Source organism: Collinsella aerofaciens, assembly GCF_002736145.1.
Taxonomy (GTDB): Bacteria; Actinomycetota; Coriobacteriia; order Coriobacteriales; family Coriobacteriaceae; genus Collinsella; species Collinsella aerofaciens_A.
On record NZ_CP024160.1, the window covers coordinates 460,519 to 518,189 of the forward strand.

General features: G+C 57.9%; 47 protein-coding genes and 1 pseudogene (2 of these 48 only partly in view). 40 read left to right on the top strand and 8 right to left on the bottom strand.

Annotation, left to right across the window (positions count from 1 at the left end; genetic code table 11):
• Positions 1 to 2,122, top strand: partial view of an Ig-like domain-containing protein gene (locus CSV91_RS02000; RefSeq protein ID WP_099431593.1) — the 3' portion only. Its footprint begins 4,331 nt before the window's first position; 2,122 of the gene's 6,453 nt are visible here — the last part of the coding sequence; its start codon lies beyond the left edge, outside the window; its stop codon occupies positions 2,120 to 2,122.
• Between the two features lie 332 nt (positions 2,123 to 2,454).
• Here CSV91_RS02000 and CSV91_RS02005 read toward each other — a convergent pair whose 3' ends face one another.
• The 4 genes from CSV91_RS02005 to CSV91_RS02020 form a co-directional block, all read right to left on the bottom strand.
• Positions 2,455 to 3,543: a M24 family metallopeptidase gene (locus tag CSV91_RS02005; RefSeq protein WP_099431594.1), complete on the bottom strand. Its 1,089-nt coding sequence runs from the start codon at positions 3,541 to 3,543 to the stop codon at positions 2,455 to 2,457.
• A gap of 483 nt (positions 3,544 to 4,026) precedes the next feature.
• Entirely contained in the window at positions 4,027 to 4,425 is a 399-nt protein-coding gene (locus CSV91_RS02010; RefSeq protein WP_099431595.1) for a DUF1667 domain-containing protein, read from the bottom strand.
• Positions 4,426 to 4,429: 4 nt separating this feature from the next.
• Positions 4,430 to 5,776, bottom strand: coding sequence for an NAD(P)/FAD-dependent oxidoreductase (locus CSV91_RS02015; RefSeq protein WP_099431596.1), 1,347 nt, complete (start codon positions 5,774 to 5,776; stop codon positions 4,430 to 4,432).
• Position 5,777: 1 nt separating this feature from the next.
• Complete coding sequence (locus CSV91_RS02020) at positions 5,778 to 7,232, bottom strand: NAD(P)/FAD-dependent oxidoreductase (protein ID WP_099431597.1); 1,455 nt, start codon at positions 7,230 to 7,232, stop codon at positions 5,778 to 5,780.
• 645 nt (positions 7,233 to 7,877) lie between these two features.
• On the opposite strand from CSV91_RS02020, the gene CSV91_RS02025 reads away from it, so the two are divergent.
• The 15 genes from CSV91_RS02025 (at position 7,878) to CSV91_RS02090 (ending at position 22,816) form a co-directional block, all read left to right on the top strand.
• Entirely contained in the window at positions 7,878 to 8,309 is a 432-nt protein-coding gene (locus CSV91_RS02025) for a double zinc ribbon domain-containing protein (RefSeq protein ID WP_055251579.1), read from the top strand.
• A 229-nt stretch (positions 8,310 to 8,538) separates the two neighbouring features.
• Positions 8,539 to 10,302 carry a threonine--tRNA ligase gene (gene thrS, locus CSV91_RS02030; RefSeq protein WP_055309551.1) on the top strand — a complete coding sequence of 588 codons (1,764 nt, stop codon included), beginning with the start codon at positions 8,539 to 8,541 and terminating at the stop codon, positions 10,300 to 10,302.
• Between the two features lie 327 nt (positions 10,303 to 10,629).
• A complete protein-coding gene (locus tag CSV91_RS02035; RefSeq protein ID WP_099431598.1) occupies positions 10,630 to 11,220 on the top strand; it encodes a hypothetical protein in 591 nt (196 codons plus the stop codon).
• Positions 11,221 to 11,340: 120 nt separating this feature from the next.
• On the top strand, positions 11,341 to 12,105 hold the full coding sequence (locus CSV91_RS02040; protein WP_197736840.1) for a sugar transferase: 765 nt from the start codon (positions 11,341 to 11,343) through the stop codon (positions 12,103 to 12,105).
• Between the two features lie 2 nt (positions 12,106 to 12,107).
• Positions 12,108 to 12,956 carry a glycosyltransferase gene (locus CSV91_RS02045; RefSeq protein WP_099431599.1) on the top strand — a complete coding sequence of 283 codons (849 nt, stop codon included), beginning with the start codon at positions 12,108 to 12,110 and terminating at the stop codon, positions 12,954 to 12,956.
• Positions 12,953 to 13,279 carry a hypothetical protein gene (locus tag CSV91_RS10090; RefSeq protein ID WP_172622426.1) on the top strand — a complete coding sequence of 109 codons (327 nt, stop codon included), beginning with the start codon at positions 12,953 to 12,955 and terminating at the stop codon, positions 13,277 to 13,279. The genes CSV91_RS02045 and CSV91_RS10090 overlap by 4 nt, the downstream gene beginning before the upstream one ends.
• Positions 13,272 to 14,393, top strand: coding sequence for a glycosyltransferase (locus tag CSV91_RS02050; protein ID WP_172622427.1), 1,122 nt, complete (start codon positions 13,272 to 13,274; stop codon positions 14,391 to 14,393). The genes CSV91_RS10090 and CSV91_RS02050 overlap by 8 nt, the downstream gene beginning before the upstream one ends.
• Position 14,394: 1 nt before the next feature.
• On the top strand, positions 14,395 to 15,540 hold the full coding sequence (locus tag CSV91_RS02055; protein ID WP_099431601.1) for a glycosyltransferase: 1,146 nt from the start codon (positions 14,395 to 14,397) through the stop codon (positions 15,538 to 15,540).
• Between the two features lie 35 nt (positions 15,541 to 15,575).
• Complete coding sequence (locus CSV91_RS02060) at positions 15,576 to 16,121, top strand: DUF1919 domain-containing protein (protein WP_157757972.1); 546 nt, start codon at positions 15,576 to 15,578, stop codon at positions 16,119 to 16,121.
• A gap of 286 nt (positions 16,122 to 16,407) precedes the next feature.
• Complete coding sequence (locus CSV91_RS02065) at positions 16,408 to 16,815, top strand: acyltransferase (RefSeq protein WP_157757973.1); 408 nt, start codon at positions 16,408 to 16,410, stop codon at positions 16,813 to 16,815.
• A 105-nt stretch (positions 16,816 to 16,920) separates the two neighbouring features.
• Positions 16,921 to 17,880, top strand: coding sequence for a glycosyltransferase family 2 protein (locus CSV91_RS02070; RefSeq protein ID WP_099431604.1), 960 nt, complete (start codon positions 16,921 to 16,923; stop codon positions 17,878 to 17,880).
• Position 17,881: 1 nt separating this feature from the next.
• On the top strand, positions 17,882 to 19,120 hold the full coding sequence (locus tag CSV91_RS02075; protein ID WP_099431605.1) for an O-antigen ligase family protein: 1,239 nt from the start codon (positions 17,882 to 17,884) through the stop codon (positions 19,118 to 19,120).
• Between the two features lie 29 nt (positions 19,121 to 19,149).
• Entirely contained in the window at positions 19,150 to 20,280 is a 1,131-nt protein-coding gene (locus CSV91_RS02080) for a polysaccharide pyruvyl transferase family protein (protein ID WP_157757974.1), read from the top strand.
• Between the two features lie 49 nt (positions 20,281 to 20,329).
• Positions 20,330 to 21,748: an oligosaccharide flippase family protein gene (locus tag CSV91_RS02085; protein WP_099431607.1), complete on the top strand. Its 1,419-nt coding sequence runs from the start codon at positions 20,330 to 20,332 to the stop codon at positions 21,746 to 21,748.
• 81 nt (positions 21,749 to 21,829) lie between these two features.
• On the top strand, positions 21,830 to 22,816 hold the full coding sequence (locus CSV91_RS02090) for a Coenzyme F420 hydrogenase/dehydrogenase, beta subunit C-terminal domain (protein WP_172622428.1): 987 nt from the start codon (positions 21,830 to 21,832) through the stop codon (positions 22,814 to 22,816).
• Positions 22,817 to 23,240: 424 nt separating this feature from the next.
• On the opposite strand, the pseudogene CSV91_RS02095 reads toward CSV91_RS02090, so the two are convergent.
• Positions 23,241 to 23,426, bottom strand: a pseudogene (locus tag CSV91_RS02095) (tyrosine-type recombinase/integrase); the annotation flags it as partial.
• A 210-nt stretch (positions 23,427 to 23,636) separates the two neighbouring features.
• Between CSV91_RS02095 and CSV91_RS02100 the strand changes: the two are divergent.
• The 7 genes from CSV91_RS02100 to CSV91_RS02125 all read left to right on the top strand — a co-directional run bounded on the left by CSV91_RS02100 (position 23,637) and on the right by CSV91_RS02125 (position 32,513).
• Positions 23,637 to 24,746, top strand: a complete 1,110-nt coding sequence (locus CSV91_RS02100; RefSeq protein WP_099431609.1) for a hypothetical protein — start codon at positions 23,637 to 23,639, stop codon at positions 24,744 to 24,746.
• Between the two features lie 235 nt (positions 24,747 to 24,981).
• Positions 24,982 to 25,662: an Abi family protein gene (locus CSV91_RS02105; RefSeq protein ID WP_099431610.1), complete on the top strand. Its 681-nt coding sequence runs from the start codon at positions 24,982 to 24,984 to the stop codon at positions 25,660 to 25,662.
• Between the two features lie 303 nt (positions 25,663 to 25,965).
• On the top strand, positions 25,966 to 26,415 hold the full coding sequence (locus CSV91_RS02110; protein WP_099431611.1) for a hypothetical protein: 450 nt from the start codon (positions 25,966 to 25,968) through the stop codon (positions 26,413 to 26,415).
• Positions 26,416 to 26,573: 158 nt separating this feature from the next.
• Complete coding sequence (locus CSV91_RS02115; protein ID WP_099431612.1) at positions 26,574 to 26,927, top strand: hypothetical protein; 354 nt, start codon at positions 26,574 to 26,576, stop codon at positions 26,925 to 26,927.
• A 377-nt stretch (positions 26,928 to 27,304) separates the two neighbouring features.
• Positions 27,305 to 27,496 (top strand): hypothetical protein, encoded by a 192-nt coding sequence (locus CSV91_RS10005; protein WP_147579366.1) that lies wholly within the window; start codon positions 27,305 to 27,307, stop codon positions 27,494 to 27,496.
• A 382-nt stretch (positions 27,497 to 27,878) separates the two neighbouring features.
• On the top strand, positions 27,879 to 31,535 hold the full coding sequence (locus tag CSV91_RS02120) for a P-loop NTPase (protein WP_099431613.1): 3,657 nt from the start codon (positions 27,879 to 27,881) through the stop codon (positions 31,533 to 31,535).
• Positions 31,536 to 31,808: 273 nt separating this feature from the next.
• Positions 31,809 to 32,513 carry a hypothetical protein gene (locus tag CSV91_RS02125; protein ID WP_099431614.1) on the top strand — a complete coding sequence of 235 codons (705 nt, stop codon included), beginning with the start codon at positions 31,809 to 31,811 and terminating at the stop codon, positions 32,511 to 32,513.
• 276 nt (positions 32,514 to 32,789) lie between these two features.
• Here CSV91_RS02125 and CSV91_RS02130 read toward each other — a convergent pair whose 3' ends face one another.
• On the bottom strand, positions 32,790 to 33,575 hold the full coding sequence (locus CSV91_RS02130; RefSeq protein ID WP_099431615.1) for a hypothetical protein: 786 nt from the start codon (positions 33,573 to 33,575) through the stop codon (positions 32,790 to 32,792).
• A 474-nt stretch (positions 33,576 to 34,049) separates the two neighbouring features.
• On the opposite strand from CSV91_RS02130, the gene CSV91_RS02135 reads away from it, so the two are divergent.
• The 15 genes from CSV91_RS02135 (at position 34,050) to CSV91_RS02205 (ending at position 52,252) form a co-directional block, all read left to right on the top strand.
• The gene (locus tag CSV91_RS02135; RefSeq protein ID WP_269148489.1) at positions 34,050 to 34,811 is read left to right on the top strand and encodes a UDP-N-acetylglucosamine 2-epimerase; all 762 of its coding nucleotides are present in this window, start codon (positions 34,050 to 34,052) and stop codon (positions 34,809 to 34,811) included.
• Between the two features lie 179 nt (positions 34,812 to 34,990).
• A complete protein-coding gene (locus tag CSV91_RS02140; RefSeq protein WP_099431616.1) occupies positions 34,991 to 36,070 on the top strand; it encodes an AbiH family protein in 1,080 nt (359 codons plus the stop codon).
• Between the two features lie 120 nt (positions 36,071 to 36,190).
• The gene (locus tag CSV91_RS02145) at positions 36,191 to 36,757 is read left to right on the top strand and encodes a hypothetical protein (RefSeq protein ID WP_147579367.1); all 567 of its coding nucleotides are present in this window, start codon (positions 36,191 to 36,193) and stop codon (positions 36,755 to 36,757) included.
• Positions 36,758 to 36,763: 6 nt separating this feature from the next.
• Positions 36,764 to 37,522 carry a hypothetical protein gene (locus tag CSV91_RS02150; RefSeq protein WP_099431618.1) on the top strand — a complete coding sequence of 253 codons (759 nt, stop codon included), beginning with the start codon at positions 36,764 to 36,766 and terminating at the stop codon, positions 37,520 to 37,522.
• Positions 37,523 to 37,767: 245 nt separating this feature from the next.
• On the top strand, positions 37,768 to 38,868 hold the full coding sequence (locus CSV91_RS02155; RefSeq protein WP_099431619.1) for an AAA family ATPase: 1,101 nt from the start codon (positions 37,768 to 37,770) through the stop codon (positions 38,866 to 38,868).
• Positions 38,869 to 38,870: 2 nt separating this feature from the next.
• Positions 38,871 to 39,689: a hypothetical protein gene (locus tag CSV91_RS02160; RefSeq protein WP_099431620.1), complete on the top strand. Its 819-nt coding sequence runs from the start codon at positions 38,871 to 38,873 to the stop codon at positions 39,687 to 39,689.
• A gap of 429 nt (positions 39,690 to 40,118) precedes the next feature.
• Complete coding sequence (locus CSV91_RS02165; RefSeq protein WP_099431621.1) at positions 40,119 to 42,257, top strand: DUF4118 domain-containing protein; 2,139 nt, start codon at positions 40,119 to 40,121, stop codon at positions 42,255 to 42,257.
• Complete coding sequence (locus CSV91_RS02170) at positions 42,254 to 43,159, top strand: hypothetical protein (protein WP_099431622.1); 906 nt, start codon at positions 42,254 to 42,256, stop codon at positions 43,157 to 43,159. Before CSV91_RS02165 ends, CSV91_RS02170 begins: the two co-directional genes overlap by 4 nt.
• A complete protein-coding gene (locus CSV91_RS02175; RefSeq protein ID WP_099431623.1) occupies positions 43,156 to 45,036 on the top strand; it encodes a DUF2194 domain-containing protein in 1,881 nt (626 codons plus the stop codon). Before CSV91_RS02170 ends, CSV91_RS02175 begins: the two co-directional genes overlap by 4 nt.
• The gene (pelF, locus tag CSV91_RS02180; protein ID WP_099431624.1) at positions 45,033 to 46,460 is read left to right on the top strand and encodes a GT4 family glycosyltransferase PelF; all 1,428 of its coding nucleotides are present in this window, start codon (positions 45,033 to 45,035) and stop codon (positions 46,458 to 46,460) included. The genes CSV91_RS02175 and pelF overlap by 4 nt, the downstream gene beginning before the upstream one ends.
• A gap of 3 nt (positions 46,461 to 46,463) precedes the next feature.
• Entirely contained in the window at positions 46,464 to 48,008 is a 1,545-nt protein-coding gene (gene pelG / locus CSV91_RS02185) for an exopolysaccharide Pel transporter PelG (protein ID WP_099431625.1), read from the top strand.
• On the top strand, positions 47,998 to 49,767 hold the full coding sequence (locus CSV91_RS02190) for a CotH kinase family protein (protein ID WP_099431626.1): 1,770 nt from the start codon (positions 47,998 to 48,000) through the stop codon (positions 49,765 to 49,767). Before pelG ends, CSV91_RS02190 begins: the two co-directional genes overlap by 11 nt.
• Entirely contained in the window at positions 49,754 to 50,545 is a 792-nt protein-coding gene (locus tag CSV91_RS02195) for a polyphosphate polymerase domain-containing protein (RefSeq protein ID WP_022094956.1), read from the top strand. Before CSV91_RS02190 ends, CSV91_RS02195 begins: the two co-directional genes overlap by 14 nt.
• Before the next feature lie 3 nt (positions 50,546 to 50,548).
• Positions 50,549 to 51,214 (top strand): DUF4956 domain-containing protein, encoded by a 666-nt coding sequence (locus CSV91_RS02200; RefSeq protein ID WP_099431627.1) that lies wholly within the window; start codon positions 50,549 to 50,551, stop codon positions 51,212 to 51,214.
• A 33-nt stretch (positions 51,215 to 51,247) separates the two neighbouring features.
• Positions 51,248 to 52,252, top strand: a complete 1,005-nt coding sequence (locus tag CSV91_RS02205) for a PLP-dependent transferase (RefSeq protein WP_099431628.1) — start codon at positions 51,248 to 51,250, stop codon at positions 52,250 to 52,252.
• Here CSV91_RS02205 and CSV91_RS02210 read toward each other — a convergent pair.
• Positions 52,242 to 52,586: a winged helix-turn-helix domain-containing protein gene (locus tag CSV91_RS02210; protein WP_099431629.1), complete on the bottom strand. Its 345-nt coding sequence runs from the start codon at positions 52,584 to 52,586 to the stop codon at positions 52,242 to 52,244. The genes CSV91_RS02205 and CSV91_RS02210 overlap by 11 nt on opposite strands.
• 193 nt (positions 52,587 to 52,779) lie before the next feature.
• On the opposite strand from CSV91_RS02210, the gene CSV91_RS02215 reads away from it, so the two are divergent.
• Both CSV91_RS02215 and leuS read left to right on the top strand, forming a co-directional pair.
• Positions 52,780 to 54,291, top strand: a complete 1,512-nt coding sequence (locus CSV91_RS02215) for an IMP dehydrogenase (protein WP_099431630.1) — start codon at positions 52,780 to 52,782, stop codon at positions 54,289 to 54,291.
• A gap of 259 nt (positions 54,292 to 54,550) precedes the next feature.
• A complete protein-coding gene (leuS, locus tag CSV91_RS02220; RefSeq protein WP_099431631.1) occupies positions 54,551 to 57,127 on the top strand; it encodes a leucine--tRNA ligase in 2,577 nt (858 codons plus the stop codon).
• 104 nt (positions 57,128 to 57,231) lie between these two features.
• Here leuS and CSV91_RS02225 read toward each other — a convergent pair whose 3' ends face one another.
• Positions 57,232 to 57,671 carry the 3' portion of a hypothetical protein gene (locus CSV91_RS02225; RefSeq protein ID WP_099431632.1) on the bottom strand. It continues 133 nt past the right edge of the window, so the window shows 440 of its 573 coding nt (coding positions 134–573); its start codon lies beyond the right edge, outside the window — the gene reads right to left on this strand; its stop codon occupies positions 57,232 to 57,234.

The following is a 57,671-nucleotide window of genomic DNA, read 5'->3' on the forward strand; positions in this document are numbered from 1 at the left end:
GGACAACGGCATGACCGTAAAGGTTCAGGTCAAGGTGACGGCGCATATCGTGAGCTTTGATACCGTTGACGAGATTGAGGTCGAGCGCGATACCAAGGCGGATGAGGCTAAGGCCAAGCTGCCCACCACGGTCACGGCGATTTACTCTGACGGTACCGATTCCGAAGCCGACGTAACGTGGGATACCAAGGGCCTCTCCGACAAGGACTTTGCCAAGGAAGGTAAAGTTACGGTTAAGGGCACTGTTGCCGGCACGGATCAGAAGGCGGAGTGCACCATCAAGGTCGTCAAGCCATTGCGCGAGATTCCTGATCACCTGGCCGGCACGGTTGACGCTGTGACGCTCGACGACGGGGCGAAGCCCGATGCCGTTGTGGCCGCACTGTCCAAGACCGTGAAGGTTGCCATGAAGGACGGCTCCGAGGTCGATTCGAAGATCGACTGGATTGCTCCTAAGGAGGCTCTCACCATTAAGAATGACGGCGCGAGCGTTGTCATTACGGGTAAAACCGCGGTTGGCAGCTTTGAGGTCAAGGCTACGGTCAACCTGGTGCCGGTCGTCGAGAGCATCGCTGGCGTCAAGCTTTCGGTTGCCCGCAACACGGCTGCTGCTGACATCGTGCTGCCTGCCCAGGTGACCCTCAACATGTCCGACGGCTCGACGAAGACTGCCGCCGTTACGTGGGATAAGACTCCGCTTACGGCAGATGCCTTGGGCAAGCTGGGCGATGTTGCACTTGAGGGCAAAGTAGAGGGCACTTCGGTTAAGGCCAAGTGCACGGTCACGGTCGTGAAGAGCAATGCCGAGATTCCGGCCTCTGTTGAGCCTCTCGCGGGAGTTAACGTTCCCGAGGGCTCGTCGGCCGATGCAGTGCGCGAGGCACTCAAGGGCGTCAAGGCGACAGTGCTCATGAAGGACGGCAAGACGACGGCAGAGTCTGAGATCACATGGACTGAGGTTCCTGCCGCGGCCGACGCGTACGGCAACAGCGTCGTCGCCAAGGGCGTGACGGTGAACGGTAACCTGCCGGTCGAGGTTATTGTTACCTCCATGACGACGATCAACAAGGTTGCCGAGGTGCCGCAGATCACGGTTGAGCGCGATGCCAAGGCCGATACCGTGACGGGGCAGCTGCCCAAGAAGGTTACCGTGACCTATTCCGATGGTCACACGGACGAGGCCGCGGTCACGTGGAATACGGATGGCCTGGACAAGCAGCTTGCCGCCGTTGGCGAGTACACGATCGAGGGCTCCGTTGAGGGCACGACGCTCAAAGCGACCTGCAAACTGGTCGTCGAGACGCCGGCAAGTGAGATTCCCGTGAGGCCTGCGACGTTCGCTCCCGTTGAGGTGTTTGAGGCAAGCTCTGCTGCCGATGTGCTGAAGGCGCTGCCCAAGAAGGTCTCCGTGATGATGAAGGACGGCAGCCAGGAAGACTACAACGTCGATTGGGAGAATGTTCCCGCGCTGGATTGGGGTGCCGATGATGTGACCGTGGACGGTAAGGTCCGCGGTACGGAACTGACGGTCAGCTGCAGGGTACGCGTTAAGCCGCGCCCGGCAGCCAGCGGGCTTGTTATCGTTGACCAAAACGGCAAGGCTACGACTGCCGAGACCGTGCTTAAGGTTGAGCGCGGCAAGGAGATTGACCTTGCTGCCGCGGCGAGCAATGCGGCCGATGGCGCGCTGCTGCGTGGTACCGTGACGTGGACCTCGTCCGACCCGACGATCGCTACGGTCGAGAACGGTAAGGTCAAGGCCCTCAAGAACGGAACCGTCGTCATTACCGCGACGATGCCCGTTGATGGTGACGCCGCAGCGATTGCGACGCTTGCCGAGGATGGCGCTGCGGAGACGCCGGCGCCTCAGCAGCTCACGGCTTCGGTGACTGTCGAGGTTGTTGAGCCTGTTGTTGTACAGGAGCCGACAGGCGGCAAGGATAACGGTGCCAAGCCCGATGCCAAGGATCCTTCGGGCAAGAAGAATGGCAAGAAGGCCGCTAAGGGAAGCCTGGCCGAGACGGGCGACAACACTGCCGTGACCGTCGCGGCGCTTGGCGGAACCGGCCTGCTGGCGCTGATTGCCGCAGCGATTGAAAAGCTGCGTCATCGTACGGAGTAGCGTCGAGGGCGTAGTTCATTAGGTCACAAGAAGGCCTCCCGGTTCTCGACGGGGAATCGGGAGGCCTTTCGTTTGACTGTAGGGCAGCTAATTTGGGTCGGGCTTTGTCTTGAGCGGACTGCTCGCCACGAAATGGGCCTATTTACTACGTTTGACCGGTAACCCTCGACCATACCGAGAATTGCGAAATCAAAACCGCAGGTAAAGGGCTTGCCATTTTTTAAAAAAGACCCGCATGGTCGACCCATGCGGGTTAAACGTAGTAGATAGGCCGTTTTTGTGGCGCGGTATTGGTGGGATGCGGCAAAGGAGCTGTCCCTTTGCCGCATTGCCTAGTCTAGGTGGACTGGGTCGTGGGGGTAGGCGTTGAGAATCTCGACGTCGGACTCGGTCACCAGGGCCAGGTCTTCGATGCGGACGCCGGTGCGGCCGGGGAGGTAGATACCCGGCTCGATGGAGAACGTCATGCCCGGGTCTACGACCTGCTCGTTGACGAGCGAGACGTCGCCCGGCTCGTGGTCCTGCAGGCCGATCGAGTGTCCCAGGCGGTGCGTAAAGTACTGCCCATAGCCCGCTTCCTCAATCACGTCGCGCGCGGCACGGTCCAGGTCGCACATGCGCGCGCCCGGTGCGATGAGCGCCTCTGCGGCCTCGTTGGCGCGGCGCACGATGTCGTAGATGCGTGCCGTCTCCTCGTCCGGCTCGCCCCAAAAGAACGTGCGTGTCATGTCCGAGCAGTAGTTGCGGCGACGTCCACCAATGTCGAACAGCACCACGTCGCCACGCTTGAGCACGGTGTCGTCGGGCTCGTGATGCGGGTCGCCGGCGTTGGCGCCAAAGCTTACGATGGGCGGAAAGCTAAAGCCCTCGCAGCCGTGCTTGCGATACAGACCGAGCATCTGGTCGGCAATTTCGCGCTCCGTTACGCCCTCGTGGACGAGCTTGATGGCGTCGGACATCACGGCGTCGTTAGCGGCCGAGGACGCGCGCATTAGCTCCTGCTCGGCTTCGTCCTTGTGGGCGCGTGCGACGGTGACGGCAAAGTCGCCCAGGAAGAACTCGCTTGCGGCGTGACGATCCATAAGGGGCATCAAAAAGCCGGAGCGCATAACGGTGTCGATGCCGAGTGGTTTGGTCGGATCGACCTCGCGAGCGATGGCGTCGGCCACGACGTCGGTATCGGTGTGGTAGGCCACGCGGGCATTGTCGTACTCGGGCAGCTGATGCAGGGCGTTGACCAGGATCACGGGCTCGCTACCGCGTGCGAGCAGCACGCCGCAAAAACGCTCGAACATATCGGCATAAAAGCCGGTCAGGTAATAAATCGACCACGGGTCGTTTACGAGCAGCTGCGCGCCGGGGTGCTGAGCCTCGAGCGCATCGAGCACGCGCGCCACGCGCTGGTCATCGACATGTGCCATGAAACATCCTTTCGCTAGGGTGCCACCATGGTATCCCATGCCCGGCAGATAGGGACGTTCCTTTTATGCCGGTACTTCGGGACACTCCTTCGCATGGCCAGCCTGGCGAACTTTCGGGTAAAAGTAGTCATAAGGGGCCCGTCCCAAATTGGCTGGTTTCAAAAGTGTGGCGGATTACGGGGCTGGACCTGTATTACTTGACCATGGGAAAAATCGCGAAATTAAAACCGCAGGTAGACGGCTTGTCAAAAATCGAAAATTGCCGGTATGGATGGGGGTCTCCGAATCAGCCCCGTAATCCGGTATAGTTTTGAAATGGCACTAAAGTAGGCACAGGCTAAATACCGATTCCAAGGATAGTTACGGTGCAATAGTTCCTGGATGCCGGGGTTTTGGCGGAAATCAGGAACTATTTCACCGCAATTGAGGAGGGGCGAGGTGGATGGCGGGGTAGCTAAAAGAGCCCCGCCCCAAATTGGCTGCTTAGGCTGGGTCGATGTCCATGCTGGCGATTAGGTTGATGTTGGTGTCTAGGAGGTTCTCCAGCACGATGTCGCCCATGCGGATGGGGGCGTTGACGACTAGGCCACGGATGAGGTTCATGGCTTGGGCGTGGAGTGCCAGCGGGATGGAATCGGCGGTGCGCACGGGCAGCAGAGCCTCATCGCCGCCGGATACGGCCACGGTGGTGGTGAGCACGCGCATGGGGCAGGTGAGCTCCTGATGTGCGAACTTATCACCGCGCGGGCAGTTGTTGCCGGTTACGGAGCACACTTCCACCACGGCGCCATTGGCGTCGCGCTCCACCTCTACGGTCAGAAGGCACTCGGATGGGCAGGTGGTGCAGTTGAACTGCAACGTTACAATCGCGTTTGTGCTCATGGCCTTACGCCTCCTCAACGGGTTCGACGGACAGGACAATCTCGCTGACATCCAGGTCGAGTGCGCGTTGAATTACCTTTGCCGGCAGCGGGAAGCTTTCCATAACGCTTGGCTTAAACGCGCGGACCTTGCCAGCTAACAGTTCCTCGCCGTCGGCCAAGATCCTCACGCGGGCGGCGTCGACGGGTCGGCGCACACGGAAGTTGAGTTTGGTGAGCGCCACAGCCGTAATGCGTCCCGGCAGTGCGTACCCCGCAATGCCGGTAGGGGAGACGGTGAGCTCGCAGTCCGGAACGACGCCCGCGCCGGTTCCCAGTGCGTACGCCGCTGCAGCTGCGCCAGCCCTCTCGGACTCAGTCGTCACATTGTCTGCCAGGTCGTGCACGTGCAGCACGTTGCCGCAGGCAAAGATGCCTGGTACGCCCGTCTGCAGGCTCTGGTCCACCACGGCGCCGCGCGTGCGCGGGTCAAGCTCTACACCCGCGGCAACCGAAAGCTCGTTCTCGGGAATCAGGCCCACCGAAAGCAGCAACGTGTCGCACGGAACAATGCGCTCGGTACCCGGAATGGGCGCCAGGTGCTCGTCGACCTGGCTTACCTCGACGGCCTCCACGCGGTCGTGCCCGATCACGCGTGTGACGGTGGTGGACAGGTGCAGCGGAATTCCAAAGTCGTCCAGGCAGTTCTTCACATTGCGGCGCAGGCCGTTGGCGTACGGCATGAGCTCGTACACGCCCTCGACCGAAATCCCCTCGAGCGTGCAGCGACGTGCCATGATCAGCCCGATATCGCCCGAACCCAAAATGACGGCGCGCGAGCCGGGTTTGAGGTTTTCGATATTGATGTATCGCTGCGCCAGGCCGGCCGTAAACACGCCGGCGGGACGAGTGCCGGGGATCTTGATCTCGCTGCGGGTGCGCTCACGGCAGCCCATGGCAAGGACGACCGCGCGCCCGGTGAGCCGCAGCATGCCGGCAGGGCTCATGAGCGTGACGGTATGGACCGCGGTGTCTTCCGTAGACTCGCCCGAATCGATCCCAAGCACCATGCTGTTCAGGAACAGTGCAATGTCGGTTGCGTGCACCTGGTCGATAAAGCGCTGCGCGTACTCGGGACCGGTGAGCTCCTGTTTAAAGTGCGACAGGCCAAAACCGGGATGGATGCACTGGCGCAGGATGCCGCCCAGATGCTGCTCGCGCTCCACGATGGCCACGCGTGCGCCGGCCTTGTGCGCGGCAAGCGCGGCCGCCATGCCGGCAGGTCCGCCGCCGATAGCGACCACGTCGAAGGCCTGCGTTGCCACGGCCTCAACGATGCCGGTATTAATCGCGCTCGATTCGAATTTCGCCATCCTAACGCACCCCCTTCAGCGGTCCCTCAACCAGCCAAGAACCGGCATCCTCCAACAGTACCTCGCTGGGGTCGCAGCCCAGCTCTCGGGCAAGAATCGCCACCACACGGCTTTGACAGAAACCACTCTGGCACCGACCCATGCCGGCACGACAGCGTCGCTTGACGCCCTCGACCGAAACCGCGCCCGGCTGGCGTCGGATCGCGGCCACGATCTCGGCTTCGGGCACCGTCTCGCAGCGGCAGACAATCTGACCCCACGTGGGGTCAGACTCGATTAGCTCTTCCTTGCGCGTTAGCGGCGCACGGTCAAAGTCGTCCGGCGCGCGGCGAATTGGGTTCCAGTCGGCCCGCTCGTGCAGCTTCACGCCCGCCTCACGCATCACAAGCTCCATGCGCTCGGCAATGGCCGGCGCGCTTGCCACACCCGGCGACTGAATGCCCGCCGCCTGGAAAAGCCCCGGCACCACGGCTGACTGCCCAATAAAGAAGTCGTTCGTACCCTGAATGACCGGACGCCCGCCGGCAAATGCGCGCACCACGCGGCGCGTATCCAGATCGGACACCAGCTTGCGCGCGCCGCTCAGCAGCGCGTTCACATCGCTCGCATAGGTCTGCGTGTCGCCCGGCTCGCGCACGGCGGCCGTCGCGGTGATCACGGTGTTGCCGTGCACGGTGCCCGTCACGATAACGCCCTTCGACACCGGCGTCGGCACGGGGTAGAGCGGCATGAGCGTGCGCGGCTCCTTGTCCAGCACCACGATGTTGCCCTGACGCCAGACCATCTGGAACTCCTCGGCGCCCGCCATATGTGAGATGTCGGCGGCGCCGTTGCCCGCGGCGTTGATCAGATAGCGGCAGCGCACGTCTCCGGCGGGCGTCGCCAGCGTAAAGCGCGCGTCGTCGCCCGAGCCCGCAACTTCAATCGCTTCCACCGGCGCGGACCGCATAAACGTCACCCCGTTGGCCACGGCGTTCTCCAGCGCGGCGATGGCAACCTCAAACGGGTCGACAAAGCCCGTCGAGGGGCACCACAACGCGCACGTAGCGTCGGCACTGGCGCGCGGCTCTAATTCGTGGATGCGGTCGGGTCCGATGATCGACAGCCTGGGCACGCCGTTGGCAAGGCCGTTGCGCCGCAGCTGCTCCAGATGCGCGCGGTCCTCGTCGTTAAACCCCAGCACCATCGAACCGGTGCGGCAGAACAGAAATCCCAGCTCCTGCGCCCACGTACCGTATAACTCGCAGCCACGGGCGTTGACGTGCGCCTTAACCGTGCCCGGCACCGGATCGTAGCCAGCGTGCACTAGGCCGCCGTTGGCCTTCGACGCGCCCAGCGCAATATCGTTAGCCGCCTCGACCACGCAAATGGACAGGTCATAGCGCGCGAGCTGCCGCGCGATGGCGCATCCGGTAATGCCCGCGCCGACAATCGCGATATCAAACGTTTCTGTCATTGTGCCTCCAAGACAAGTTGACAGGATGTCAATAAGACTATCCTACGGTCTACACACCCCCAGAGCGGCGGCAATGCGGCGAACAGCCCCGCAACACCCGCCAACGGCAGGCGAGGGGAGACACTGCAACGTCGACGTCTTTGTCTGCTGATCCGGGTGCCGGAGGTTTGTCTCGATCTGTAACGGTAAGAAGGTTTTTGAGGTCTAAGATGTTACAGATTTAGATGAACCTATCAGTCGGTTTCGAATGTCTAAATCTGTAACAGTTAGACCTGTTTTTGCCGAGTAACTGTTACAGATTGAGACATTTGGCCTGGACGGTTTTCTTTGTCTCGATCTGTAACAGTTAGCTGATGATTTGGGTTCTAGATGTTACAGATCGAGACAAACCTTCAGGCGGATTTTGAATGTCTCGATCTGTAACAGTAAGAGGGGTTTTGGGGCCCAAGATGTTACAGATCGAGATTGAAGTCGGGGAGGGACCCCTGTGTCTCGATCTGTAACATCTAGACCCGGATTTCGCCTCCACCTGTTACAGATTGAGATGTTTGTGTCCGCACCAGCCCCGCCCTTAGCCGTGGTCCCATATAAACAAACCCCGTGGTAAACTTAACCGGACTGTAAATAATCCGAAAGGTATCCGTAATGTCCAAGTACATCTCCGAGCTCATGTCGCCGCAGCTTATGGGCGTCGTCTATGCCTTCGTTGGCTTTATCATCGCCCTGTATGTGCTGTCGGTCGTCTATGTGTTCATCGACGCTCGCCGCCGCGGCGCCAGCGCCTACGTGGCATGGGGCATCATCGCCCTCATCCCGTTTGTAGGCCTCATTGCCTACCTGGTACTGCGCCCGCACTCCTACGCGTCCGACCGCGAGGAGCAGGAGCTGGACATGGCCCTGCGCGAGCGCCAGCTTGCCCAGTACGGCACCTGCCCGCAGTGCGGCGCGCCCATCGAGAAGGACTTCGTCGTCTGCCCGGTGTGCGATACCCAGGTTCGCAACGTATGCCCCAGCTGCCATCGCCCGCTCGATGCGCACTGGAAGGTCTGCCCCTACTGCCGAACTCGCATCCAGTAACGCATCCATCGCCGGGCCGGCCGCAAGCCACGGGCACGCCGCAAGCCGCACGCGCGCCCCGCAGCTCCGCCCCCACACGATGAAGCATGCGTAGAAAATCGCCCGCCGTGCCATTAAGGTGCGGCGGGCGCTTGTATACCAAGGCAACCTGCCTATAATGATGCAAGTCAAAAACGCCGAGCGCATCGCACACACTTGCATCAGGCATCCGAGAGGAGAAAACATACCCATGAAGGCACTCTACAATGACGGTTCGGTGGCCGAGCTCCCGCAGGACGAGGTCACGCACGTCATCCGCCACTCTGCCGCGCACATCATGGCGCAGGCCATCAAGCGCCTCTATCCCGAGGCCGACTTTGCCTACGGTCCCGCGACCGACAACGGTTTTTACTACGACGTCGACCTGCCCGAGGGCGTCAAGATCAGCGAGGACGACTTCCCCGCGATCGAGGCCGAGATGAAGAAGATCGTCAAGGAGAACCTCAAGTTCTCCGTGTACGAGAAGCCCCGCGCCGAGGCCATCGCCCTTATGGAGGAGCGCGGCGAGAAGTACAAGGTCGAGCACATCGGCGACCTGGACGACGACGCCCGCATCACCTTCTACCAGCAGGGCGACTACATCGATATGTGCGTCGGTCCCCACATCTGCTACACCAAGGCCCTCAAGGCCTTTAAGCTCACCGGCGTCTCGGGCGCCTACTGGAAGGGCGACAAGGACAACAAGATGCTCACCCGCATCAACGGCGTCGCCTTTGCCACCAAGGAAGAGCTCGACGAGCATATGCACATGCTGGAGGAGGCCAAGAAGCGCGATCACCGCAAGATCGGCCGCGAGATGGACCTCTTTATGATGCGCGACGAGGCCCCCGGCTTCCCGTTCTTCCTGCCCAACGGCATGATCCTTAAGAACACGCTGCTGGACTACTGGCGCGAGATCCACCACAAGGCCGGCTACGTGGAGATCTCCACGCCGCTCATCATGAACAAGCAGCTGTGGAAGACCTCGGGCCACTGGGACCACTACAAGGACAACATGTACTCCACCGTCATCGACGACGAAGAGTACTGCATTAAGCCCATGAACTGCCCGGGCGGCGTGCTGGTGTACGCCTCCAAGCCGCACTCCTATCGCGAGCTGCCCATTCGCGCCGGCGAGATTGGCCTGGTGCACCGCCACGAGCTGCGCGGCGCCCTGCACGGCCTGTTCCGCGTGCGCTGCTTTAACCAGGACGACGCCCACCTGTTTGTGCGCCCCGACCAGCTGACCGACGAGATCGTGGGTGTGGTCAACCTCATCGACTCTGTGTACCAGAAGTTTGGCTTTAAGTACCACGTTGAGCTTTCCACCCGCCCCGAGGACTCCATGGGTTCGGACGAGGACTGGGCTCGCGCCGAGGAGGGCCTGCGCACCGCTCTGGAGCAGCTGCATATGGACTACGAGGTCAACGAGGGCGACGGCGCCTTCTACGGCCCCAAGATCGACTTCCACCTGGAGGACTCGCTCGGCCGTACCTGGCAGTGCGGTACCGTCCAGCTCGACTTCCAGATGCCGCTCAACTTTGACCTGGAGTACGTGGACGCCGACGGCACCAAGAAGCGCCCCATCATGCTGCATCGCGTGTGCTTTGGCTCGATCGAGCGCTTCATTGGCATTCTGATTGAGCACTTTGCGGGCAAGTTCCCCACCTGGCTTGCTCCCGTGCAGGTCAAGGCACTTCCCGTCTCTGAGAAGAGCCGCGACTACGCCCACGAGGTGTGCGCCAAGCTGGAGGAGGCCGGCATTCGTGTGGTCTGCGACGACCGCGACGAAAAGATCGGCTACAAGATCCGCGAGGCCCGCAGCATCGACCGCGTGCCCTACATGCTCATCCTGGGCGAGAAGGAGGTCGAGGCCGGCAACATCTCCGTCCGTGATCGCTCCAACGAGACCGTTCAGATGAGCGTCGACGAGTTTGTTGCCAAGGTGACTGAGGAGATCAAGACCCGCGCCTAAGGCAACTGACACAACAATTTACAAAGGCGACCGTCCACATAGGGCGGTCGCCTTTTTTCATGCCCAAATAAGAAAAGCCGCAGGTTGAGCGGCTTTTTTTTGTTGCACAAAAAGGTACAGGTTTTTGTATCTTTCGACAGACGACATTATACGAGCAATTAATCAGCGTTTGCCCAGATTACGCAAAATGTACTGCTAGTAGGTACATCTCCATATCCCTCTATAAAAACCTGTACTTTTGCGACTGCGCCTAGCTGCGAGCGAGAAGCCTGTTCTAAACGCCCCTGCATTTGCGTGCATCGCAAAGCCAAAAGAGGGGGCGAGAACATGGAACAGACGGCACGACGCCAAGAGCAGCTGCCGGGCGCATTTAACGGCGCCACTACCAACAGCCAGCACGGCCGCGTCCGCTGGTATCTGGTCCACACCCCCAATGGAAAAGAGCGCGAGACCTGCGAAAAGGTCCGACGCATTATCCCGCGCAACCTGATGCAGGACGCTTTTGTGATGCAAAAGGAGTTCTGGTTTAAGCGGGACGGCGCCTGGTCGCTCCAAACCAAACCCATGTACAAGGAATATTTCTTCGTCGCCACGCACGATGCTGCCGCGCTCGATAGGGCTTTGGCCCAGTTGAGCTTTGGCTGTCGCATCGCTGGCAGTAGGGAGCGGGCGTACATGCCTATGCCGGACGATGCGCGGGATTGGTACCGCAGCGTTCTGGACGACGACGGCGTGGTGCGCAACAGCGTTGCGCGCATAGAAGACGGCGTGCTGCACATAGAGCAGGGCCCACTTGTGGGGCAAGAGGCCCGTGTAAAGAAGATCGACCGTCATAAGCGCTGGTGCCTGGTGGATGTGGGCGAAGGCGACTCCGCATTTAGGGAGCTGCTTCCGCTGGACGTTCCCAGCAAAACGTAGGGGAGCCGTTGCACCGGCAATTCTTTCGCATTTTTGAATTTATCGATTGGGGGATCCCTGGGGGACAGGGACGTAAGTTTGACTTTGGCTGCTAATGAAGTAACAGAGAGCAATGCGCCCGTGGGGGCGACGCTCATTGCTCAGGCAATGGACCGGCGCGAGGGCGCGGCGGGTGCTGGTGCCGGTTCCGCTGCAAACACGGGTGCGGTGAGCCTCCCGGGCTCGCCCGAGTTCGCTGCTGAGTCCCGCGCGCTCGACTCGCGCTCCTTCGGGTATCGCTTCGTGAAGCGTGCCTTCGACATCGCCTTCAGCGCGTGCGTCTGTGCCGTGGCGTTCATCCCTGGCGTGGTGCTCTGCGCGTTCATCGCGGCTGACACCAAGGGCGCTCCCATCTATTCGCACGAGCGCGCGGGGCGCTTCGGCCGCCCCATCCACGTGCTCAAGTTCCGCTCCATGGTCGCCGACGCCAACGACGTGGAGAAGTATCTCACCCCCGAGCAGATCGAGGAGTGGCACCGCGAGCGCAAGGTCACGAACGACCCGCGCATTACCAAGTTGGGTCGCGTCCTGCGCAAGACCTCCCTCGACGAGATACCTCAGTTTATCAACGTGCTCGCGGGCCAGCTCTCCGTGATCGGGCCCCGGGCCATCACCTACGAAGAACTGGGGAACTTCACGCACGAGCAGCAGGTGCAGGTGCTTGCCGTCCCCCAGGGCATCACCGGCGCTTGGCAGTCAGGGCCTCGCAACCTCGCGACATTCGAGAACGGCCTGCGCCAGGAGTTCGAGCTCACTTATGCGCGAGGCGCGTGCCTCAAGTCCGACTGGCGGGTCTTCTTCAAGACCTTCTCGGTGATGTTCGGCAAGAACAAGACAGGGAGGTAGGCATGGATTCCCAGACTTTCCCTCCCTACAGCGTGCTTATGAGCCTTTACGCCAAGGAGCGCGCCGAGTACTTACGCGAGGCGCTGAATTCGATGCTCGCCCAGACGGTGCCCCCGGCGGAAGTCGTCATCGTGAAGGACGGCCCGCTGACTGACGAGCTCGAGGACGTCCTCTCCGAGTACGACGCGGCCAACCCCGGCCTGTTCAGTTTCGTCTCCTACCCCGAGAACAGAGGCCTCGGCTACGCGCTTGCCCGGGGCATTGAGGCGTGCTCAAACGAGATCGTAGCCCGCATGGACACCGATGACCACGCTCTGTCGGGGCGCATGGAGTGTCAGCTTGCCCTCATGGCCGAGCAAGGCCTCGACATGGTGGGTAGCAACGTAACGGAGTTCGTCGAGGCCTGGGACAGGCCCGTGGCGACGACGGACCTGCCCATAACCCACGACGAGATCGTCGCTTACTCCAAGCGCCGCAATCCCTTCCGGCACCCGCCTATGACCTTCCGGCGCTCGAAGGTGCTCGCCGCTGGGAGTTACAACGACGACTTCCACTACTTCGAAGACTGGGACCTCTTCAACCGGATGCTCGCCTCGGGCTGCCGTGCGGCCAACGTGCGCGAGACCCTTGTGGCAATGCGCGTGAGTCCAGACTTCTACGCTCGCAGAGGAGGCCGCGCCTATCTGTCGCACGCGAGGCGCTTCAAGCGGGCGCAGCTGGCATGCGGGTACTTCAGCGCTGCCGACTACTTCATCTCGTTTGTTCCCCAGGCAGTTGTCTGCCTCATGCCCAACGCCCTTCGCGGGCTCGTGTACACAAGGATTCTCCGGAAAGGGGGAAATGCGGAGTGACCGCGACCGCAGCAATCATTACCCTCTGCAACTCGCCGAATTATGGCTCTTGTCTGCAGAGCTATGCGACGCAGCGCGTTTTCGAGTCGCTGGGAGTCGCAGCCACGGTGGTCGACTACTACCGGCACGACGCTATCTCGGAGAAGGAGACCGAGCGCGCCCTCAATGGACAGCTTTCCAAGAAGATCCCTATCTTGGGGCTGCCGGGTGCCAAGTCGCTCGCTTGCGATTCCATCTCGTGCATGCTCGCGCGCCGTCGCGCCTTGCTTCGGGCACCGAGACTTGGTAATTCTCTCCTATCAACGGGACTGCATCATGACTAATATCCTTGTATACGCTGAGGCGTGGGGTGTCGGTGGGATAGAAACATACCTTCTGGGGCTCTTTCGTGAGCTAGCCCCAAAGGGTTTCTCGTTCACGTTGATCACTACCTGGGATTGGAATTGCTCTTACGACGATGTGCTGGCCTCGCTCGGTGTTGAGCGTCGTGCGGTTTTCAATGGCTACAAGCCCGGACAGGTGAGACGCCTCAAGGACGGGCTTAGTGCGTTCAAGAGACTTCTCGATGAAAACAGCTTCGATGCTGTGCATATCAATACGATGAATGGAATGGGGTTCGCCTATGCCCAGGTTGCTGCGAGTCGTGGAGTGCCGGTGTGCATCGTGCACTCGCACAACTCTGATGTTGGCGCGGGCGGCAGGATAGTTAAAAGGTTCGTGCACTCAGTCGCTCGCTCAGTGCTATCGGGCGCTGAGACTTCGAGGCTCGCATGTTCCGAGGAAGCGGGGCGGTATCTCTTCGGGAGGAAGCCGTTTACGGTCGTGCGTAATGGCTTTGACACGGTTCGCTTCGCGTTCGATTCTGCCGTTCGTGGTGCTTGCCGCAGCGAGCTGGGGGTGCCCGCCGATGCACTGCTGTTGGGTAACCCTTCGCGTCTCGCGCCCGCCAAGAATCCCCTCTTCCAATTGGATGTGTTTTCCGAGGTGCTGAGGGCTGAGCCTTCTGCCTACTACCTCATGCAAGGGGACGGCGAGATGAGGGAACAGGTACGAGAACACGCAGATTCGCTTGGTGTGGCTGCGCACGTTATCTGGTTCGAGCCGAGAGCGGACGTGGCGCCACTCTACAACGCGATGGACGTGTTGCTGTTTCCTTCGCTGCACGAGGGGCAGCCTCTCGTCCCGGTCGAGGCACAGGCTTCGGGTCTTCCGGTCCTCATGTCTGTGAACGTATCTGACGAGACAGCCGTTACTGATTTGACTCGGTCCGAGGGGCTTGACCGTCCGGCTTCTCTTTGGGGGGAAGAGATCCTGGCTATGGCTCGGGAGCCACGCAATCGCGCTATCTATGCGGATCAGATTCGCAAGGCGGGCTACGACGTTGCAGATACTTCTGAAATCATGGCCAATATTTATCAAACACAAGGGGTGAGATAATATGGCGGGTGAAACCCCCATCAAAGTGTTAAACATCGTCCCGTCGCTCGCTATGGATGCAGGCGTTACTTCGTTTGTTCGGAACATGTTCTTGTTTCGTGACAGTTCGCGCGTCTCGTACGACTACCTGCATCATGACGTTGTTAATGGCGAGCTGCGACATCCGCTCAACTACGATGACGAATTCAAAGGGCGCGGTGCCAAGGTCTTTACGGTCACGCATGCGGGAACTGATCTCTCGGCCTTCATTAGAGAGGTCAAAGGGTTCTTTCAAGAGCATGGTTCTGAATACGACGTCGTGCACTGCCACATGCCCAACTCGGCATTCTGGACGCTTCGTTACGCGGCCGAAGCCGGGGTTGCCCATCGCGTGCTACACAGTCATCTCAACAGCAGCTCGGATAGGTTCAGCCATCGTGTGCGCAACGCGCCGCTCATCTGGTTCGGGCGGCGCTGGGCGACCGACGGGGTCGCGTGCTCCGAAGACGCCGGCCGCTACCTCTTCAGGGGGAAGGACTTCCTGGTGATGAGGAACGGCATCGATATCGACCGCTTCGCCTTCAACCCTGAGGTCCGGACGGCCTGCAGGGTGGAACTCGGAATAGGTCCCGAGGAGCCCGTGGTGGGATGCGTGGGCCGGATTTCCTTGCAGAAGAACTTCTCCTTCGCGGTCAGGGCTTTCGGTGAGTATGTGGCTGCTCACGGCCCTGCCAGGCTTGTAATCATCGGGGAGAGCAACAGCGCCGATGAACGCCGGGAACTCCAGGAGCTCGTCCACGAAATGGGTCTGGAAAACTCCGTGATGCTGCTTGGCTTGAGGAGCGACGCCTATCGTCTCTACTCGCTCTTCGATGTCTTCTTTATGCCGTCGCTTTATGAGGGCCTTCCCGTCTCGGCCGTGGAGGCACAGGCGGCGGGACTGCCGTGTGTTTACTCGACTGGTGTGCCCGCCGAGACGGACATCGCCGGGACTGGTTCGTTCACGGCGCTCGACGCGCCGCTGGCCAACTGGGCGAGGGCGCTCAATGTGGCGATCGAGGGCGGCAGGCACCTGGAGGCCCCTAACAAACTAGAGGCTGCGGGCTACTCAGCCGAGGCAAACGCCGCGCGGCTTATGGAGTACTACGAAAGGCTGTTGAGCCGATGAGCTACGTAAGCAGGATCTCAAGAAAGATTGGTGATATGGCGAATCCATTGCTCGCCAAGGGCAGAAGGAAGAAGCTCACCCGCACTGACTTCAGCATCTTCTCGAACAACTGTTGGGCCGGCTCGGTGTATCGGCGTTACGGACTTCCCTATAGCAGTCCAACCGCCGGCCTCTACTTCTTCGCGAGCGACTACGTGAAGTTCGCCTCGAGGCTCAGGCACTACACTGCGACGCCGTTAGAGTTCATCGACGCACGAGACTCCCGTTATGCCGATCAGCTTCGCGAGAAGGGCGAGCTCGACAAGCCCGTCGCTCGTCTCGATGATATCGAGGTCGTGTTCCTGCACTATCCCTCCCCGGAGGAAGCCGCAGAGAAGTGGGCCCGCCGCTGCGAGCGGATCAACTGGGGCGACGTCTTCATCAAGTTCAGCCAGATGAACTGCTGCACAGAGGAGGACCTCAGGGCCTTCGATGCCATTCCCTTCGGCAACAAGGTCTGCTTCACGGCGTCGCCGAGGCCCGAGCTCGCGTGCGCCGTGCACTTCCCCGGCTATAGCGAGCGGGGGGGGGGTCCTCAATGATACGGACTATTACTCGCGGTACATCGACTTGGAAGAATGGCTCTGCAGGCCCCCGGAGATCTACGGACTCGGTTAGCTGGCCCTATTCGCACGGGCTTTGCTGCCCTCCCTGCCTCGACCTCTATTCGATTGACTTTGAGCGGGGCGAGTTTCGATGAGGGTAAAACGCATCGCCTGCTCGATTATCAGGAGGATTCTTTTGTTCAGGTACGGGAAGAGGCTCGAACTCGGCCGGCGTCCATCCCCTAGGCTTCTCTGGGGCCTTCGATTGGGGAAAGGCTGCCATGTGAAGATTGGTGACGATGTTGTCATTAAGCCCGGTGCACGCATATGCGTTGTTGAGGGTGGTGCCCTTAGCATCGGGAACAATCTGTTCATGAATAGCGGATCCAGCATAACCGTGCTTGGAGAAACGGCCATCGGAGACCGTGTCCTGTTTGGCCCGAACGCCATGGTGTTCGACCATGACCATGATTATTCATCTGCAAAACCTGCCGTGACTTACAAATTCGGACATGTTTCTATCGGTGACGACGTCTGGCTTTGTGCAGGGTCGATTGTCACTCGCGACACCTCTGTTGGAGACCGATCGATTGTGGCTGCCAATGCGGTCGTATGCTCGAACTTGCCCCAGAACTCAGTTGCTGCGGGCGTTCCCGCAGTTGCCAAGAAGCAAATTTTGGAGTGGAGCTAGTGGATCAGATAATTTATCCGAATGAGGACCTGGTTTACAGACGCAATGTTACTGACGTGCATGGTCTTGTGAGGAGCGTGGGATTCAATCGATCGGTGGTGAGCAATGGATAGCCCACTCATTAGTGTCATCGTTCCCGTCTATAACGTTGAAGACTATCTCTTGGAATGCGTAGAGAGCCTCATCGGCCAGACGTACGCAAACCTTGAGATTTTGCTCATCGATGATGGGTCAACAGACTCTTCGCCTGAGATCTGCGAAATGCTCCAATCGCGCGACGGCAGAGTCCGCGCCTTGCATAAGGAGAACGGCGGTCTCTCGGATGCTAGGAACTATGGAGTGGAACGAGCCATCGGGGAGTATGTGTCCTTTATAGACGGTGATGACTATCTCGATGGCAACGCTTTCGAAACTGTCGCGAAAGAGCTCGCCGGCGGTGCCGACCTCGTTGCTTTCGGTATCGTGCTCGACTTTGAAGACGGCAGCCATGTGGACAAGGCTGCGCACGAGAGGCGTGTCTACTCGGGCACGGAGGGCATCGTAGCCCTGAATACGTTCAATGGGTTTGACGTGAGCGCTTGCAATAAGGTCTACCGCCGTACCCTTTTCGACAACGTGAGGTTTCCGAAAGGGAAGCTATGCGAGGATTTTTATGTTATGCCTAGGATTTTCGATCTCGCTAATCGGATTGTCCTTCTTCCGAATCCGTTCTATCACTATAGGCAGCGGAGCGGAAGCATCACCAAAGGTACGTCTTTCAACATGGACTTTATTAATGCGGCTGAGGACCAGCTTGCTTTTTTGGAGCGCAATCACCCTGAAATATCTTGTGTTGGCGAAAGCGCCCTCGGCTTCGCTTATCTAACTTATCTGAACTTCTGCATTGACAGATGTACGCTCGACGACGCCGTCCTGATACGCAATAAAATGAGGGACCGGTGCCCTGCGGTGCTAAGATGCCCCGGCCTGCCACGCTGGAAACGGCTCCAATATCTCTTTGCGTGTATTTCACCAAGAGTGTACGGCCGGCTGTACGCTCTTGGCGTCGAAAGACGGAGGGACTAGGATGAGGTTAATCGATAGGAAGCTGAGCCTGAATCCGCTGCTCTCCATTGCGGTCTTTCATGCCTGCGTAGTGCGTGTCGTGTACATTCCCGGCTACAACACTATCGCTTCGGTTTTGTGCGCGATTATTCTCTGCGTCATGCTCCTGAGAGTCAAAAAAAATTTTTCTGAGCCTTATTTGAAGGTCAACCTTCTTTTGTTCGCCATGTCCGCCGTAATGGTCGTCTCCTCGCTTTTGAACTCATACAACATGAATGGAACGTTGCTGTTTATCGCAAGGCTGAACCTACTGACTTGGTTCTTAGAGATCCAATGTTCTGAGGGTAGAATTCGCAGCACTGCCACGGTATTCTTCCTTTGCTGTGTGGTCTATCTTCTGATTACGTATTACTACATTGTTTCGGACCCTCTTATGGCTTGGCGGAATGAGCTCAACTATTTGGTCGGAACCAAGTTCTCGGTGTCCTATCTCGCCTTGTTCGGGCTCATCATGTACGTTATTGCCGCCGGGAGGTCAATAAAAACCATTCCACGAGCCGTGCTATTCGCCGCGCTTTGCGTCCTTGCGCTTCTTCTTGCCCTCAGGATTGACTGTAATACCGGAGCGATCGGCATCGTGCTCTTCATGCTCGCGATAGCGTTTAAACCTGTACTGGAGCACCCTTTGCATAAGCCCATAACATATCTTGTCACGTCCATATTCGTTACCTTTATCCTGTTTGCTTTTGGCGAGATCGTTCTGCACGTTGGTTTTGTTTCGGATGTCATCACAAACGTCTTCGGAAGGAGCTCTGACCTCTCTGGGCGAACCTACGTCTACGAGCACGTATTCCCGTTCCTGGTGAATAGTCCTCTTTTTGGCTACGGGTACAATAGCGTTTACGCTCTCTTCGAGGGCGTTATGATGTTCAGCGCTACTGGGAATGCCCTCGACGCCCAAAACGCCATTTTGGAATACTGCCTCTATTTCGGCCTCGTGGGCGTTGCCTTACTCTATTGCTATATCTGCTTCGTCCTTTCTAGGGGAGCCCGTCACATTGCAGAGGGGGATGACTGGGGGCGATACGTGTCCCTGGTTGGCCTATATGTCCTAACAGTCCTCGGGATGGCGGAGATAACAATCAATGTTCAATTCTTCGCATATATTGCGCTGTATGCTGCCCTTTCTGCCGAGGAAGCCCTAGCTCGCGATTTTGGTTACCCGGCTCCGGTCGGCCGAATTGCGACCATATTCAACTGATAATGGCCTATGACATGGAGGATCTAGCGATGGCCGATTCAAACAACCGCACAATATACGTTTCGACAATCATTGACTCGCACAATTACGGAACGGTCCTGCAGGCCGTTGCCACCCGGGACATATTGGGGCGTTATGGCCGTCCCGTCTTCGTTGACTACTGTCGCCCCCAGTGGACGCGATCCGGTTGGGCGCATCAGAAGATGTCCGGCGGCCGCGTCAACGGCTTTCTCAAGCTTGCTGCTGGCCTGGGCGCCAGGTTGCGATCAGAGCGGGTTTTTCGCCCCTTTATAGAGGGCCAGCTTTCACTTTGCGATGCAGGCCCTTTTCTGACGGGCGTTGGGCTTGATGCCCTTGACCGCGACGCCCTTTTCTGTGTGGGCAGCGACCAGACTTGGAACATCGAATGCAATGACGGTATTGATCCCGTGTACTTTCTCGAGCGGATTCCCGACGACAGGCGTAAGGTCGCATTTGCTGCGAGCTTTGGGCGGCCTAAGCTCGATGACGAGGAGGCGAATCTGACCAGACCTCTCCTGAGTGGCTTTGACGCGATCTCCGTCCGAGAACGCTCTAGTATTGACATCCTCGACAAGATGGGCATTCCCGGATCCGTCGCCCTGAAGGACCCGGTCCTGCTCTGCGATGAGAATCTATGGTATCGCCTCAGCGATTGCTCCCGGCTTCCTTTTGATTCTGGCTACGTCCTTCTGTACATGCTTAATCCGAATCCGGATATGATCTCCTATACCGTCAGGGTTAGCAAGGAGCTTGGCGTGCGCGCCTGCGTTGTTACCTTCAATCCGCTTCGGCTCCCTCCCCATGGTCTCCGCGCAGCCTGTCTTCCCACGCCGGGGGAATGGTTAAATCTGTTCCGCAATGCTGGCCTTGTCGTCACCGACTCGTTCCACGGAACGTGCTTCTCCCTCCTCTTCAACCGCCCCATGGTCGTCTTTGACCCGGCTAAATACTCAGTAAGGCTCCATGACGTCCTGAGCGACTTCGACCTTTTGGACAGACGCGTTCTGAACTCTCAGGACGCCTTTAATCGGTGCGTTCACCGCAATCCGATTGAATGGCGTGTCGTGAATGAGGGGCTCAAGCTTGAGCGAACGAAGGCGAGGGAATTCCTCGATAGCGCCTTTTCGCCTGCGTCATGAGCATGGGATCCGAATTTGCCTGTTTTAATTATTTGTGGAGGCCCAGTTAATGGTTCAAGAATCAAGCCGTGCCAAATACCTAATTAAGAACACCGCAATCTTCGCCATCGGCAACATTGCGACCAAGCTGATCACGTTCTTCTTGGTGCCGCTATATACGAACGCCCTTGCCACCGATCAGTATGGAACTGCAGACCTTGTTACCACCCTTTGCGCGGTGCTCGCCCCTGTGCTTATTCTCAACATCGGCGAGGGCGTGATGAGGTTCTCACTTGACGACGGGGCGGATTATAACAAGATTATGAGCGTCGGCCTCGCTCTGTTGGCGCTGTCTTTCGCTATTGGCCTTGTAATCATTCCCATCGCGGGCCTTTTCGGCGCTGTAGCCGGCTACACGATTTATATCTATTTCTATACAGTCACGCTTGCCGGGAGCCAGCTCTTCCTGTGCTATTTACGCGGTAAGGAACTGCTCGTCAGATATGCCGTCGGCAATATCCTCCAAACAATCGCCGTCGCCGTGCTCAATATCTTGTTCCTTCTCGTTCTCGACCTCGGCTTGCCTGGATACTTCATGGCCTACATATTGTCTTCAGCTGTGGCTATGGTCTACGCGTTTCTTGCTGGCAACGTTGTCGACGTCTTCAGAAACTTTAAGATCGATTTTGATTTGGCGAAAGAGATGTCGCGGTATTCGGCAGTGCTCATTCCCAATACGTTCATGTGGTGGATTATCAACTCTTCTGATAGGGTGCTCGTGACTGCTCTGCTTGGAACGGCTGCAAATGGAATATACGCCGTATCCTATAAAATTCCCTCGGTTGTCTCCGTCGTTGCGGGGATATTCAATCAAGCATGGAGCTATACGGCCATACATGAGGACGGAAGCGAAGACCGTGACGAATACTGTGACAGGGTCTACGGAGGTTTGGTAGGCGTCTCTGTCGTTACGGGAGTGGCGCTTCTCCTGTTTATGAAGCCGATAATGGGCATTTATGTCGAGGCTAGTTATTATGAAGCCTGGCGTTACACCCCCTTTCTTATCATAGGCAACGTATTTATGACCACCGGAACCTTTTTGGGCTCTTGGTATACGGTGAACAAGGACAGCAAGGGCTATCTGTTCTCTGCGACATTCGGTGCGATTGTAAATGTCTTACTGAACCTTGCCCTCATACCTTTTCTCGGCATCACCGGTTCTGCCTTGGCGACTTGCTTCAGCTACATCACGGTCTACGCTTACAGGGTTTTCGATACGAAACGGTACGTCAACATTAACACTATGAAGGCCAGTTATGCCGCCGCCTACGTCGTGCTCTTCCTTGCTGGTGGCACCCTCTTTATGGACGGCGCGGCTGGCGAGCTTCTAATGCTAGCTGAGCTGCTTGCCGTGATTGCCATTTTCAGGAGAGAGATGGGAACGCTCTTTTGCGGCCTGCTCCGAATTGTTAAAGAAAGGTTGGGTTAAGCGATGCAGCACCACCCTGATTCACCTAAGCCCTGCTTGCCTGTCCGCGTCTTGGCGCTCCGCGACAAGGACTATGAATCGTTGTCGCGCTCTGCCTCGGGAGGCGCGTTTGCTGTATTGGCGCGCGCCATGCTTGCAAGGGGAGGCGCCGTCTTCGGCGCCGAGCTGTGTGAAGACAATATTGTGAGAATCACCTGCGTGGAGGACGTCTCTGAGTTGTGGCGCCTTCAGGGCTCTAAATACGTGCAGTGCTCGCCAAACGGAAGTTTCGACCATTGCCGGGAGCTTCTTGAGTCGGGCCGTGACGTTCTATTTAGCGGCACCCCCTGTCTGGTCTACGCCCTCAAGAGCTATCTGGCGCGCAAGGGACTCAGAGCCTGCAGCGGTAAGCTGGTCACTGTTGATTTGGTCTGCCATGGCGTCACAAGCCCCGAGCTATTCAGGCTTTACGTTGCTTGGCTTGAGAGCAAGCTCAAGGCCGTTCCGGGAAGCCTTCGATACACTTTTCGCTCCAAGAATAGACCTTGGGGTCTCTACTACTACTACTACTACACCTCCGCCATTGACCTCAAGCGCAAGGAGGCTATTGGGCCATACAGCGATGACCCGTATTACCGCGCTTTCTTGAGTGGAAAGTACTATCGCAAGTCCTGTTATTCATGCCGTTTTGCGCAGCCCGAGCGCGTAGGCGATATAACCATTGGAGACTATTGGGGCATCGAGAAAGCACACCCCGATTTCTATGATGCGAGGGGAGTCTCACTGGCGATGCTAAACACACCTGTGGGACTGCGCTATTTTGAGGAAGAATGCGCCGATGGTTGCACATGGGTGGAATCGGACCTTGAAAGGGCGTCCGCCGAAAACGTCAACCTGTTGCATCCCTCGCGTCGGGCTCCGGAGGATGAGGCTGCTGCTGCTGAGCTTTACAGGGCCGTCGCATCTGGAGACTCCGACCTCATCTTTGGCAAATTCCTCCGTCAACGCGGCATCAAAGGCCTTTTAAAGGACTGTCTGCCGCATGATTGGATTGAATGCGTCAGAACCCTAAAGAATCGCTTTAAGTGATTGATTGCCACCAAGGTGAAGATGCCAGAGATTCTTTCATGGTTGATTTCCGATTTCAGCCGAACACATTGAGCGGATAGGCCGTTCCCGCGGTCGGCCGAACGCCCCCGAGGCCCCTCCCGGGCCCCGGGGGCGGCATTTTCCAGTTGAAGGAACGGTGGAGATGTGTTTCGATGAGTCCGGTGGCCATGCCCCACCCTCCGCCCGGCACCTCTTCCCAGACTCAGCTGGACGGTCGGTCCGCCTATTCCGTTTTTTCCTTCAGGCGGGGACGGCGGGAAATCGCCCCTCCCTGCGCGCGTTCGCCCTATCGGCCCCGGCGTCAGGTTGTCAGGTCAGACTACGGGCCCGGGCGGCGATACTGTTCGCTGCCCGGGCCCCGTTGCGTTTTGGGGCTCTGACGCCGTGCCTTCGCCTACTCAGGCTACGGCTGCGCGGCGACTACAGCCTTCGCCAGCGCCTCGGCGGCCTTGCGCTTGGAGTCCATGTTCACGTGGGTGTAGATGTCCATGATGGTGGCGCATGTGGCGTGCCCGGCGAGAACCTGCATGACCTTGGAATGCACGTCTGCCCTCGCGAGTGCGGTAAGATAGGAATGGCGAAGCTCGTGGAAGCAGAAGCCCTCGGCGCATTCAAGCGGTCGAGCATTCGCAAGTCAATTCCTCCTTTCACCGACTGGCAAAACGATTTACACCTAATTGTGGACATTGCCCACACGGTTTTCATTTCTCCTGCATTGATCTCGCTAAAATAATAACTGCTGCTACCAGGGCATTTTCTGGTGCACATTCTATTGGCTCCTGCGAAGATCGGAGCGGGTATGTTTGCCGCCGAGTCCCACACCAGCCGTCATCACATCGCGATCGCTGCCATGGCCTGCCTGTGCGTTTTGCTGGGCGGGCCTTCTTATGCCGCGGGCGCGGAGAGCCTGTTCATCGCGGGCGCGACGTACTTCGAGCCGGGCGTGTCGGGCCCCGGTTGGGCCTGGACCGATGCCGGCCATCTGGAGCTTGACGGCTACGCGGGCGACGCCATCGGCGCCGACGGCGACCTGGTCGTGACGCTTGTGGGGCGCAACTCGGTGGCGGAGTCTCATACGCCCGACACGGACATCACGCAGTGCGGCATGGAGGTGTGGGGCAACCTGACGCTTCGCGGCACCGGGTCCCTGGCGGCTTCGGGCTCGCAGTGCGCGATCCACGTCTCGCGGGCGCTCGCGGTTGACGGCTGCGCCGTCGATGCCCGGGCGGACGGGGCCGATGTCACGGACGAGGCCGTGGCCGGCGTGATCGCCGGCGGCATGGCCGTGCGCGGCGGCGGGCGCGTTGTCGCCGTCGGTGCCGCGCCCGCCGCCGGCGTGCGCGCCTACGGCGTGTTCTTGCTCGACGCGGGCGCCGGCGACGGCCCGGTCGGGTGCAGGCTTTCTGCCGACGCCTCGTGGCTCGATGCGACTGGTACCGACGGCGGTGTTGCATGCGCGGGCGGGTCGCTCGTGTCCGCGCGGTTCGTGGCGCCCGTGGGCGGGGCCTTCGGTGCCGGCGGCGTGGTGGATGCTTCCGCGGCCGTGGCTCCGCATGTGGTGATCGAGCCCGAGGGCACCGCGGCGCCGGCGGGGGAGACCGACGGGCGCGAGGTGCCCGGTGGCGCGGGCGATCCGGTCGGCGGCGCCGGCCCCACCGTTGAGCAGCCCGGTGCCGGGCCCGCGACGGGCCCCGTCCCGAAGCCCGCGACCACAACGCCCAAGACGACCACGACAAGCAAGACGACCGTGACCAAGGCCACGGCGCCCACGCCATCCAAGGCCAAGACTGCTAGCGCCGCCACCGCCACGCTCCCCAAGACCGCCGACAGCAACTGGCCCGCCGCCTCATTAGCGCTATTCCTGCTGGGAACAGCGATTCTAGGTAGGCCAAAGCGCAAGGGCGATTGACCGAGCTGCCATGCACTTTCTAGGTAGGGGCAATTGCGACGTGTATGCCGCAAAGTAGGGGCGCACGCGGCGCACAAGAAAGGCGAGAAAGCCCCGGCAAGCTTGACGGACGGCCGAGCATGTGGTACTTTCACGGCTACACTGATACGGCTTGGGTACTCTACGGAGCCCAAGACTGAGGAAGGTCGTTCGCCACGAGGCGGGCGGCCTTCTCTCATTTCAGAGAGGAGCCGGCATGGCCCGCAAGCCGTTCAAGACCCTCGAAGAGCAGGTGGCCATCCTCGAGTCCAGGGGGCTCTCCATGCCGGAGTACGCCGCCTACGCCCTCCTCGGCGAGGACTACTATTGCGTTGTCAACGGGTACAAGGAGCCGTTCCTCGACAAGGAGGCCAGCGCCGAGGCGGGTCACGACGTCTACGCCGAGGGAACGGGATTCGGAGACCTCTACGGCCTTTTCCTCTTCGACCGCGACCTGCGCAACCTTACCTTCAAGTACCTCCTCAAGGCGGAGGCCCGCGTGCGCTCGGTCGCCGCCTACACCTTTTCGGAGGCCTATCGGGAGCTCGATGCCTACCTGAAAATCGCCAACTACACCGATGCCAAGGACTACATGGTGGGGCCGAGCCATTACGACGAGGACCTGGCCGGGCTCATCGCCCTTCGCACCCTCGTGGACTTCCGCAACATCTGCGCCCGCGACGAGCGGCTTTGGTGCGCCAGGGTCGGGCCCGTGAGGGACGAGGACTTCTCGACAATGGTGGCCAAGCTGGCTCTCATCCTCGACTCCGAGACGATCAGCTCCTTCAAGTCCGAGCTCGCGTCCCTTGTCGGGGGCTACGCCGCCGAAAGCCAAAGGCTGGGCGAGGTGCTCTACAACTCTGACCTCGGTGTTCCTAGACCGGAAGACGACAAGTGAATCGCAATTTGCTTCCTGGTCAAAAGGTCGCGCGTCTTTTTCGCGTCGGGTATGCGGGCCAGAGGGCCGCTGCCGCCTTTGAGCACGAACCGCTCCCCGACGCCGGCGAACACGCGGCAGAGGAACCGGTCGCGCAGCATCTAACGATAGGCGTTACCGGCCACCCGACCCGACTCCCGTATCGCCTTCTTGGCGGCGCGATCGAAGCGCGTCGGCCCGGCCGGGCGCGGGCTGTCCGTCGACGCCTCGCGGCTCGATGCGGCCGGTGCCGATGGCGGCGTCGCATGCACGGGCGGGTCGCTTATGTCCGCGCGATTTGTGACGCCAGTGGGCGGGGCCTTCGGCGCCGGCGGGGTGGTGGATGCCCCAGGGGCCATGGCGCCGCATGTGGTGATCGAGTCCGAGGGCGCCGCGGCGCCGGCGGGGGAGGCCGACGGGCGCGAGGTGCCCGGTGGCGCGGGCGAGCCGGCCGGTGGCGCCGGCCCAACCGTTGAGCGGCCCGGCGCCGGGTCCGCGACGGATCCCGTCCCTAGGCCCGCGACTGCGACGCCCAAGACGACCACGACAAGCAAGACGACAGTTACCAAGACCACGGCGTCCACGCCATCCAGGGCCAAGACTGCTAGCGCCGCCGCCACGCTCCCCAAGACCGCCGACAGCAACTGGATCGCCGCCTCCTTAGCGTTATTCCTGCTGGGAACAGCGCTTCTAGGTGCCACGCGCTGCTGCTGGGACACCCGTCCAAGTTACTGACGAAGTGGGGCTTGCTTTGGCAGTGTTAGCAATAAGGGCGGCTCCGCTAGTCTCGGGAGACCGCGGCATTCGGCTGGCTTGCTGAGTGCCGCGGGCAGTAGCGGACAGTAGCATCAAACCCTCAATTCAATCTCCCTCGTACGTAGGGAGGCCCCGCCATGCTGTCCACCGCCGAGCCCCTCACCAAGGCACTCGATACCCTCTTCAGGCGCAAGACGGTCAATGTGGCCGCGTTCGCCAACGGCGACGGACCCGTGAGCGAAATCTCGTTGGGCTACTTTTCCAGCGACCACGTCAAGAAGCACCCAGAGAAGTCGAATAACGGGTTTGCGGTCGAGCACGTCGTGCTTATGGCGAGGGCCCTTGCCGACGAGATCGCGGACTATCGCGCCGCCGCCGGCTGGCGCGGCCTGGACGAGGCGCCCTTCGAGGGCTACGCGTACGGCGTCGACGACTTCTACTCGGTCAGCTTCTTGCATCCGTGCCAGGACAAGGGGAGGGGCAGCCTGTAGAACGAGGTCGGCTCCATAGAGATCTCCTCGAGCCTTCCGTTGCCTCGCCGAACCCATGGAATCCCATTCGCGTCGACGAAAGCCGTTTCGGGCGCCGTGCGCACTCCCATTCCGTGCCCTCCCGTTGGGAGCCATATGTACCATGCTCCAGGAGGAAGCGTGCCGACGCAGACGCGGTCGGGAAAAGCGGGACCGTTGTCCTCTCCTTTGAAAGAAGGGCCGGCTCCGCTAATCCCGACGCAGGTGACGATTGCGTCGTAGACGGGGGACTCGCTTTCGTTTCGAAGCACGACGAACTGCCAGAAGAATCGGTTGTCATCGGGCTGATCGATTCGGTTTCGACCTTCTTCGTACCATGCCGATATGCGGGATGGCTGATGCCGCTTGATATCGTCCTCCCTGTTTCTTTTGGTCTGGTTGTTTTGACAGAATGCGGCAATCAAGGTCCCCAAGGTAGCGGCTCCGATGAATGCTTGGACAATCAGATTGGCGGTGTCTATATCGATGCCAAAAATCATTGGATGGTCACCGGCTTAGTATCGTGGGGCGAAAATTCTAACTCTGAATAATACGGCATGATTGATGGTTGGCGTTGACCGAATTCCCATTGACGGTAACAACCCACCGCACTCCTCGACCACCTCGATTGCCTTGCGATTCTGCTTCTCGAGCGCGGAGACGATAGCGAGGAAGCACCGCTCTTTCTGTCGGGGGCTATAATTAACCGTTCAAGCCAGATTCTGCCGTCTGTGGTAAAACAGCATGCTATTAAAGATTCTGGCCTTGATTAGAGTTTTTTATCCCAGTCATTGTCGCCGGATCTCCCTATGCGGCGGGGCTCGACTTCGAGGACGTCGTCGACTCGGCCCTCGAGCGTGCAAGACTTGCTGAGCTAGGTGGACTAGAGTAAGAAAAGAGAAATCAAAAGGCGAATTTACCGCGAGGAGCAAAATGTCCCATATAAATCAGATCCAAGAAGAGCTAAGGCAGATCGAAGGCGGGCGTTTTCAAACACTAGCAAATCAGTATCTATATAGGAGATATTCGCTTAACAACATCATTGAATTGGGATCCCAATGCGGCACGGATAAAACTACGACCGGAGTGCCAGATATGTACTCCGTAGGAGAGAATGGACGCTACATCTTCGCGGCATACACAACCTCTAAATCCGACATCCGCAATAAGCTGCTAAATGATGCTATAGACTGCCTCGACAGGAGCAAAACCGGCATCGATCCGCAACTCATAGATCGAATCATCCTGTGCCACACATACTTTCGCCTTTCACCTCTGGTACTCGAGGAAGTCCGCGCCATCGATCCACGGATAGAAATAATCGGGCCAGAGACAATTGCGAGCGACCTTGATAGAAAATTCCCTGCGCTAGCGCATACGGTTTTGGGCATTCCGCTCGGAAAGGGGTCATTCATCGCCCCAGACCGCTTCATCGAGCGAAGCCTGAACGGCCGTTTCACAACCGACCTGTCGAAGCCCCTCATGCACAGGGATTCCGAGTTTTCAGGCATCATCGAATCGATAGAGCAAAGTAGGGCAGTAGTGATTCAGGGGCAGTCTGGATCGGGGAAAACCAAGATCGCCCTCGACGCATGCCTCTCATTCAGCAATCGGCATCACTGGGATCTTCTGATCTTGGACTCTAGGTATTCGTCGCATCTCGACGATGATATTGAGCTGATTTTGTCGGAGTCGGAAAACATTATCCTTCTGGTCGATGATGCAAACGGCAACCTGTCACTTGAGCACTTGCTGGGAATCTGCTTGGAAAACAAAAAGCTAAAGATTGTCCTCACCTGCAGGAAGATGCACCGAAGCGAGTTGACCGCGAAAATCGGCAGCTATCTAAATTTCAAAGAAATAGAGCTGGAGCCTCTAACCGCGGAAAACATTGAAGCGATACTCGAGACCGAATACAACATAAAAAACCTAGCACTGAGGGAGAGAGTATCGGCAATCGCAAACGGAAACCTGCGCTTGGCTATCATGGCAGCAAGCCCCATAGCAGACGGCAATTTCGAAGCCATCCAAGAGCCATACGATCTTCTGAACATCTATATGAATTCCGCCTTAGCTGGGTACTCCAGCAGGGAGCAGCGTCTCGCAGAGGTCCTTGCAATCTACGATTGCTGCGATCTTATTGAAGGAGACCCTTGTTACGAGGAACTCTTGGGCCTGGAGTACGACGATGCCGAGATTCGGGATTTTGCATCCAGATTGAACGACCAGGAAATCGTCACGATCCTTACCTCCGCTGGTGGCGTGCTAGCCATAAGAATGGAAGAGCAGAATCTTCGTGACTTCTTGATATGCCGCCACTTCGCAAAAGAAGGGAACGGCAGTTTTGCGGATTTCATTCTGCATACCGCAGAAATGCCGAACGCGCCGTATCTCAAAGCCGCCAAGTCAATGGCTGAAGTGTGCGGAAGTGCGAGCGTGTACGACTACCTTCGAAGGGAATGCGGGAAAGCTTGGGATGAAATTAAGAATCGGGATGCGCGAATTGCCGATCAGTTCATAATCACATTCAATCAACTCCTTCCCATACAGGCGCTCGCCTTTGCCTCAAACCGCATCGAAAGCGCTGCTTGCGCTGACGTATCGGAAGATATTCTCGGCATGAATTCGACATCCGGCGGATCTATGCCCCTGCATATTTCCGTATCCCTGATGAGCTCGAGCGAGTATTCGCAAACAGCCTTAGAGTTGTTCGTGACGTGTGTAGAAAGAGGCACCGAGCGAGCGGCCGAGTACAACTGGGCATGCGGACCAGACGGTGCTTTCGCTTATGATCTCGATCGTACGGGATTCGATTTGGAAAACAGCAAACTCGATGCCCTCGCTCAAAAATATCAACAATCGCATTCCCGTAATGTTGCAGCATGTCTGATCGTCTTGACGAGTTCATACCTCTCTTCAAGGGTCCAGCGCGTTTGGCAAAATGGCATAACGTACACATACAACACCCTGACCTTCAGTTTCACATCAGAGTTGGCCGAGCTCCACGCCCATTGCTTCCGGGCGCTCTCCGTTCTAGTCGAAACCGAATTCAGCAGGCAAGTTAAATCCACCTTTCGGCAGCACTTCTCGTTCTATGGCAAAGAACCTGAAGCGGAGCACGCAGAAAACATGCATTCGGTGCTCTCGAGGATCGAAGAGCTATTCCCCAAATATATAAGCGAAGACTCGACAACCGATCTTTCATGCGGCTTAAGCATCAACCAGATTTACGAAACATGCGCGCAGAACTCCCCTCTGAGCCTCGATGGGTTCCGCCAGAGCACATTCGACGCGCTTGGCTTGGAGAACTCTTGGTCTCTCGAAGAGAAAGAACCTAGAATATCCGCGGAAGAGTTACCGCTAGAACGACTGACCGAAGCCCTGGGAAAGCTGGCCGAAGATTATGAGATTTCCGGTAAAGAGTGGGAGTCGGGCAGGGCTATCGGAAAAGTCCTTCTGGAAATTGCCAAAAGGACCCCAGATACCGCTTCAAGCATAATCGCACGCAATATCGCATCGTTGCCCTCGACGATCCCCGTTCCGTATGAAGCACTTGATTACCTTGCTGAAGCCATCGGCAGGAGGGTCCTTAGAAACGAGCTGGGCGCGGTGCTCGACGTGAGTGACCATCCGGCCCTGTTTGACTATCTTGATTTGCTAGCAATAAAGAGCGGGCCCGACAAGGAGGAGCTCGACGAGATCCTCGCAAGACTCGATGACGGCAGAACGCATCTCTGCTTGGAAGATTTGGAGATAGTCGAGCCAAAGCATCCTGGCTATATGCTCAAATATGCTTTTAGGTTTTCCGAACATACACACAATGATGAGGTTTGGCGGTTTTTCGGCAACTGCGGAGACGAAAAGCGCGTCTCCGCTCTAGATTCGTACTTCGGATCCAATCCCTCACCGGCTGTCAACCTGTATTTTCTCGCACTTGAAGGACGCCCTTCTTTCGACTATAACCTCGCTTTCCTACGCTGCCTTTTACGCCTTGACAGTTCAATGATTGACCGTTTTTTGGAATACGCTGCCAACCTCGACTACCGACAAAGGCACGATCTCCTGCGAAGAATCAGCTCGTTTTGGACCGTCCAGGACGATCACGCTTGGAATCTGCTGAAAGCAATGATCGATGAAGCGCTGAGCAAACCACTCGGCAGGTATGAAATAGCCTTTTTGTTTCCCGTTCATGATGCAAATGCGCTCTCGAGCGATATTTTTTGGGAGCGCCTGGAATATACCATCCGCGAAAGGATCGCCGACGCAAATAGTCTCGATAGAATAAGCTGGGCCTTGTCCGATTGCAATGACGAGGCGAGGGTTAGGGCTATCACCCTCATTCTGACGCTCGATAAAGACGGGATATCGATCAACCATTTGGATCTCCGTCGATCTTCAATGAGCGGGTCCCCTGAAAAAGGCTTTATTCCAGCAAAGCTCAAGGAGATTGAGGCGATTGACTCGATTGCTGCTCAGCTGCCCGCAGGTGTTGCATATTTAAAACACAGAGAATGGCTGTCAAAAGTGAAGTCATCAATTGAAGGAGACATCGAAGACGAAAAGTGGGGGCTATTCCACGACAGGCAGTAATCGACTTTGACACCTAGAATTAGGAAAAGTCTCAGGCGCTTCGGCCTAAACCATACCCCGTTTACCATTGGGATAGATATCGAAACTCAACCTGTCCGAGTTTCGCTTGTGTTTCGATTTTTGTCCCAGCGCTGTCCCACCAACGTTCCGCAGCATGTCGCAGTGAGCCGCCATGTTCGGATGACTGCGAACTAGGCAATATAGGTGAACTGGGTAGAAAGCGGCGGTACAAACGCATGCTAAAACTGGCAAATTATTATGAAAGGTAATCTTATGGCAAACACGGAGGAATCAACTAAGGCCGTTCTAACGCGCTTGCAAGACGACGCAAGGCCAACTATTTGCAGCGACTCTCTCGAACTTATTTCGAATGTCGCAGAGGTTGGTCTGGACGAAATTCTCCAAAACGAGTTCTTGAAGGACATTCCCGTCATCTCAAGCGCAGTGAGCATCTATAAAATCGGAAACAATATCCACAATGCGCACCTACTGAAGAAGTATGCGTGTTTCCTCGATGAGTTCAACCGCGACTCTTTTGAAAATGGCTCGAGGAAAAAGTACAAGCAATACTTTGAAGAGTCAAATAGGAAGCGCGATATTGAGTACCTGCTTATCCTGCTCGAAAGATACATTGAGGAGGACAAAGCGCGGCGACTAGCAAAGATTTATGAGGCCTATCTAGATAAAGAAATTAGCTGGGGCGATCTTCGTTTGTTCGCAGAGACGCTGGACAGATTTCTACCTGGAGACTACGAGATGCTTCGAGAAAAGGAAACTTTTCAGACGCTCAGAGGCAAAGATACAGAAGTTCTGCTTCGATTAACCGGACTTGGATTGCTGATTGAGGATATCCATCGGCAGCAGTGGGACGTAGTAGACGAGACGCTCACCTTCGACGATCCCGGCGATATCGAGAAAGAAGAAAGGGTTTATCGTAGGACCGAATTTGGAAACAGGATGGTATCTATACTTGGCTAGCTGCTGCAGGCAACAATTTGAGCGCGCTCTTGTCGTCTTGATAGAACTGCTCGCATGCCAGTGACAAAGCAATTAGCTTAATTGGTCGAATGGTTTATTAGCCCAATACGCGTGGCCTAAATCGGCTAATACACATGATGGCGAAATTCTAAGCCGCTTTTAAGCGAACATGACTTCCCTCATCTTCGGTTGATTATTTCGTCTTCGTTTTGTTAATTCGCATGGAAACAAGAGCTGCGGCTATCGTTGACAACGGGAGAGGCGGCGCGAATGGCGCTATTCGACGAGAGAGTAAATTGCCTTGCAGATTGTCACGCCGAAGTCGACCAGGAACCTTTTTTGTCCATCGGTTAGCCTTGCTCTCTCTTCCAGTGATTCCTTGCTCGAGTGCCTGAAACACTGGATCTTGTATCTGAAGCTCTTCACCGTATTGTCGTCGACGAGTCCAAGCGTCGCCTTCGAGTAGTCAGGTTGTATGAACTTCCCGTTCTCTTTCAGCAGGTTCTCGATCAGGTTCGCGATCTCCCTGAGCTTCTCGTTGTCCTCCATCTCCTCGAATCGCGAATTGCCTGCGGAGATGAGCTGGATCCTCTTGTTCAGATTATCGCCGATTGCCACCGAGGACGCCTTGCGCACGAAGGTCATGTCGGCAACCATCGCGCGGCGGGTCGCCCAGCGTACCGTGCCATCATCGTCGAGCCCAAGCGATATGGCTCTGTCCCTGATTGTCCCGTATGTAAAACTGGATGGTTCTTTCGGGGGCCTGCGCAGTACGTCGGGGAATGGATTGATGATATAGCCGTGTGCGTTCAGATAGTAGGCGACGACATAGAACCAGCACCTGTCCTCTTTCCTATTCGGCTCGTTTTCTGGTTGACACAGCTGCCGGAACTTCTCTATCGCTTCTATCTCGTCGTGGACTAGGAACTCGAATCCCTGTGTCTCATCCTTCCCGTAGAAGACGTTGTAAGTTCTGTTCACGCCTTCGATAAGTGAGAAAAAGTGATAGTAGCAGTCGTTCTCTGAAATGTTATCGAGATAGTACTCTCTCAGGTCGATCATCTGATTTCAGGTCTCCGTTCGTCTTTGGTGAAGTGGCTGTGCCCGCATTTGGCCCTGGCTGTCATTAGGCTCTGACCTGTTACCGACTTGGGCTGGCGGGCAGCTGCAGGTCGTCTTCCCGAACGGCGCGCGGTGATGCGGTTTCGCCGCGATGTCTCTCTGTGCGGCGCATTTCCTCAAACACTGTAGAAATGTTTTTGCGAGCTGCCGCACTTAACTAAGCTCGCATAGACACCGTAGTACATGGTATCGAGGTTGTTGCACGCGTTTTCAGTTGAGGGCACTGTTGGCGACAGGGCTGCTCAAGCTCCATTTGATGTCTCTTCGAAAGAGCGGTATCGCTCACGGGCGGCCGGCACAGCCGCTCTGGCATTGGAGTGCTAATTCGCTCCGGAACCACGTTCCGAACAAGGAGCCCAGCTAGGGCGTATGAGTACTGGAACCCATGGAGGCGGGCAACCGCTGCAAGGACGAGTGCCTGCCCGAGGAGACGAGCCGCCGCATCGTGGACGTCATCAGCGACGTGAACTCGCCTACAGCGATCACGCGCGGCGCTACCTGCTCGCGACGGGCTGCGTGACGGAGCGCACCTACGTGACGGGCTCGCCCATGGCGGAGGTGCTGCGCACGAACCTGGCGGCCATCGATGCGAGTGACGTGCTGGAGCGCGAGGGCCTGGAGCCGGGAGGCTACTTCCTGCTCTCCGCCCACCGCGAGGAAAACATTGACACTGAAGCGAACTTCACGTCCCTCTTCTGCGCGATAAACGCCCTCGCTGAGGAATACGGAAAGTCCATCCTCTACAGCTGCCACCCCCGCTCCCGCAAGCGCCTGGAGGCCTCGGGCTTCCAGGCGCATCCCCTGGTGCGCACCCACGAGCCCATGGGCTTCCACGACTACAACAAGCTGCAGTCCAGCGCTTACCGCGTCGTCTCTGACCCCGGTACCCTCCCCGAGGAGTCGAGCTTCTTCGCGAGCGTCGGCCGCCCGCTCCCGGCGGTCTGCATCCGCACGAGCAGCGAGCGCCCCGAGGCGCTTGACAAGGGATGCTTCGTGCTCGCGGGCATCGACGAGCGGGGCCTGCTCAACGCCGTGCGCACGGCGGTTGCGCTCACGGAGGATGGCCTCCACGGAATCCCCGTGCCGGACTACCAGGACGACGTGGCCCCCAAGGTCGTCCGTATCATCCAGTCCTACACCGGCATCGTTGACCGCATGGTGTGGAGGAAATACTAATGTCTCTTTTTACGACGGGTTCGCCGTTGGTCGCTGAATCGATGGGTATGCAGGCTCTATGGCAAGACTCACATGTTATGGTCAAGTGACTCAAAGATATTATATCGTCTAGTTTGACCGTTGAAGAAAAGACTCACTGCACGGCCTGTGCCTTCATGCTTGCGTAGAGGAGGTGTCTGATGTATCAGCTCATCGTAATCGGCAACGGGTTCGATCTTTCCTGCGACCTCAAATCGAGCTTCTCCGACTTTCACGACTACCGAGCGAAATCCGATTTGGTTGCCCATCCGGAGAACACCACTATCTGGGATCTCATTCTCAAGCAGGAGAAGGGGCATAATTGGCGCTGGTGCGACGTCGAACACCAGATTAGGCGGTGGCTGTACAAAAGCGGGCAGAAGGATCCCCAGATGCTCCGGCTCCCGGAATGTGTCCTCGATCCTTCGGTCAAGCCCTCGCAGACCGCGCGCACCAATGCCGTCTATTCCTATGTGCTGAGCAATTGGCTGAGGGACCGAAAGCTGGACGGCAGCGTGCTCGCCGCGCTGTCCCTTGCCGACCTGAACCGCTACGAGTCGTATTTCGCCACCTACCTCAACGACCTTGTGCAGCGGACGCCCGGCTACCTCGACTCCGCCGCGACCCGGATGGAGCGCATCTGCAGAGACCTGGTTGACGAAGATGGCGTGCCCCCCTCGACCTCCGTCCTCAGCTTCAACTACACCGAGCCCCTGTCGAGCAACGTTCGCCTTTCCGACGCCCTCGGCATCGACTGCTTCTGCAACATACACGGTAGGGCGAGCGACTACGAGCACGGCATCGTCTTCGGCATAGACGCGAAGGGGATCAGGCCCACCAGCGTGGCCATACCGTTCACCAAGACCTACAGGCTGCTCGCGCAGGACCCCGTCGACTTCCAGAGGGTCGTTCGGCCGAAGTCGTCAAACGGCGCTTCGATGGGCTTCATCAAGTTCTTCGGCCACTCCCTTTCCGAGGCCGACTACTCCTACTTTCAGTCGATCTTCGATGCCGTGGACCTCTACGGTGGCGATACGAGGCTCGTCTTCTACTATAGGCCTCATGGCAAGAAGGGTGAGACCGAGAAGGTTATGGTCGAAAAGGCTCGCAGGGAAGTTCATAAAAACGTGACGAAGCTCTTGGCTGCCTACGGCGAGTCTTTCGACAACAAAGACCACGGGAAGAACCTCATGCACAAGCTCCTCCTCGAGGGCCGCCTCATGGTTCGCAGACTTCCATAGGGCTTCGGCGACGCATGGCTGGTCGTCGGCGCGTTTGCACCAACATTCCCGGCGTGATCTTGAGTCTAGATTCAACATGGCTAAGGAGGGGCTTGATTGATCCTCAGTGGAGTCCAATGGGTGGTTGCAACTCTCATCGGACAAATGGATAACCGTGAATATGCATCAATTATATTGATGGGTCTTATAGCGATTTATCTTCTGACTAAGGGTAAGTTGTTAAGCGTTATTAAATCGTTTGCTGATGTTGTCAAGTGTGCGCTAAGCCCCAAAATTCTGATTCCTGCGCTCATTCTTGTAACGTACTCTGCGCTTTTGATATACGGAGCGTTTGAATTCGGGTTTTGGAATACGGGTATCTTGCTGGACACGATTCTTGAGGTTGTATTTGTTGGGTTTCCCTCTATGTTAATTGCATCTAAGGCAACATCGGTCACTTCAATTAAAAACGAATTGATTGTGCCTGAGGTCCGCTTTGGTGCACTAGCGTCTTTCTATATCAATCTGGTCTGCTTCCCTATTCCGTTTGAAGTTGCTCTTCAAGTAGTCCTTTTGTTTCTGGGTATTGGCCATGCCCAATTTTCATCCAGACGTGATGTATCCAATCTATGCTTGTTTGAAAACATGAGGGTTGTTTTGTGCATCATTGTTTGTGTTGCAACAACGTTGCTGCTTTCAAATGCTTAGTTTTCTATGGACTGGGGCGTTGAATTAAGCTCGCTATTTCTTTCAATCTGGTACCCAATATTCATCGCGCCCTATGTTCTCGCGCTTGCCTATTATGCTTCGCTTGAATCGATGTACATGCGTATAAACGTTGTGGGAGAGAACCTGCCTACAAAGGAGTTTATTAATATTGCAATAGCGTTGTTTCCAAACTTTCGATACATCAGACATTTCAACGGATGGAATGCTCATGAGTATCTTGAATGTTGTAAACCGCCTGAAAAAGCTTCCTGCTTGGCTGCTTTTAAGTATGAGGTCGACGCGGCCGCCGCCAACGCTGACGCTAAAGTTAAACGGTTTGAATCGGGTAAAGGGAGGAGCGGGTTCGATGAAGATGGGATATGGTTTGACTGGACATATCTGGAAGAGATGAAGTCCTTTCTTTGGACAATTGCAAGTTTGGAGAATCAGCGCTGGATGGAATCCGGTGCCTATTCGTCCTTGGACGAGGCGTTTAACCGGTTCCTGCCTAACGGTTGCAACGGATCGTTGTTGCTTTCTCGCGGAAAGGATGCATACGTCTGTTGGGCAATCAATCCATCAGGTTTTGTGTTTGCTGTCGGTTCCAGAGATGGTGCTTTTCCTTCTATGAAATACGAGGGCGATCGCTGCCCAATTACTGACGGTGCGGATATGCTCTCTGAGTTTGTTGATGACAACGGGGATGCTGATTCGCAACTTAAAAATTGGCACTTCAGCTTTTATAACGGTAAATCTTATTTGTGATTACGCTTGAGACTGGATGATTTAACGATGCTTTGTTAGTGTCGCGCAGGTAGAAGCATTGTCGCTTTCCGGCGTGGTCGGCATGTCTGGAATTTGCCGCATACTTCTGTTTTGAGCGGCTCTCGCGGTACGTTTTCATGGTTCGGATGGGCTTTGGCTACATGACTTTTCCAGTAGTTACGTAATTGATGCCGGTCTCCTATCTCTTGCCGTAATATAATTACGGCAAGAGATAGGAGACTCTCATGCTTAAGCGTTTTACTGTTAATGGCTATAGGAATTTTTCGGCTCCGGTTACATTTAATTTTGCAGCTTCTCGTGATTACCAGTTTGTAGAAAATAACGTAAAAAACGGAATCGTGAAAACCGCACTTTTGATCGGCAGAAATGCGTCTGGTAAATCGAATTTCGGTTCAGCTTTATTCGACATTACGCTCGGCTTTCTAAAGGCATTCGATTATCCTGACCAGGATGATCGTCTGTTTTTGAATGCTGATTGCGGGCGAGGTACGGCACAGTTCACCTATGTCTTTGAAATTGACGGTCGCGAAATCAATTACTGCTATGAGAAGACTTCTCCGACTACTTGGCTTCACGAGACCCTATTGATTGATGGGGAACGAATTTTCGATTTCAATAATGCACGCGGCGTTTTCGAGGATAACCACCTCGAACGAATCGGTGCAGCTGGAATCAATTTTGAATTCTCTGACACTTCGTTGAGCCTTCTTTCTTATATAACGAGCAGTCTTCCAACTAATGTTTTAGGCGTCTTGGCGGAGTTGCGACGATTTGTCTCGCGCATGAGGCTGATTCGCATGGACGGTTTTCGATTAAAAGGGTTTGAAACAAGAAGGGTAATCGACAAAATCATACGCGAGAACAAAGTCCCGGAATTCGAGTCATTTATTCGCAATTTCGGAGTCGATGAGTCTTTGATCGTTATTAAAGAGTCCGACGGCTCGCCTGTTCTGTATTTCAATCATCCCATGCGATGCATCCCGTTTGTCGAGGCATGTTCTAGTGGTACAAGAACCCTGGTTAAGTTGTTCTCTGAGCTTGAGCTTAACGAGTCGGCCAGTTTTTTGTTCATAGATGAGTTTGACGCTTTTTGTCACTTTGAGATGGCAGAGAGCCTTTTGAAGCTCTTTGCTTCCAAGGCATCGTGTCAGATACTGTGCTCGACCCACAATACCTCGCTTGTTAAGAATGGCGTAATGAGGCCTGACTGCGTTTATCAAATCTCTGCAAAAGAGGGTATTCGAACCTTGGCTGATTCCACCGATCGTGAATTGAGGCTTGGCAACAACATCGAGAAGCTCCTTCGAGCCGGAGAGTTTGACTAGTCATGAACAATGCGTCCGTAAAGAACGTCCTGCTCATTGTCGAAGGTGCTAAACGCGAGCCTCAGCTGATGGAGCGCATGTTTGAATGTTTTAGCCTCGCAGATGATCATCAAATTGTTCCTGTCGAGATTAATGTTCACGACTTTCTTGATAAGCTCTTTCAAGAATACGGTTGCGATTTCGAGTCTATTGATCTTAAATCCTTTGTCGCTGAGCTTTTTTCGGATAAAGATGATGCGGCTCAGTTTCTCGAATCCAGTTTTACAGACACCTTGCTCATATTTGACTTAGATCCTCAGGACAATCGGCTCGATTTTAAGCGGCTTGAGCAAATGCAGGACTATTACTGCGATAGCACTGATATGGGTCAGCTATATCTAAGCTATCCATCGGTTGAAGCATATCGTGATTTTGATCCCTTGAAGTATTTCTCTCTGGATGATGCCCTTGTTCCTTCAGATGTGATTTTTGGCCAGCGATCTTACAAGGACTGGGTTGCCAGGAGGGGAGATTCGCTTGCGGATATTGGGCGTATTGATGGTTTTACATTTGCCTGCATTATTGCCGTCCATGCCTTGAGGTCGCTTTGGTTAACTAATGAGCAGATGATGCCAATTGCAAACGAGTCTCTGGCTGACTTAGCTGCGACCGTAGCAGGCATCAATCATTCTGAACTTCTGCTCAATGAGATTGAACGTCTGAACAATGATTCATTTTGTGCATGCTGCACCTGCCTTTTCTTTATTGCGAATTGGCCTAAGCGACTTAACGACGTTATGAACAAGGCGATTAAGAGGGGTTTGGGTATTCGTTTGTTCTAAAGAGTCCCCTTCGCCATTTATCTCCGGAAGTGCGGGAAAAATCGAAAACTACCGAGCACACCTCGAATTTTGCCAACAAAACCGCAGGTCGCGGATGCCCAAAACCGAGGTCTGGTCGACAGATCTCGGTTTTCCCCGCACTTCTGGAATTGCCCACCGGAAGTATGCGGCAAATTCTGGAACTCCTGAGCACAACGGGCTTTTCGCATAAAAGAACCGCTGGTAGGAGCGTTGCAGTGTTCCGGTGCGCTTGGCACGCCAAGATTTTGCCGCATACTTCCGAATCAAGCGTTCTTTTAGCCCCCTTTCACCCCCTCATCCTCTGAAGATGTTCTTAAAACAGCCTTAAAGGCGTTCCAGCTCGCGTTGACAGCGTAAAATACGCATGTTTGACTATGACAGAAGTGGATTTTAGGGGAGGAGTACGCCATGGAGGTGCTGGTTGTTGGCAACACCGCATATGTTGACGATGACTTTTGCGCCAAGGCATTCCCTGGGGACCACGTTAAGGTTGTAGCCGCGCAGGAAGCGCGCCGCGACGAGTCGTCGCCCCATGCCTCGTGGAAAGAGCTGCTTCAGCACTTGGAGCAGGCCTACGAGTTCGACCGCGTGGTCTACCTGTCTAATTACCTTACCCCGCATACCGATACCGTGGGCGATTTCGAGCTGCTTCGCTCGGTCTTTCGTACGTGCGCGGGTCGCCGGGTCCAACTGCTGTATGTAGCGGGGCCCGCGGGTGCCGAGGGTGCCGCCGATGCCGCGGGGCGAACGGGCAAGGGCATTATCGCGCACGCAGCCAACGACCTGTGCCGCTACTACGCTGCTCGCGAGGGCGTTCAGACCAAGATCCTGCGCGTGCCGTTCCTGTATACCGCGTCTGCCGCGCTGGAGGACCCGTTTTTGGTGCCGATGTTCGACGCGTGCTCAACCGGATCGGCCGCTCTGCAGGGCGCGCAGGATGCGGCGTTTCCTCTGCTGTGTGCCGAGGAGCTTTCGGTGCTGGTACGCCGTATCTTCGACAGCTGGGATGGCAACTTTGAGACGCTCGACGTTGCCGATACCTTCCATCACACGGTGGGTGAGGTGGGCGAGGCCCTTCAGTCGCTGTTCCCAGGGGTCTCAGTTGCCTATGGCGATTCTGCCGGCTACGCCCTGCCTGCCAGCGACGTCGCTCGCGTGCGCTATGGCTGGTTTCAGCGTTACGACTTGCTGCGCGACCTCTCGACCATTCAGGCTCGCTGGGATGCTGGTCGCGCAAAGAAGGTCAACCCCTTGCGCGCGGCCATCGACCGCATTCAAATGCGCACGCTGCCTGTCAAATGCCTGGAGACGGCAGCCGCCTGGGTGCTCTTTGAAGTGCTGGAGCGCTTGTTCTCCCAATCGACCCAGCTCAACGTGCTCGATTATCGCCTGTTCTACGTGGTGCTCATCGGCACGCTGTATGGCTTGGACTTTGGCCTGGTTGCGGCGCTGCTGGCGTCGGTGGGTTTGGCCGCGAGCTACTTTACTCAGTACGGCTATACCTTCCAGGGCCTTTTCTACGAGCCGTCCAACTGGCTGCCGTTTATTGCGTACTTTGTTGTGGGTGCCGTGTGCGGCTATGTGCAGCTGCGCAACAGCGAAGCCATTAGGGCGGAGCGCGATCAAAACGAGCTCGTGCGCAACCGCAATACGTTTCTTACGCAGCTCTACCACGACGCGATCGAGGACAAGCGTGCGTACAGGCGCCAGATCGTGGGTCGCCACGACAGCTTTGGCAAGATCTTTGCCGTGACGCAGGAGCTTGACGTGTTCAACCCACGCGACATCTATCGCAAGTGCTGCGAGCTTCTGGGCGAGATCCTCGAGAACGATTCGGTGACGATCTACCATGTTTCGGGCGGAGCATTTGCACGCCTGGTGGCAGCAAGTCCCGCGATTGCCGAAGATGCCGCACGCTCGCTTACGCTTGAGCAGCTTGCACCTCTTTTGGGCGACGGGGGTCGTTCGAGCCTGTGGGTGAACCGCGAACTGATGCCGGGGCTTCCCATGTTTGGATACACGATCGAGCGTGACGGGGCGCCCGCCGTGTTGATCTTTGTGCGTCGTGCGGCCGAGAACCAAATGACCCTCTATTATCAAAATCTGTTCCGCATCTTGTGCGGCCTGGTCGAAAGCGCGCTGGGCCGTGCCTTTGACTATGAAGCGGTGGCACAGGATAAGCGTTGCGTTGACGGCACTTGCGTGCTCAAGCAGGCTGCCTTTGGCCAAGAGCTCGCGGCCGAGCAGGCGCTGGCAGATGGCAAGATGGGCAGCTTTTTGCTCCTGCGCGTGGTACCGGGCATGGAGCCTGTCGGCGAGCTGGTGGGCGCAATTGGGTCGGCAATCCGCGAGAGCGACGCGGCGGGCTTGGTCGATGGCGACGTGCTCTACCTGCTTATGCGCCAGGCAAAGGCATGCGATCTGCCCATTATCCGTGAGCGCCTGAGCGCAAAGCAGATTGCGGTGGAGCCCGTCGACGGCGAGGAAATCGTGGCGTTGCTGCAGCATATTGCTGACACCGGTGACGGTGAGGGAGGTGTCGCTTGATCTCGCTTGTCCTTGCTGCCGTCTTGCTGCTGATTCATGCGCTGGTTTGCCTGGTGCTGTGGACGCTTATGAAGTTGGGCCTGCTGCCGGTGCGCGGGCACATGCTGGCTGTGATAGTGCTGGTGCCGCTGTGGGGCCCGTTGCTGGTGGTTCTGCTATCGGTCCGCGGCGCGGTGTTTGGCGAGGGGCTGAAAGAGTCTGCGCTGGAGTCGCTGCGCTTCAACGACGACCTGCATCGCAGCATCTTGGTGCACGAACGTGATGCCGATGCGGGCGTAGTGCCGCTCGAGGAGGCGCTCATCGTCAACGACCCGGCAGAACGGCGCCGCCTAATGCTCTCCTTGCTCACCGAGGAGCCCGACGCGTACCTGGCGCAGCTGCAGGCGGCTAAGCTTAACGACGACGTTGAGGTGGCTCACTATGCCGCGACGGCGGTGGCGCAGATATCCAAGGAGTCCGACCTTAAACTGCAGCAGCTGGAGCGTGCCTTTAAGACGGACCCGAGCGCGCAAAACCTCAATGAATACTGCGATTTTCTTGGTGAATACTTGGGCTCGGGCTTGGCCGAGGGGCGCGTGGCTCAGATTCAGCGCCAACAGTACGCGCGCTTGCTTGCGCGTCGCTGCGAGCGCGAGGACACCCTTGAGCTTCGCATTCGATACGCGACGGCGCTGGCCGATGTCGGACAGATCGACGAGGCGCAGGCCGTGACCGACCAGCTGGTGCTCGACGTGCCCGAGGAGCAGGAGGTTTGGATGCTTTGCCTGCGCCTGGCGGTGATGCGCCGCGACGGTGACGAGGTCCACCGCGTGATCGATGCGATTGACAAACAGCATGTATACTTGAGCGCCGCCAACCGCGAGGAACTGGCGTTTTGGCGCAACGGAGAGGAGGCCCGATGAGCGTGGTACAGCATATCCGCGACCGTGCGGGCCATTTTCGCTGGATGGGGCTGCTTGTGGTGTGGGCGGTCTTTATTGCCATGGCGGCCGTGCTGCTGGTGGAGCGCGCCGGCGTACAGTACAGTGCGGGCCAGCATAAGCTGGGGATGCTTGCCGCCAACGATGCGGTGCCGGCTTCCTCGGCAATATTTGGCCAAAAGCCCACGTGCCTGGTCATTACCGATTCCGATCAGGCTGGCGTCGAGGACGTAAAGGAGCAGTTCGACCAGATTCTGCTCGACATGAAGATCGCGCACCGCGACGTGGACCTTGCCCTGGACGGCGCGGATGCCATCCCCTCGCTGACCTCCTTCGATCGCGTGATTTTGCTCATGCCGTCGCTCGATGGGCTCGGTACGCACCTGAGCGACATTATGAGTTGGGTGAGTGCCGGTGGTTCGCTTATGCTCGCCATGCCGCCGGATAACTCGAGCTATCTGCAAGTGATTGCCTCCAAGCTTGGCATTGAATCGGCCGGATATGACTATGTAAAAGCCGAAAGCATTGTGCCGAGTGAGGACTTTATGCTGGGCGGGGGAGAGCGCTACGAGCTCTCGGACCCCTTTGATTCGTCGCTTTCGGTTTCGCTGCGCGAGACGGCGCGTGAGTGGGCTAAGACCGGCGATGCGGGCGCCCCGCTCATTTGGTCGAATGACTGCGGTAGCGGTCGCACCGTGGTGTGCAATATCGGTATCTATGACAAGGTCATGCGCGGTTTTTATGCCGCGGCGATCAGCCTGCTGGGCGATGCCACGGCCTACCCCGTCATCAACAGCGCCGTCTTCTATCTGGACGACTTTCCCAGTCCCGTGCCCTCGGGCGACGGCACCTACATCAAGCGCGACTACGGGCTTTCCATCGCCGACTTTTATGCCAAGGTCTGGTGGCCCGATCTGCAAAAGCTCGCGCAAAAATATGGCGTTCGCTTTACTGGCGTGATGATCGAAAATTACGAGGACGCGGTCAACCAGACCGAGCCCGCGCGCCAGGCCGATACCACGCAGTTCCGCTACTTTGGCGGCATGCTGCTGCAGATGGGCGGAGAGCTGGGCTTTCACGGCTACAACCATCAGCCGCTGGCGCTCTGGGACACCGACTATGGCACGCTGTACGACTACAAGACGTGGAAGAACAAGGAGACGCTCGTCGCATCGCTCAACGAGCTTATCGCCTTTCAGGACGAGGTGCTGCCCAACGCGCACGGCTCGGTCTACGTTCCGCCGTCGAATATCCTTTCGGCCCGCGCGCGCAAGCTCATCGGCACCGACGTTCCGCGCATTAAGACCATCGCCAGTACGTATTTTGAGGATGGCACCGACCTGCCGTACGTGCAGGAGTTTGGCGTGGCGAGCGATGGCATTGTGGAGCAGCCGCGTATTGTCTCGGGCGGCATGGTCGACGATTCCTACATGCGCCTGGCAGCCGTGTCCGAGCTCAACATGCACTACGTGAGCACGCATTTTATGCACCCGGACGACTTGCTCGATCCCGATCGTGGTGCCAAGGAGGGCTGGGAGGTCTACAAGGGCGGCCTGGTCGACTACCTGGAGTGGCTTACCAAATCCGCGCCCGACCTGCGGCACCAGACGGCGTCGGAGTGCTCCGGTGCCATCCAGCGCTTTTCGTCCGTGACGGTGAGCGTGGATACCAGCGCGGATGCCTGGACGCTCAGCCTGGGCAATTTCCACGACGAGGCGTGGCTCATGTTCCGCGCCAATAATGGCGAGCCGGGTGCGGTGACGGGTGGCGAACTGACGCACCTTACGGGCAATCTGTATCTGCTCAAGGCAAATGATAAGACCGTGACGATCGAGCGCAAGGAGGGTGGCGATAAATGAGAATCTGCTTGGTACTCGAGGGTTGCTACCCCTATGTGCACGGCGGCGTATCTACCTGGATGCATGGCTACATTACGGCCATGCCCGAGCACGAGTTTGTGCTGTGGGTGATCGGCGCGCATGCTGCCGACCGTGGCAAGTTTGTCTACGAGCTGCCCGGCAACGTGGTCGAGGTGCACGAGGTGTTCCTGGACGATGCCCTGCGGCTTTCGGGTGAGCAACATGAAGCCAGTTTTAACGACCGTGAGCGCGAGGCGTTACGCCGTCTGGTGTCGCTCTCCAATCCGGACTGGGACGTGTTATTCGATATCTTCTACCGCCGTCGCGTGCATCTGCTCTCGTTTTTGCAGAGCCGCACGTTTATGGATATCTTTCGCGACGTGTGCCTGGCCGAGTATCCCTACACGCCCTTTGCCGATGCATTCCACACCATGCGCTCCATGTTGCTGCCCGTGCTCTACCTGTTGGGCAGCGAGGTGCCGGTGGCCGATGTGTACCATGCCATCTCGACCGGCTACGGTGGTCTGCTCGCCTGCCTGGGCTCAAGCGTTCACCATGCGCCGGTGCTGTTGACCGAGCATGGCATCTACACCCGCGAGCGCGAGGAAGAGATCATTCGCGCCGATTGGGTGGTGCCGTCGTTCAAGGACCGCTGGATCCGCTTTTTCTACCTGCTTTCGGAGGAGATCTACCGCCGCGCCTTCCGCGTGACGAGTTTGTTCCATAACGCCCGCAAGACGCAGGTCTATATGGGCTGCGATGCGGACAAATGCCTGGTTATCCCCAACGGCATCCAGTTCGACCGCTTTAAGGATATTCCCTTAAAGCCCGATGACGGCTGGGTGGACATTGGCGCGGTGGTGCGCTTGGCGCCCATCAAGGACGTCAAGACAATGATTTATGCCTTCTTTGAGCTGCACGAGCGCCTGCCCAAGGTGCGCCTGCACATTATGGGCGGCGTGGACGACGAGGAGTACGGCGCCGAGTGCCACGCGCTGGTCGATACCCTAGGCGTGCGCGACCTGATCTTTACCGGCCGCGTCAACGTGGTCGAGTACATGGAAAAGCTCGACTTTACCATTTTGACGAGCATCTCCGAGGGCCAGCCGCTCAGCGTGCTGGAGTCGCTTGCAGCGCGCCGTCCCTGCGTGACGACCGAGGTGGGCTGCTGCCGCGAGTTGCTCGAAGGCGCCCCGGGCGACGACTTTGGCGTGGCGGGTTTTGTGACGCCGCCCATGTATCGCAAGGGCTTGGCCGATGCCATGGAGCGCATGTGCGTGAGCCGCGCCCGTCGCATTGAGATGGGGGAGCGCGGGCAGCGTCGCGTTGCCACGTACTTTTTGCACGAGCAGATGCTCGCCAACTATCGCGCGCTGTACGACGAGACGGCGCGTGCGTTTGACCTGCCCAGAGAGGGGGAGTAGCCGGTGGCCGGAATCGGTTTTGAGCTTAAGCGCCTGTTTAGGCGCAAGGGCCTTTTTGCCACGATGCGCGCTTACGGCTACGCCGGCATTGTGTGCACGGGTCCCATGCTGTTGGGCGTGCTGCTCCAGGTGGGTATCTTGGTGCTGTGCGGTCTGTGGGGCGTAGGGCGTGCCAACCAGGATCTGCTGGTGTGCATGGTGACCTACACACTGCTGGCCTCGCTTTTGCTCACGAGCTTTTTCTCCATGCCGGTCACGCGCTTTTTGGCCGATATGTTGTTTGCCGAGCGCGAGGATGAGATACTGCCTTCGTTTTGGGGCTCCAACGCCATCATGCTCGTTGCGGGCACGGTGCTCTACGGCGTCTTTTTGCTGTTCTCGGGCGCCACGCTGCTGCAGGGGCTGCTGTGCCTGTGGCTGTTCAACATTATGATCGTCAACTGGAACGGCATGAGTTACCTCACGGCCATCAAAGACTACCGCGGCATCCTGTGCAGCTTTGCGGCCGCCATTGGCGTGGCGTGCCTGTGCGCCCTGGCCGCGCTGGCGCTGGGGCTGCCGCCGGTCGAGGGCCTGTTGGCATCAATTGCTCTGGGCTACGGCGTTATGCTCGCCTGGGACGTGGTGCTGCTATACCGGTATTTTCCTCAGAGCGACCGCAGCCCCTGGCTCTTTTTGCAGTGGCTCGATCAGTTTATGCCGCTGGCGCTTACGGGCCTGTTCACCAACCTGGGCCTCTTTGCGCATTTGGTGATAATTTGGGCCGGTCCCATTGGCGTGCAGGTCAAGGGCTTGTTTTATGGTGCGCCCTACCACGATGTGCCGGCGCTTATCGCGTTTTTGACAATCCTGGTCACGTCCGTCAACTTTGTGGTCTCGGTCGAGGTCAATTTCTATCCGCGCTACCGCGACTACTACAGCCTGTTCAACGACGGTGGCGTGGTGGGCGACATTGTGGTGGCCGAGGAGGAAATGCTCTCCACGCTCAACCGAGAACTGCGGTTTTGTGCGCTCAAACAGTTGTTTGTGACCGCGGCGGTCATTTCGCTCGAGACCACGGTGCTCTCGGCCCTACCGTTGGGCTTTAATAACCTGATGCACGGGTATTTTCGCACGCTGTGCGTGGGCTATGGCCTGTATGCCGTGGGCAATACGGTGTTGCTCATCTTGCTGTACTTTACCGACTACAAGGGGGCCGTGCTGGCCTCGGGGCTGTTTGCTGGTGTGGCCGGGCTAGCGAATGCCGTTTCTCTGCTCTTGCCGCAGCAGTTTTACGGCTTTGGCTTTTTGTTGGGTGCAGCGGTGTTTTTTATCGTGGCGCTGCTGCGGCTCGATACCTATACCGCCAACTTGCCGTATCGTATCCTGAGCCAGCAGCCCATGGTGGCGACTGACAAGACGGGCTGGTTTACCGAACTTGGCCGGGTGCTCGACCGTGTTGAGCAACGCTACGAGGCCAAGCGCGTGGGCGGTGAGCCGCGCAGTGCGTTTGAACGTATGGTGGTTCGCCTGTACCAAAAACATTGGGGAGGTTCTGATGATCGATAAGTTGATGTCTCGCCGCTGCCTGATCGAGGCGGCTGCCGGTGCGCTGTTGCTTTCGGGCTGCTCGTCTCAGGACGAATCCTCGACCAAAAAGGTCAAAAAGCAGGACAAGATTAAAAAGGCTGAGGCCTCGGGCGAGACCAAGCACCTTCGCGATAAGGACGAGCTGTACGAGGTCTACGACGACTCGGGCATTGTGACCATGTACCTGACGGTCTCGCGCGGTAACAGCTCCGAGAACACCGATCATAGCTGGGCCGAGATCAATACGTACTCGGTGTATGACTACGCCGACATGGGCGTGACGCGCTATCAGGTAATGGGGCTTTTGCAGGCGGGCGACGAAGACGGCCCGGTGGCCGGCGAGGTTGGTTATGGCGAGGAAGCGCCCAATGCCACCGTGCAGGTGCGCGGTCAGACATCGAGCATGAACTCGCAAAAGAATTACAAGGTGGAGCTCAAAAAGGGCAAGGGTACCTGGCGCCAACAGCGCGCGATTGCGCTCAACAAGCACATGGGCGAGGGTGTGCGTTTTCGCAACAAGATGGCCTATGACCTTATCCGCGGGATTCCCCAGATGATGGGCCTGCGCACGCAGTTTGTGCATCTGTGGGTGTGCGACCAGACCGAAAAGTCCAACGATACCTTTGAGGACTACGGCCTGTTTACGCAGGTGGAGCAGCTCAATAAGACGGCGCTTAAGGCGCACGGCTTGGATAAGAGCGGGCACCTGTACAAGGTGAACAGCTTTGATTTCCATCGCTACGAGGACACCATTAAGCTTGCCGATGATCCCGACTATAACCAGGCAAACTTTGAGGGCATGCTCGAGATTAAGGGCGATACGGACCACACCAAGCTCATCGAGATGCTCGATGCGCTCAACGACGAATCGCAAAAGATAGATAACGTGCTCGACACCTACTTTGATACCGAGAACCTGGTCTATTGGCTGGCGTTTCAGATCCTTACGGGCAACTGCGATACGCAGAACCGCAACTGTTATCTGTACAGCCCGCTCAACTCAAATACCTGGTACTTTTTGGATTGGGACAACGACGGCATGCTGCGCAAGCTGGAACTTTCTCTTACCGGGTTTTCGGACTACGCGAGCTGGGAGCGCGGCGCAAGCAACTACTGGGGCAACGTGCTGTTTAACCGCGCGTTGCGCAGCAAGGCGTTCCGCGGTGAGCTCGATCGCGCCGTCAAGGACCTGCGTACGTATTTGACCGAGACGCGCCTGACCAAGATGATCAAGCATTATCGCGAGGTTACCGAATCGCTAGTCTTTGCTTCGCCCGATATCGATAATCTGCCTGTCACCAAGGACCAATATGAGCAGATCGCCGCGGCGATTCCCTCCGAGATCGAGGAGAACTACAAGAGCTTTCGCGAGAGTTTTAAAAAGCCCATGCCTTTCTACATCGGCGTGCCGCAGATCGATAACGGCAAGCTGCGCATTAACTGGGATGCGTCCTACGATTTTGAGGCGCGCGACATTCGCTACACCGTTGAGCTTGCGCGCGACTATGCCATAAGCGACGTGGTCTTTAAGGCCGAGGATGTGCTGCTTCCCGAGGTGACCTGCGATGCGCCCGATACCGGCCAGTATTTTGTGCGCGTGCGTGCCACCAACTCCGACGGCTATACGCAAGATGCGTTTGACTACTATGTGACCGACGACGGCAAGCACTACGGCATGAAGTGTTTTTACGTGCAAGACGGCGGTAAGGTCGTGGAGGATACGTATGAGGAGGGCTAGCGCGCTGCTTGAGCGCCTGGCGGCACCGCCTGTGCGTGCCACGCAGGAGCGTTACCGCCACGAGCTCAAATATCTCATTAACGAGGGCGAGCACGCCGCGCTTGCCTGCCGCATGGCGCCGGTGTTTAAGCTGGACAAGCATGCGCGGGCGGGCGGTTACACTATTCGCAGCCTGTATTTTGACGACTACTGTAACTCGGCCTACGAGGAAAAAGACGCCGGTATTCTCATGCGCAAAAAGTATCGCGTGCGCATCTATAACGGCAGCGACAAGGTGATTAAGCTCGAGCGCAAAAAGAAGTACGGCAGCTGGATTTACAAGGAGGATGCGCCACTTACGCGCGGTGAGTTTGAGCAGATTCTGGCTGGCGACTACGACTTTTTGCTGAGGAGCCCCTATCCGCTCTGTCGCGAGTTCTACATCGAGTGCATCTGCAACATGATGCGCCCGAGGACCATCGTGGACTACGAGCGCGAGCCGTGGGTGATGGATGAGGGCACTGTGCGCATTACGTTTGACATGAACGTGCGTGCCGCGGTGGGAAGTTTTGACATCTTTGACGCGACCTTGCCCGCGCTGCCAGTCCTGGAGCCCGGCAAGCTGGTGATGGAGGTCAAGTTTACAGAGTTTTGTCCGCAGCTGGTGCGCGATATGGTGCCTCCGGGCGCGGCCGAGCTTACGGCGGTCTCCAAGTACTGCCTGTGTTACGAAAAGACCGCCTACCTGCGCGGATTTAATTACTGGGAATCGGATTTTGAGAACCGAGGGGATATTTAGACCATGAGCACCAGGGACTTTTTTAAGAACTCCGTCTTGGAGGCGTTTGGCCAGGTCGACCCTGCCAAGATTGGCCTTTCGCTGCTCGTGGCGCTCGCCATGGGCGTCCTGATCTATTACGTGTACAAGCGCTTTTTTACCGGCGTGGTGTATTCGCGCAGCTTTGCCGTGACGCTTGTGGGCATGTGCGTGCTCACCTGCATGGTCACGCTCGCGATTTCGACCAACGTGGTCATCTCGCTCGGTATGGTCGGTGCTCTGTCAATCGTCCGCTATCGTACGGCGGTTAAGGACCCGCTCGACCTGCTGTATCTTTTTTGGGCCATTACCACAGGCATTGCGGCAGGCGCCGGCATGTACGCGCTCGTGGGGCTTACGGCAGTGGTGATTGTGGTGATGATTGCCGGCTTTGCGAGCCGCCAGGACAAGGCGCGCGTGTACATGATGGTCATCCACTACACGGGCCAGACTACTGGCGACGATATCGTGCGCGCATTTGGGCGCACCAAGTTCACCGTCAAGTCTAAGACCATGCGCGGTGACAAGGTCGAGATGGCTGTCGAGGTGTTCTCGGACGGTGTGGATATGCCCTATGCGGACGCCATTCGCGCGCTCGATGGCGTTGAGGACCTGACGCTCATTCAGTACAACGGCGAATATCACGGCTAGTTTGGTTCAGTTTTATTTAAGGGGCGGTGTCGCGTGGACGTGCAGCAGCTTGAAGAGACCTGGGCCGTAAGGGCCGGCGCACGTGAAACGTGTCTTGTTGCGGCCTCGCATGTGCCGGCGGCGCTGTCGATGCTGGGGATTGTGCAGCCCGGCGATCGCTTGGTGGCCTTTGCGGACGACTTTGCCGATGCGTTTGCTTGCGGCTTTGATGGCTGCGATGTTGCGCTGGTGGGGGAGCCCGCGGCTGCGACGTTTGCTGCTACGTCCGAGGGCTTTGATGCTTCGTTTGATGGCGAGGGGCCGCACCTGTGGTGGTTCGTCAACTCCATCGGCGGGTTTGGTCTGCGTGTGCCCGATCTTCGCGCTCTGGGCCGCGCGGCTCGTGAGTCGCATGCGCTGCTTGTGGTTGATAACACTGTGTCGGGCGTCTTTGGGTGCAACCCGCTGCGTCTGGGCGCCGTGCTTTCGCTCGAGGCGCTCGACCGCGTGTGTGCCGGCGTTGCGCCGCGCAAGCTCGTCGCCGCTTCGGTGGCGCGCTCGCAGCTTAAGCGCCATCGCGTGGATGCCGCCGCAGAGTGCGCGCACGCGTTGCTTGCGGACTGTGGTGCGTCTGCGCTTGACCTGTCTGCTGAGGAGACCGACGTGCTGGAACGCGGGCTGTCCTCGCTCGATGCTCGCATGCAGGCGCACTTCGACCGTGCCCGTGCGCTGGCCGAGTATCTTGCCGCCAACGAGATGGTACGCAACGTGCGCTATCCCGGGCTGACCTCGCATCCCGACCATGCCATCGCGACCGGCATCCTGGAGCACGGTTTTGGCCCGGCAGTAGAGTTTGACCTTATCGAGCGAAGTGCGGGTGAGCTGTTCGACACATTGCCGGGGGAGTTCCGCACGTCGCCCGCCGGCGGCGCAACGACACGCCTTTCGGCCCCACGCGGCAAGCAGGTGGGAACCATCCGCCTCTTCGCCGGCACCGACAATCCCCTGGTCGTAGCGTCCGTCCTAGACAACGCCCTCCGCAAATTAGCTACTTTTTGATGCTGGCGATGAGGTCGTTTGCTTTGGTGGCGATGACGTTGTTGATGTCGGCCTGCAGCTCCTCGTAGACCGCTATGGCCCGCTCGCCGGCGGGGGTGAGCGATGATCCGCGGGCGCCGTCGCGCTCAATGAGCTTGCAGCCCAGCTGCCCTTCAGCCTCGTTTACGATGCGCCATGCCTTGGAATACGCCATGCCCATGCTTTTGGCGGCGCGGTTGAGCGAGTGCTCCCGGGCAATACCCTGCAGCAGCAAGACGCAGCCGTGGCCGAACACGCCCGGCAGATCTTTGTCGCACGCTTGAATGACCAACTTTGCCGTCGTCTTGTACACCATGTGCTCCACGTCTTCCCGCTAAAGTGTTTGCTGGGCAAACGCAAAGCCTGCGTCAAACCCTCGTGTGCTCTTCTTAAATCATGCATTGTAGCAGTCAAAGTGCGTTAAGATACTTCCCCAGTATTGGGCGCCCAAGGTTGGGCTGGGTCCTACGAGGCCTGCAGCCGACCGGTCGCATGGAAAAAGGAGAAACATGGCTACGTTCTTTCCCGGTGAGTCCCACACGTTTTCGGAGTATCTGCTGGTCCCTGGTTACTCGTCCTCGCAGTGCATCCCCAACAACGTCTCGCTTAAGACGCCGCTAACCCGCTTTAAGCGCGGTGAGAAGCCGGCAATCACCCTGAACATCCCCATGGTTTCCGCCATCATGCAGTCCGTCTCGGGCGTCGACATGGGTGTCGCGCTCGCTACCGAGGGTGGCCTGTCCTTCATTTACGGTTCCCAGAGCGCCGAGTCTGAGGCCGCTATGGTCAAGGCCGTCAAGGATCACAAGGCCGGCTTCGTTCAGTCCGATTCCACGCTGACCCCCGACATGACCATGGAGCAGGTCATCGAGCTCAAGGAGAAGACCGGTCACTCCACCATGCCGGTCACCGACGACGGCACTCCCAAGGGCAAGCTCCTGGGCATCGTCACCAGCCGTGACTATCGTCCCAGCCGCGATGACCACCAGAAGAAGGTCTCCGAGTTCATGACCCCGCGTGAGCAGCTCATCGTGGGCGACAAGAACATCAGCCTCAAGGTTGCCAACGACGTCATTTGGGACAACAAGCTCAACGCTCTGCCTATCGTCGACGACAATGATCACCTCATGGGCATCGTCTTCCGCAAGGACTACGACAGCCACAAGACCAACCCCAACGAGTTGCTCGATAACGACAAGCGCTACATGGTCGGCGCCGGTATCAACACCCGCGACTATGCCGAGCGCGTGCCGCTGCTCATCGAGGCCGGTGCCGACGTTCTGTGCATCGACTCCTCCGAGGGCTTCAGCGAGTGGCAGAAGCGCACCATTGAGTGGATCCGCGCCAACTACGGCGAGGACGTCAAGGTCGGTGCCGGTAACGTCGTCGACGCCGAGGGCTTCCGCTTCCTGGCCGACTGCGGTGCCGACTTCATTAAGGTCGGTATCGGCGGCGGTTCCATCTGCATTACCCGCGAGACCAAGGGCATCGGCCGTGGCCAGGCCACCGCGCTGATTGACGTCTGCCGCGCTCGCGACGAGTACTACGAGGAGACCGGTGTTTACGTGCCCGTGTGCTCCGACGGCGGCATCGTCTACGACTACCACATGACGCTCGCCCTTGCCATGGGCGCCGACTTTATGATGCTGGGCCGTTACTTCGCCCGCTTTGACGAGAGCCCGACCGAGCGTGTCAATGTGAACGGTCAGTACATGAAGGAGTACTGGGGCGAGGGTTCTGCGCGTGCCCGCAACTGGCAGCGCTACGACCTGGGCGGCGCCGCGAAGCTCAGCTTCGTCGAGGGCGTCGATTCCTACGTTCCCTACGCCGGCTCCCTCAAGGACGGTGTGGGCGGCACGCTCTACAAGGTCAAGTCCACGATGTGCAACTGCGGCGCCCTCTCGATCCCCGAGCTCCAGGAAAAGGCACGCCTGACCCTGGTCAGCTCTACCTCCATCGTCGAAGGCGGCGCCCACGACGTAGTCGTGAAGGATTCTCAGCAGAGCGTTTCCTATCGATAAGGTAAGAGCTGCATATCAAAGGTTGATTCTCAGCCACGTTATTTAGATAAAGCGAGATGCCCGCAAGTCGCAGGCATCTCGCTTGTTGTATTTGCTAGAATCATCCAAGTTAACCCTAGGGTCGGGCGGCTAGGCTTTGCTCGCTGCAAGTTCCGCACGAGCCGAAGGCCACTTAATGTGGCCTTCGTGCGAGCAGGACTGTCCGCAGCAGCGAGCAAAGCCTAGCCGACCGGCCCCAATCAAGTTAAAAGGAGCTGATATGTGCGATTGCACAGATCATAAGGACGAGATCCCTGCCTACGACGCGCAGGCCATTGAGTCCAGGTGGATGAAGGCCTGGGAGGACTCCAACCTCTTTGCCGTCGACACCGACGCCAGCAAGCCCAAGAAGTACGTGCTCGAGATGTTCCCGTATCCGTCGGGCGACCTGCACATGGGCCACGCGCGCAACTACACCATCGGCGATGCCATGGCCCGTCAGGCCCGCATGCGCGGCTACGACGTGCTTCACCCCATCGGCTTCGATGCCTTTGGCCTGCCTGCCGAGAACGCCGCCATCAAGCACAACACGCAGGCTGCCGCCTGGACGTATAAGAACATGGACCAGGCTCTCGCCACGATGAAGCGCATGGGCTTCTCCTACGATCTGGATCGCATGGTCAAGACCTGTAGCCCCGACTACTACCGCTGGGGTCAGTGGATCTTTGAGAAGCTGTGGGAAAAGGGCCTGGTCTACCGCAAGAAGAACCCGGTCAACTGGTGTCCTAACTGCAAGACCGTTCTGGCCAACGAGCAGGTCACCGAGGGCAAGTGCTGGCGCTGCGGCACCGAGCCCGAGAAGCGCGACCTGGAGCAGTGGTACTTCAAGATTACCGAGTACTCCCAGGAGCTGCTCGACGACCTGGAGAAGCTCCCCGGCTGGCCCGAGCGCGTCAAGCAGATGCAGGCCAACTGGATCGGTCGTTCCGAGGGCGCCGAGGTCGACTTTACCCTGTGCGACAAGGATGGCGAGCCCATCGAGGGCGACGAGGGTAAGATCACCGTCTTCACCACGCGAGCCGACACGCTCTTTGGTGTCTCCTTCTTTGTCTTGGCTCCCGAGTACGCTCGTCTGCACGAGCTCGTCGAGGGCACGGAGTACGAGGAGGCCGTGACCAAGATCGTCGAGGACTCCAAGCATATCTCCGCCGTCGAGCGTGCCCAGGGCACCCTCGAGAAGCACGGTGCCTTTACCGGCCGCTACGTGGTGAACCCGGTCAACGGCGAGAAGGTCCCCGTGTGGGTTGCCGATTATGTTGTTGCCGACTACGGCACCGGCGCTGTCATGGCCGTTCCCTGCGGCGACCAGCGCGATTTTGAGTTTGCCCGCAAGTATGACCTGCCGATCGTGCCGATCATCCTGGACGATGACGACCGCGCAGCCGTCGAGGCTAACGGTGAGACCATCGATACCTTCCATGCCGAGACCGTCGACTGGGATTGCGCCCACGCTGCCGAGGGCACGCTCGTCCAGTCCGGCAAGTACACCGGCATGCGCGGCGGCAAGCACTCCGAGGGCGAGGCTGCGATCGTGGCCGACCTCGAGGCCATGGGCTGCGGTCGTCGCAAGGTCGAGTTCCGTCTGCGCGATTGGCTCATTTCCCGTCAGCGCTATTGGGGCAACCCCATCCCGGCCATCCACTGCGAGCACTGCGGCATCGTCCCCGTACCCGAGGACCAGCTGCCGGTGACGCTGCCCGAGAACCTGGACCTGGGCGCCGGCGAGACCCTCGCCGAGTGCAAGGAGTTCTACGAGACCACCTGCCCGGTCTGCGGCCGCCCGGCCAAGCGCGAGACCGATACCATGGACACCTTCACCTGCTCCAGCTGGTATTACCTGCGCTATACCGACCCGCACAACACCGAGCTGCCCTTCTCCCGCGAGGCGGCAGACCGTTGGATGCCCGTCGATAACTACATCGGTGGCATTGAGCACGCCATTCTGCACCTGCTCTACAGCCGCTTCTTTACCAAGGCGCTGCGCGACCTGGGCCTGTTGAGCGTTGACGAGCCCTTTACCAACCTGCTGTGCCAGGGCATGGTCAAGGACGAGAACGGCGACACCATGTCCAAGTCCAAGGGCAACGTCGTGCCCCCGAGTTCGGTCATCGAGCCCTACGGCGCCGACACCATGCGTCTGGCGATCCTGTTTATCGCCCCGCCCGAGAAGGACTTCGACTGGGATCCCAAGGCCGTCGAGGGCGCCAACCGCTTTATCAAGCGCGCCTGGCGTATCGTGTGGCAGCTCGTCCAGTCCGGCGATGCCAACGTGGCCTTCGACAAGTCCGTGCTCGACGAGGTTGCGATGAAGCTCTACCGCGAGCGTCACCGCACCATTGCCAAGTGCACCGAGGACTTCGATCGCGGCCAGTTCAACACCGCGATCTCGGCCGTCATGGAGCTTGTCAACGCGGCGAGCGCCTACCTCAACGCAACTGAGGGCGCTTCCCGTGACAAGGCGCTGTGCTACGGCGTGGCTAAGGATATCGTGAGCGTCCTTGCCCCCATCTGCCCGTTCTGGGCCGACGAGCTGTGGCACGAGGCGCTCGGCTGCGAGGGCAACGCCTACACCGCCGCCTGGCCTGAGTTCGACCTGGCCGAGTCCATCGAGGACACGGTGCAGATCGTCGTCCAGGTGCTCGGCAAGGTCCGTGGCCGCATCGACGTGGCTCGCGATGCCTCCAACGAGGAAATGCAGGCTGCCGCCGAGGCCGCTGTCGCTAAGTGGACCGAGGGCAAGACGGTCGTCAAGGCCATCTGCGTGCCCGGCAAGCTTGTCAACCTGGTGGTTAAGTAAACGCCGCGCGCATTGTTGACGTGTTAAAGACGAGGGGCGATCCGATTGGGTCGTCCCTCGTTTTGCGTTATATGCCCTGCTTGGCTTGTGCCGAGCGTCACCCTCTACGGAATGTGTACCAAGTCCCTAAAGTAGACGTTGCCGGTTTGCTCCTCGAACATCCAGATATTAAGGTAGATGTCGTTGAGGTCGTTGTTCACGTCAAAGTCCGGATCGTCGAAGGTGCCTACAAAGGTGAGCATCGCGGTCGTTTCTTCGCCTGCGGCGACAGGCTGGCGCATGCGCACGTCGCGGACGACACCGTTGACGTAGGCATAAGCATCGACATCGCCAAACATCATGTCGACATCGGTGTTGTTTGTCACCGCAAAGACCAGCACGGCATCGCCGTAGCCGTCGGTGTCCTTGCCCACGCAGGTAACATGGACGTTCTCGTCTGCCTCAAGGTCGATGGGGAACTGTTCTTGGGGGTCGGGACCCAGTCCCTGGGGATCGACGATGTCTTCGTTAATTTTGTCGAAGCTCTCCGATGGCGTCGTTTTCT

Bases quoted from the DNA above. Each gene is read 5' to 3' on its own strand.
- CSV91_RS02175 (WP_099431623.1), top strand. From the start codon at position 43,156: ATGAGCGTGGTACAGCATATCCGCGACCGTGCGGGCCATTTTCGCTGG.
- CSV91_RS02165 (WP_099431621.1), top strand. From the start codon at position 40,119: ATGGAGGTGCTGGTTGTTGGCAACACCGCATATGTTGACGATGACTTT.
- leuS (WP_099431631.1), top strand. From the start codon at position 54,551: ATGTGCGATTGCACAGATCATAAGGACGAGATCCCTGCCTACGACGCG.
- CSV91_RS02210 (WP_099431629.1), bottom strand. From the start codon at position 52,586: ATGGTGTACAAGACGACGGCAAAGTTGGTCATTCAAGCGTGCGACAAA.
- CSV91_RS02020 (WP_099431597.1), bottom strand. From the start codon at position 7,232: ATGACAGAAACGTTTGATATCGCGATTGTCGGCGCGGGCATTACCGGA.
- CSV91_RS02120 (WP_099431613.1), top strand. From the start codon at position 27,879: ATGTCCCATATAAATCAGATCCAAGAAGAGCTAAGGCAGATCGAAGGC.
- CSV91_RS02050 (WP_172622427.1), top strand. From the start codon at position 13,272: ATGACTAATATCCTTGTATACGCTGAGGCGTGGGGTGTCGGTGGGATA.
- CSV91_RS02115 (WP_099431612.1), top strand. From the start codon at position 26,574: ATGCTGTCCACCGCCGAGCCCCTCACCAAGGCACTCGATACCCTCTTC.
- CSV91_RS02085 (WP_099431607.1), top strand. From the start codon at position 20,330: ATGGTTCAAGAATCAAGCCGTGCCAAATACCTAATTAAGAACACCGCA.
- CSV91_RS02190 (WP_099431626.1), top strand. From the start codon at position 47,998: ATGATCGATAAGTTGATGTCTCGCCGCTGCCTGATCGAGGCGGCTGCC.
- CSV91_RS02025 (WP_055251579.1), top strand. From the start codon at position 7,878: ATGTCCAAGTACATCTCCGAGCTCATGTCGCCGCAGCTTATGGGCGTC.
- CSV91_RS02055 (WP_099431601.1), top strand. From the start codon at position 14,395: ATGGCGGGTGAAACCCCCATCAAAGTGTTAAACATCGTCCCGTCGCTC.
- CSV91_RS02160 (WP_099431620.1), top strand. From the start codon at position 38,871: ATGAACAATGCGTCCGTAAAGAACGTCCTGCTCATTGTCGAAGGTGCT.
- CSV91_RS02215 (WP_099431630.1), top strand. From the start codon at position 52,780: ATGGCTACGTTCTTTCCCGGTGAGTCCCACACGTTTTCGGAGTATCTG.
- CSV91_RS02060 (WP_157757972.1), top strand. From the start codon at position 15,576: ATGGCGAATCCATTGCTCGCCAAGGGCAGAAGGAAGAAGCTCACCCGC.
- CSV91_RS02130 (WP_099431615.1), bottom strand. From the start codon at position 33,575: ATGATCGACCTGAGAGAGTACTATCTCGATAACATTTCAGAGAACGAC.
- pelF (WP_099431624.1), top strand. From the start codon at position 45,033: ATGAGAATCTGCTTGGTACTCGAGGGTTGCTACCCCTATGTGCACGGC.
- CSV91_RS02140 (WP_099431616.1), top strand. From the start codon at position 34,991: ATGTATCAGCTCATCGTAATCGGCAACGGGTTCGATCTTTCCTGCGAC.
- CSV91_RS02080 (WP_157757974.1), top strand. From the start codon at position 19,150: ATGGCCGATTCAAACAACCGCACAATATACGTTTCGACAATCATTGAC.
- CSV91_RS10005 (WP_147579366.1), top strand. From the start codon at position 27,305: ATGCCGCTTGATATCGTCCTCCCTGTTTCTTTTGGTCTGGTTGTTTTG.
- CSV91_RS02195 (WP_022094956.1), top strand. From the start codon at position 49,754: ATGAGGAGGGCTAGCGCGCTGCTTGAGCGCCTGGCGGCACCGCCTGTG.
- CSV91_RS02110 (WP_099431611.1), top strand. From the start codon at position 25,966: ATGTCCGCGCGATTTGTGACGCCAGTGGGCGGGGCCTTCGGCGCCGGC.
- CSV91_RS02015 (WP_099431596.1), bottom strand. From the start codon at position 5,776: ATGGCGAAATTCGAATCGAGCGCGATTAATACCGGCATCGTTGAGGCC.
- CSV91_RS02155 (WP_099431619.1), top strand. From the start codon at position 37,768: ATGCTTAAGCGTTTTACTGTTAATGGCTATAGGAATTTTTCGGCTCCG.
- CSV91_RS02105 (WP_099431610.1), top strand. From the start codon at position 24,982: ATGGCCCGCAAGCCGTTCAAGACCCTCGAAGAGCAGGTGGCCATCCTC.
- thrS (WP_055309551.1), top strand. From the start codon at position 8,539: ATGAAGGCACTCTACAATGACGGTTCGGTGGCCGAGCTCCCGCAGGAC.
- CSV91_RS02070 (WP_099431604.1), top strand. From the start codon at position 16,921: ATGGATAGCCCACTCATTAGTGTCATCGTTCCCGTCTATAACGTTGAA.
- CSV91_RS02035 (WP_099431598.1), top strand. From the start codon at position 10,630: ATGGAACAGACGGCACGACGCCAAGAGCAGCTGCCGGGCGCATTTAAC.
- CSV91_RS02005 (WP_099431594.1), bottom strand. From the start codon at position 3,543: ATGGCACATGTCGATGACCAGCGCGTGGCGCGCGTGCTCGATGCGCTC.
- CSV91_RS02010 (WP_099431595.1), bottom strand. From the start codon at position 4,425: ATGAGCACAAACGCGATTGTAACGTTGCAGTTCAACTGCACCACCTGC.
- CSV91_RS02200 (WP_099431627.1), top strand. From the start codon at position 50,549: ATGAGCACCAGGGACTTTTTTAAGAACTCCGTCTTGGAGGCGTTTGGC.
- CSV91_RS02125 (WP_099431614.1), top strand. From the start codon at position 31,809: ATGGCAAACACGGAGGAATCAACTAAGGCCGTTCTAACGCGCTTGCAA.
- CSV91_RS02075 (WP_099431605.1), top strand. From the start codon at position 17,882: ATGAGGTTAATCGATAGGAAGCTGAGCCTGAATCCGCTGCTCTCCATT.
- CSV91_RS02100 (WP_099431609.1), top strand. From the start codon at position 23,637: ATGTTTGCCGCCGAGTCCCACACCAGCCGTCATCACATCGCGATCGCT.
- CSV91_RS02045 (WP_099431599.1), top strand. From the start codon at position 12,108: ATGGATTCCCAGACTTTCCCTCCCTACAGCGTGCTTATGAGCCTTTAC.
- CSV91_RS02150 (WP_099431618.1), top strand. From the start codon at position 36,764: ATGGACTGGGGCGTTGAATTAAGCTCGCTATTTCTTTCAATCTGGTAC.